Origin of the sequence: Pseudarthrobacter sp. NPDC080039, assembly GCF_040702335.1 — a bacterium.
Classification (GTDB): Bacteria; Actinomycetota; Actinomycetes; order Actinomycetales; family Micrococcaceae; genus Arthrobacter; species Arthrobacter enclensis_A.
In genome coordinates this window covers 54,964-111,108 of sequence record NZ_JBFBKY010000005.1, presented here as the reverse complement: position 1 = coordinate 111,108, position 56,145 = coordinate 54,964, and the positions used below count along the sequence as shown (strand labels likewise).

At 65.6% G+C, this 56,145-nt stretch carries 53 protein-coding genes (1 of these 53 only partly in view); 29 read left to right on the top strand and 24 right to left on the bottom strand.

The window, feature by feature from the left end:
• Positions 1-386, top strand: partial view of an MFS transporter gene (locus AB0313_RS08075; protein WP_366304750.1) — the final stretch only. 910 nt of this gene lie to the left of the window's left edge; only the last 386 of its 1,296 coding nucleotides appear in the window; its start codon lies off the left edge, out of view; the stop codon is at positions 384-386.
• 106 nt (positions 387-492) lie between these two features.
• Here AB0313_RS08075 and AB0313_RS08070 read toward each other — a convergent pair whose 3' ends face one another.
• Positions 493-1,455 (bottom strand): SRPBCC family protein, encoded by a 963-nt coding sequence (locus AB0313_RS08070; RefSeq protein WP_307304032.1) that lies wholly within the window; start codon positions 1,453-1,455, stop codon positions 493-495.
• A 252-nt stretch (positions 1,456-1,707) separates the two neighbouring features.
• Between AB0313_RS08070 and AB0313_RS08065 the strand changes: the two genes are divergently transcribed.
• Positions 1,708-2,319 (top strand): NADPH-dependent FMN reductase, encoded by a 612-nt coding sequence (locus AB0313_RS08065; protein WP_366304748.1) that lies wholly within the window; start codon positions 1,708-1,710, stop codon positions 2,317-2,319.
• A 74-nt stretch (positions 2,320-2,393) separates the two neighbouring features.
• Here AB0313_RS08065 and AB0313_RS08060 read toward each other — a convergent pair whose 3' ends face one another.
• Positions 2,394-2,867: an ATP-binding protein gene (locus AB0313_RS08060; protein WP_141945699.1), complete on the bottom strand. Its 474-nt coding sequence runs from the start codon at positions 2,865-2,867 to the stop codon at positions 2,394-2,396.
• Positions 2,868-3,197: 330 nt separating this feature from the next.
• Between AB0313_RS08060 and AB0313_RS08055 the strand changes: the two genes are divergently transcribed.
• A complete protein-coding gene (locus AB0313_RS08055) occupies positions 3,198-4,910 on the top strand; it encodes an AMP-binding protein (RefSeq protein WP_366304745.1) in 1,713 nt (570 codons plus the stop codon).
• Between the two features lie 190 nt (positions 4,911-5,100).
• On the opposite strand, the gene AB0313_RS08050 is transcribed toward AB0313_RS08055, so the two are convergent.
• A complete protein-coding gene (locus AB0313_RS08050) occupies positions 5,101-5,403 on the bottom strand; it encodes an antibiotic biosynthesis monooxygenase (RefSeq protein WP_366304743.1) in 303 nt (100 codons plus the stop codon).
• Between the two features lie 290 nt (positions 5,404-5,693).
• Between AB0313_RS08050 and AB0313_RS08045 the strand changes: the two genes are divergently transcribed.
• The gene (locus AB0313_RS08045; RefSeq protein WP_366304925.1) at positions 5,694-6,806 is read left to right on the top strand and encodes a GAF domain-containing sensor histidine kinase; all 1,113 of its coding nucleotides are present in this window, start codon (positions 5,694-5,696) and stop codon (positions 6,804-6,806) included.
• Positions 6,807-6,867: 61 nt separating this feature from the next.
• On the opposite strand, the gene katG is transcribed toward AB0313_RS08045, so the two are convergent.
• On the bottom strand, positions 6,868-9,162 hold the full coding sequence (gene katG, locus AB0313_RS08040) for a catalase/peroxidase HPI (RefSeq protein ID WP_366304741.1): 2,295 nt from the start codon (positions 9,160-9,162) through the stop codon (positions 6,868-6,870).
• Between the two features lie 219 nt (positions 9,163-9,381).
• Here katG and AB0313_RS08035 point away from each other — a divergent pair, with 219 nt between their 5' ends.
• Together AB0313_RS08035 and AB0313_RS08030 are read left to right on the top strand one after the other, a co-directional pair.
• Positions 9,382-11,115, top strand: coding sequence for an ABC transporter ATP-binding protein (locus tag AB0313_RS08035; protein WP_366304739.1), 1,734 nt, complete (start codon positions 9,382-9,384; stop codon positions 11,113-11,115).
• On the top strand, positions 11,112-13,136 hold the full coding sequence (locus AB0313_RS08030; protein ID WP_366304737.1) for an ABC transporter ATP-binding protein: 2,025 nt from the start codon (positions 11,112-11,114) through the stop codon (positions 13,134-13,136). The genes AB0313_RS08035 and AB0313_RS08030 overlap by 4 nt, the downstream gene beginning before the upstream one ends.
• 69 nt (positions 13,137-13,205) lie before the next feature.
• On the opposite strand, the gene AB0313_RS08025 is transcribed toward AB0313_RS08030, so the two are convergent.
• The 9 genes from AB0313_RS08025 to AB0313_RS07985 form a co-directional block, all read right to left on the bottom strand.
• Positions 13,206-13,457 (bottom strand): hypothetical protein, encoded by a 252-nt coding sequence (locus AB0313_RS08025; RefSeq protein ID WP_366304735.1) that lies wholly within the window; start codon positions 13,455-13,457, stop codon positions 13,206-13,208.
• Positions 13,458-13,920: 463 nt separating this feature from the next.
• The gene (locus AB0313_RS08020) at positions 13,921-15,012 is read right to left on the bottom strand and encodes a type I restriction endonuclease (RefSeq protein ID WP_366304733.1); all 1,092 of its coding nucleotides are present in this window, start codon (positions 15,010-15,012) and stop codon (positions 13,921-13,923) included.
• A gap of 243 nt (positions 15,013-15,255) precedes the next feature.
• Positions 15,256-16,632, bottom strand: coding sequence for an MFS transporter (locus tag AB0313_RS08015; RefSeq protein WP_366304731.1), 1,377 nt, complete (start codon positions 16,630-16,632; stop codon positions 15,256-15,258).
• A gap of 86 nt (positions 16,633-16,718) precedes the next feature.
• Positions 16,719-17,171: a MaoC family dehydratase gene (locus AB0313_RS08010; RefSeq protein WP_366304729.1), complete on the bottom strand. Its 453-nt coding sequence runs from the start codon at positions 17,169-17,171 to the stop codon at positions 16,719-16,721.
• Positions 17,172-18,365, bottom strand: coding sequence for an acetyl-CoA C-acyltransferase (locus AB0313_RS08005; protein ID WP_366304727.1), 1,194 nt, complete (start codon positions 18,363-18,365; stop codon positions 17,172-17,174).
• On the bottom strand, positions 18,365-19,141 hold the full coding sequence (gene fabG, locus AB0313_RS08000) for a 3-oxoacyl-ACP reductase FabG (RefSeq protein ID WP_366304725.1): 777 nt from the start codon (positions 19,139-19,141) through the stop codon (positions 18,365-18,367). Before fabG ends, AB0313_RS08005 begins: the two co-directional genes overlap by 1 nt.
• A gap of 63 nt (positions 19,142-19,204) precedes the next feature.
• A complete protein-coding gene (locus tag AB0313_RS07995) occupies positions 19,205-20,401 on the bottom strand; it encodes an acyl-CoA dehydrogenase family protein (RefSeq protein ID WP_366304723.1) in 1,197 nt (398 codons plus the stop codon).
• Positions 20,398-20,862: a thioesterase family protein gene (locus tag AB0313_RS07990; RefSeq protein ID WP_366304721.1), complete on the bottom strand. Its 465-nt coding sequence runs from the start codon at positions 20,860-20,862 to the stop codon at positions 20,398-20,400. The genes AB0313_RS07995 and AB0313_RS07990 overlap by 4 nt, the downstream gene beginning before the upstream one ends.
• The gene (locus AB0313_RS07985) at positions 20,855-22,105 is read right to left on the bottom strand and encodes a CoA transferase (RefSeq protein WP_366304719.1); all 1,251 of its coding nucleotides are present in this window, start codon (positions 22,103-22,105) and stop codon (positions 20,855-20,857) included. Before AB0313_RS07985 ends, AB0313_RS07990 begins: the two co-directional genes overlap by 8 nt.
• A gap of 173 nt (positions 22,106-22,278) precedes the next feature.
• On the opposite strand from AB0313_RS07985, the gene AB0313_RS07980 reads away from it, so the two are divergent.
• The 6 genes from AB0313_RS07980 to AB0313_RS07955 all read left to right on the top strand — a co-directional run bounded on the left by AB0313_RS07980 (position 22,279) and on the right by AB0313_RS07955 (position 29,460).
• Positions 22,279-23,175, top strand: coding sequence for a LysR substrate-binding domain-containing protein (locus tag AB0313_RS07980; protein WP_366304717.1), 897 nt, complete (start codon positions 22,279-22,281; stop codon positions 23,173-23,175).
• Between the two features lie 154 nt (positions 23,176-23,329).
• The gene (locus AB0313_RS07975) at positions 23,330-24,517 is read left to right on the top strand and encodes an acyl-CoA dehydrogenase family protein (protein ID WP_366304715.1); all 1,188 of its coding nucleotides are present in this window, start codon (positions 23,330-23,332) and stop codon (positions 24,515-24,517) included.
• Positions 24,518-24,724: 207 nt separating this feature from the next.
• Positions 24,725-26,191, top strand: a complete 1,467-nt coding sequence (locus tag AB0313_RS07970; RefSeq protein ID WP_366304713.1) for a DUF222 domain-containing protein — start codon at positions 24,725-24,727, stop codon at positions 26,189-26,191.
• A gap of 447 nt (positions 26,192-26,638) precedes the next feature.
• Positions 26,639-27,697, top strand: coding sequence for a hypothetical protein (locus tag AB0313_RS07965; RefSeq protein WP_366304711.1), 1,059 nt, complete (start codon positions 26,639-26,641; stop codon positions 27,695-27,697).
• 178 nt (positions 27,698-27,875) lie between these two features.
• The gene (locus AB0313_RS07960) at positions 27,876-28,331 is read left to right on the top strand and encodes an SRPBCC family protein (protein WP_141945734.1); all 456 of its coding nucleotides are present in this window, start codon (positions 27,876-27,878) and stop codon (positions 28,329-28,331) included.
• A gap of 235 nt (positions 28,332-28,566) precedes the next feature.
• Positions 28,567-29,460: a patatin-like phospholipase family protein gene (locus AB0313_RS07955; protein WP_366304709.1), complete on the top strand. Its 894-nt coding sequence runs from the start codon at positions 28,567-28,569 to the stop codon at positions 29,458-29,460.
• 55 nt (positions 29,461-29,515) lie between these two features.
• Here the strand turns inward: AB0313_RS07955 and AB0313_RS07950 are convergent, their stop codons facing one another.
• The 3 genes from AB0313_RS07950 to AB0313_RS07940 all read right to left on the bottom strand — a co-directional run bounded on the left by AB0313_RS07950 (position 29,516) and on the right by AB0313_RS07940 (position 31,734).
• Positions 29,516-30,877, bottom strand: a complete 1,362-nt coding sequence (locus tag AB0313_RS07950; RefSeq protein ID WP_366304707.1) for an MBL fold metallo-hydrolase — start codon at positions 30,875-30,877, stop codon at positions 29,516-29,518.
• A 128-nt stretch (positions 30,878-31,005) separates the two neighbouring features.
• Complete coding sequence (locus tag AB0313_RS07945) at positions 31,006-31,290, bottom strand: DUF427 domain-containing protein (RefSeq protein ID WP_307304055.1); 285 nt, start codon at positions 31,288-31,290, stop codon at positions 31,006-31,008.
• Positions 31,291-31,374: 84 nt separating this feature from the next.
• Positions 31,375-31,734 carry a VOC family protein gene (locus AB0313_RS07940; RefSeq protein WP_141945740.1) on the bottom strand — a complete coding sequence of 120 codons (360 nt, stop codon included), beginning with the start codon at positions 31,732-31,734 and terminating at the stop codon, positions 31,375-31,377.
• A gap of 116 nt (positions 31,735-31,850) precedes the next feature.
• Between AB0313_RS07940 and AB0313_RS07935 the strand changes: the two genes are divergently transcribed.
• From AB0313_RS07935 to AB0313_RS07920, 4 genes are all read left to right on the top strand, one after another.
• Complete coding sequence (locus AB0313_RS07935) at positions 31,851-32,165, top strand: metalloregulator ArsR/SmtB family transcription factor (protein WP_141945743.1); 315 nt, start codon at positions 31,851-31,853, stop codon at positions 32,163-32,165.
• A complete protein-coding gene (locus AB0313_RS07930) occupies positions 32,162-32,569 on the top strand; it encodes an SRPBCC domain-containing protein (RefSeq protein ID WP_141945745.1) in 408 nt (135 codons plus the stop codon). The genes AB0313_RS07935 and AB0313_RS07930 overlap by 4 nt, the downstream gene beginning before the upstream one ends.
• 103 nt (positions 32,570-32,672) lie before the next feature.
• Positions 32,673-32,921, top strand: coding sequence for a hypothetical protein (locus AB0313_RS07925; RefSeq protein WP_141945747.1), 249 nt, complete (start codon positions 32,673-32,675; stop codon positions 32,919-32,921).
• Between the two features lie 181 nt (positions 32,922-33,102).
• Positions 33,103-33,807 carry an SOS response-associated peptidase gene (locus tag AB0313_RS07920; protein WP_141945749.1) on the top strand — a complete coding sequence of 235 codons (705 nt, stop codon included), beginning with the start codon at positions 33,103-33,105 and terminating at the stop codon, positions 33,805-33,807.
• Positions 33,808-33,846: 39 nt separating this feature from the next.
• On the opposite strand, the gene AB0313_RS07915 is transcribed toward AB0313_RS07920, so the two are convergent.
• From AB0313_RS07915 to AB0313_RS07905, 3 genes are all read right to left on the bottom strand, one after another.
• A complete protein-coding gene (locus AB0313_RS07915) occupies positions 33,847-34,008 on the bottom strand; it encodes a hypothetical protein (protein WP_160147597.1) in 162 nt (53 codons plus the stop codon).
• A 335-nt stretch (positions 34,009-34,343) separates the two neighbouring features.
• The gene (locus AB0313_RS07910; protein WP_366304703.1) at positions 34,344-36,095 is read right to left on the bottom strand and encodes a DUF5671 domain-containing protein; all 1,752 of its coding nucleotides are present in this window, start codon (positions 36,093-36,095) and stop codon (positions 34,344-34,346) included.
• Positions 36,092-36,574, bottom strand: a complete 483-nt coding sequence (locus AB0313_RS07905) for a hypothetical protein (protein WP_141945755.1) — start codon at positions 36,572-36,574, stop codon at positions 36,092-36,094. The genes AB0313_RS07910 and AB0313_RS07905 overlap by 4 nt, the downstream gene beginning before the upstream one ends.
• A 323-nt stretch (positions 36,575-36,897) precedes the next feature.
• Here AB0313_RS07905 and AB0313_RS07900 point away from each other — a divergent pair, with 323 nt between their 5' ends.
• The 3 genes from AB0313_RS07900 (at position 36,898) to AB0313_RS07890 (ending at position 40,521) form a co-directional block, all read left to right on the top strand.
• On the top strand, positions 36,898-38,268 hold the full coding sequence (locus AB0313_RS07900; RefSeq protein ID WP_366304701.1) for an MFS transporter: 1,371 nt from the start codon (positions 36,898-36,900) through the stop codon (positions 38,266-38,268).
• Positions 38,269-38,354: 86 nt separating this feature from the next.
• On the top strand, positions 38,355-39,611 hold the full coding sequence (locus AB0313_RS07895) for an aminopeptidase P family protein (RefSeq protein WP_141945759.1): 1,257 nt from the start codon (positions 38,355-38,357) through the stop codon (positions 39,609-39,611).
• A gap of 85 nt (positions 39,612-39,696) precedes the next feature.
• Entirely contained in the window at positions 39,697-40,521 is an 825-nt protein-coding gene (locus tag AB0313_RS07890; RefSeq protein WP_307304068.1) for an IclR family transcriptional regulator, read from the top strand.
• 40 nt (positions 40,522-40,561) lie between these two features.
• Here the strand turns inward: AB0313_RS07890 and AB0313_RS07885 are convergent, their stop codons facing one another.
• Positions 40,562-41,272 (bottom strand): hypothetical protein, encoded by a 711-nt coding sequence (locus AB0313_RS07885; RefSeq protein WP_366304699.1) that lies wholly within the window; start codon positions 41,270-41,272, stop codon positions 40,562-40,564.
• A gap of 163 nt (positions 41,273-41,435) precedes the next feature.
• Between AB0313_RS07885 and AB0313_RS07880 the strand changes: the two genes are divergently transcribed.
• Entirely contained in the window at positions 41,436-41,900 is a 465-nt protein-coding gene (locus tag AB0313_RS07880) for a peptidase (RefSeq protein ID WP_366304697.1), read from the top strand.
• Between the two features lie 55 nt (positions 41,901-41,955).
• A complete protein-coding gene (locus tag AB0313_RS07875; RefSeq protein ID WP_366304695.1) occupies positions 41,956-42,246 on the top strand; it encodes an antibiotic biosynthesis monooxygenase in 291 nt (96 codons plus the stop codon).
• An 89-nt stretch (positions 42,247-42,335) separates the two neighbouring features.
• Here the strand turns inward: AB0313_RS07875 and AB0313_RS07870 are convergent, their stop codons facing one another.
• Positions 42,336-43,952, bottom strand: coding sequence for a PucR family transcriptional regulator (locus AB0313_RS07870; RefSeq protein WP_141945767.1), 1,617 nt, complete (start codon positions 43,950-43,952; stop codon positions 42,336-42,338).
• Between the two features lie 107 nt (positions 43,953-44,059).
• Here AB0313_RS07870 and AB0313_RS07865 point away from each other — a divergent pair, with 107 nt between their 5' ends.
• The 3 genes from AB0313_RS07865 (at position 44,060) to AB0313_RS07855 (ending at position 47,885) form a co-directional block, all read left to right on the top strand.
• On the top strand, positions 44,060-45,592 hold the full coding sequence (locus AB0313_RS07865) for a cytosine permease (protein ID WP_366304693.1): 1,533 nt from the start codon (positions 44,060-44,062) through the stop codon (positions 45,590-45,592).
• Between the two features lie 65 nt (positions 45,593-45,657).
• On the top strand, positions 45,658-46,605 hold the full coding sequence (locus AB0313_RS07860; protein WP_366304691.1) for a polysaccharide deacetylase: 948 nt from the start codon (positions 45,658-45,660) through the stop codon (positions 46,603-46,605).
• 44 nt (positions 46,606-46,649) lie between these two features.
• Positions 46,650-47,885: an amidohydrolase gene (locus AB0313_RS07855; protein WP_366304689.1), complete on the top strand. Its 1,236-nt coding sequence runs from the start codon at positions 46,650-46,652 to the stop codon at positions 47,883-47,885.
• Here AB0313_RS07855 and AB0313_RS07850 read toward each other — a convergent pair.
• Positions 47,882-48,718: a helix-turn-helix transcriptional regulator gene (locus AB0313_RS07850; RefSeq protein ID WP_307304080.1), complete on the bottom strand. Its 837-nt coding sequence runs from the start codon at positions 48,716-48,718 to the stop codon at positions 47,882-47,884. The two genes, AB0313_RS07855 and AB0313_RS07850, sit on opposite strands and share 4 nt — an antisense overlap.
• Before the next feature lie 85 nt (positions 48,719-48,803).
• Here AB0313_RS07850 and ilvD point away from each other — a divergent pair, with 85 nt between their 5' ends.
• From ilvD to AB0313_RS07830, 4 genes are all read left to right on the top strand, one after another.
• On the top strand, positions 48,804-50,663 hold the full coding sequence (ilvD, locus tag AB0313_RS07845; RefSeq protein WP_141945778.1) for a dihydroxy-acid dehydratase: 1,860 nt from the start codon (positions 48,804-48,806) through the stop codon (positions 50,661-50,663).
• Between the two features lie 91 nt (positions 50,664-50,754).
• Positions 50,755-51,573: an oxygenase MpaB family protein gene (locus tag AB0313_RS07840; RefSeq protein ID WP_366304686.1), complete on the top strand. Its 819-nt coding sequence runs from the start codon at positions 50,755-50,757 to the stop codon at positions 51,571-51,573.
• Positions 51,574-51,675: 102 nt separating this feature from the next.
• Positions 51,676-52,911 carry an MFS transporter gene (locus AB0313_RS07835; protein WP_366304684.1) on the top strand — a complete coding sequence of 412 codons (1,236 nt, stop codon included), beginning with the start codon at positions 51,676-51,678 and terminating at the stop codon, positions 52,909-52,911.
• Positions 52,912-52,956: 45 nt separating this feature from the next.
• Complete coding sequence (locus AB0313_RS07830; protein ID WP_307304085.1) at positions 52,957-53,352, top strand: cupin domain-containing protein; 396 nt, start codon at positions 52,957-52,959, stop codon at positions 53,350-53,352.
• Positions 53,353-53,430: 78 nt separating this feature from the next.
• Here AB0313_RS07830 and AB0313_RS07825 read toward each other — a convergent pair whose 3' ends face one another.
• Positions 53,431-53,853 (bottom strand): universal stress protein, encoded by a 423-nt coding sequence (locus tag AB0313_RS07825; protein ID WP_141945791.1) that lies wholly within the window; start codon positions 53,851-53,853, stop codon positions 53,431-53,433.
• Between the two features lie 122 nt (positions 53,854-53,975).
• A complete protein-coding gene (locus AB0313_RS07820) occupies positions 53,976-54,869 on the bottom strand; it encodes a helix-turn-helix transcriptional regulator (RefSeq protein WP_366304681.1) in 894 nt (297 codons plus the stop codon).
• A gap of 141 nt (positions 54,870-55,010) precedes the next feature.
• Here AB0313_RS07820 and AB0313_RS07815 point away from each other — a divergent pair, with 141 nt between their 5' ends.
• Entirely contained in the window at positions 55,011-56,027 is a 1,017-nt protein-coding gene (locus AB0313_RS07815; RefSeq protein ID WP_366304679.1) for a zinc-dependent alcohol dehydrogenase family protein, read from the top strand.
• Positions 56,028-56,145: the final 118 nt, after the last annotated feature.

Sequence of the window (56,145 nt, the reverse complement as noted above, 5' to 3'; positions counted from 1 at the left end):
ACAAGTTCGGCCGGATGGCCATCATGGTGCCCACCGTGATCGTGCTGCTGGTCGCGGTGGTCCCGTTGTTCCTGTGGGTGATCAGCGCCCACTCGTTCCTGGTGCTTGCCCTGGTGATGGCCGTCCTGGGGCTGCTCAAGGCGGCCTACTTCGGGGCGCTGCCCTCCGTCATGTCCGATTCCTTCGATCCCCGCGCCCGCGCCACCGGTCTGTCCTTCAGCTACAACACCGCGGTGGTTGCCTTCGGCGGGTTTACCCCCATGATCGCCGCCTACCTGGTGCAGCAGACCGGCCAGGCCGTGGCGCCCGGTTACTACCTTGCGGTCATCGCAGTCATCAGCCTGGCAGCCCTCGCCGCGGGCGTGAAACTGCGCGGCATCCGGTAGCCCAACCGGTGCCCTTGCTGCCCCGGACAGCAAAGCGCCGGCCGCCTTGGGGGAAGGCGGCCGGCGCTTTGCTCATGGTTCAGGCGCTTTGTTTCCTGATTGGTGCTTAGTGCCCGCCGAGGTTGCCGCCCACAGGCGGGAGGCCGCCGTCGGTGTTGCGGTCGTCTTCACGCCGTTCGCCGGCGCTCAGGTTTTCGCCTGCCACGGTGTCGTCGGACTCGCCTGTGGTGTCCACCAGGCCGTTGGTCTGGTCGAAGGCGTGACCGATCCTGTCATCACCCAGATCGGCGACTGAACCGGTGGACCCGGCGGCCGCCGTCGTGCCCGTGCCCGCTGCAGGCACCGTGCCCGCGTCCGCTGCGCCCGCAGTGGAGCCAGTGGTGAGTGGCTCTGCTGGAACCACAGGTTCCGCCCGAACCGCCGGAGTGGTGTCCGCAACCGTCACGTCTGCTGTCCCGGTTTTGTCCTTGTTGCCACCGGACGCCATTGCCGCCGCTGCACCCGCAGCCGCTGCAATGCCCACACCGGCAGCTACCTTCCCGGAAACGCCGGCCTTGCCGGAATCGCCACGGGAAGCGCCTGCATGCTCAACGCCCGGGGTGCCAACCGTGGTGCCGGGGTTGACTGCACCGCGCCAGGCGCCGCTGGCATAGCCCTCGTCCTCAATGAATTCCTTGAACCGCTGCAGGTCGGCTTCGGCCTGCCGGTCAACCACATTGAGCTTGTCGCCCACCTTCTCGATCAGTCCTTCGGGCTCGTATTCGAGCGTCAGCTGCAGGGAGGTCTGGCCGCCGCCCACGTCCTCGAACTCCACGGCGCCCGCGTTGGTGGCGCCTTCCGTTGCTGCCCAGGCAACCTTGCGGTCCGGAACCTGCTCAAGGATCCTGGCCTCCCACTGCCGGCGGACGCCGCCGATTTCGGCCACCCACTCCAGCCGGTCGTCGCTGAGCTGCGTCACGCTCTTGACGCCGCCCATGAAGTGCGGGAAGTCCTCGAACTGGGTCCACTGGTTATAAGCCGTGCTCACCGGTACGTTCACCAGAATGCGTTTTTCCACCTTCGTGCTCATAACGTCTCCTTTGCTGTGTCACCGGGAGCTGATGACTCGGTCATAATCATCAGCATGCTTACCAATGTACCTTCTGGTCCGGCATGTTTCCAGAGTCGTCACGGCCCGTTCCTTTGGCTGGGTGGGGAGTGTCCCGGCACCCTGGCCGGAACTTACCGGTGTGTGCTGGACTGGTGGAGCAATGAGCACCACCCGCCGTTTCCAACCGAACCCAGCCAGCCGGCGCAGGCCGGCTGTTGGAAAGGAACACTCATGGCAACGTACAAGATCGGCTACTTCGTGGGCAGCCTGGCCACCGGCTCCATTAACCGGGTCCTGGCCCGGGCCCTGATCACACTCGCACCCGAAGAACTCGAATTCACGGAGATCCCCATCAGGGACCTCCCGCTCTACAGCTACGACTACGACGCCGACTTCCCGCCGGAGGGCCGCGCCCTCAAAGACGCCATCGAGGCCGCTGACGGGATTCTGTTCGTGTCACCCGAATACAACCGGTCCATCCCCGGTGCCTTGAAGAATGCCATCGACTGGGGCTCCCGTCCGTGGGGAACCAACTCCTTTGCCTGCAAGCCCACCGGCATCATCGGCGCGTCCCCTGGCAGCATCGGCACCGCGGTCATGCAGTCTTCCATGCGCGCAGTCCTGAGCTTCCTCGACGCGCCACAGCTGAATGCCCCCGAGGCGTACGTCAAGTACGACCCCGCTGTGTTCGGCTACGACGGCGACGTGAAGGATGAGTCCACGGCCAAGTTCCTGCGCCACTACATGGATGAGTACGCCGCGTTCGTGGCCCGGGTCCTGGCCGCCAACGCCCCTGGCCACATCGGTGACCTGGAGCCGGACTCCGCCAAGCTCTCCCGCTAGGTTGCCCGCAAGTGGCATATGGATGCCCGCCGTCCCAGCAACGGCGGGCATCCGAGTCCGGTAATCCGGTTTTGTCAGTCCAGTGGCAGTGTCACCGTGACACTGGTGCCCTGGCCGGGGGTCGAGCTGACCGCGACTGAGCCGCCCGCTTCATGCACCGCCACTGCCATCAGCCGCAACCCATACCCATGGTGCCGCCCGCAGGTGGCGAGGTTGCTGTCGAAGCCCGTGCCGTCGTCGGACACTACCAGGCGGATGCCGTGGTCAACCGCCGCCAGCTGAAGGGTGAGCGTGTGCGCGGCAGAGTACTTGTAGGCGTTGCTGAGCGCCTCCCGGGCGGACTGGTACAGGAGGGATGCAGAGTTCGAAGGGATCTCGATGCCCCAGTGCGGGGTGTCCCAGCGGACCACGGTCCCGCGCTCGCGGAGGGGCGCGGTGAGCCGGTCGATGCACCCGGCGAGCCCCAACGAATGGAAATCCAGCGGGTGTTGGTCCGTCAGCACACCGCCGACGGCTGTGACTTCGTTGTCCGCTGTCTTGCTTCCCATGACTTCCTGCCCCCACAAGCTGGTTTTCTCCGATGGCTCCAGCGTGGACCTGCATCGTCTAGGGACGGCAAGGTTTGCCTCAAGATCCCATCAATTTCTCCGCTTGACGGCCTTATGCCGGGACAGCCGGCGCCGTGAGCCTGCCGTCGCGCACGCTGCCCACCACGTCCGTCAGCGGCACGGATCATCCGGCCGCCTGGCGCCAAGGGGTGACCTGTCGGCGCATGCCGGCAGGACGCGTCATGTGACGGCCATCCCAGTGCAGTAGGTTGATTCCACTGCGTTTACACATGCCGGTGTTCCAAGGTGCTGTTGTTCAAAGGAGAATGAATGTCCCATCCGGTTCCAGCCGTCGAGGCCCTTCTCGCCATTTACGGTGCGCCGGACGCCTGCGCGGACGAGCTCCTGTGCGACAGCCACAATCCCAGCGATGTTGCCTTCACCGTGGTTGAAGCCGACCTTTCCGCGGAGGACATTACCTACGGCGAGCTCCGGGAACGCTCCGAACGCGGTGCCGCCGCCCTGGCAGAGCTTGGCGTCGGTCCCGGGGACGCCGTGGCCACCCTGATGGGAAAATCGGCAGACCTTGTCGTGATGCTTTTGGCCATCTGGCGGCGCGGGGCCGTCCACGTGCCGCTGTTCACTGCCTTTGCGTGGCCGGCCATCGAACTCCGCCTCACAGCGTCCGGCGCCAAGGTGGTGATCACTGACGCCAACCAGCGGGAGAAGATCCAGGAAACCGTGGCAGCTGTGGTGGTTGCCGGTGACGAAGCCTCCCCACCGGACCTGGCGCTCACGCCGCTCCTGGCCAGGCAGCAACCCGGGATCGCAGCCGCAGCCGTGGGAGGTGACGGTGCCCTGGTGCTGATCTTTACTTCGGGAACCACAGGCGCCCCCAAGGGGGTTCCGGTGCCGGTCAGGGCGTTGGCCGCCTTCCGCCAGTACGTCGGGCTGGGCCTGGACGTCAGTGAAGAGGATGTCTTCTGGAATGCCGCCGACCCCGGCTGGGCGTACGGCCTGTACTACGGGATCCTTGGGCCCATGGCGGCCGGACGGCGGAACCTCCTGCTGCGCCCGGGGTTCTCCCCGGAACTCAGCTTCAAGGTGCTGGAGGCCTTTTCAGTCACCAACTTCGCGGCAGCTCCGACGGTGTACCGCACCATGCGGGCGAAAGCCGACGCCGGGACGGGTCCTTTCCACCTTCGCCGTGCATCGTCGGCCGGCGAACCGCTGACCCCGGAGGTAATCGGCTGGGCCCGGGAGGTGCTGGGCGTTCCGGTGCGGGACCACTACGGACAGACCGAACACGGGATGATGATCATCAATGCCTGGCATGACGACGTGCGGACGGAGCTGAGGCCAGGTTCCATGGGCCGGCCCCTGCCGGGGTGGAGTTGCGCGGTCCTCAAGGACAACGCCGACGAGCCCGCTGCGCCGGGTGAACTGGGGCGCGTCGCCGTCAACGTGGCGGGGAGCCCCATGATGTGGTTCACGGGGTACCAGGACGCGCCGGAGAAGACGGCCGAAAGGTTCAGCACGGACGGCAAGTGGTACCTGACCGGCGACGCGGGCATGGTGGACCAGGACGGCTACTACTACTTCTCCTCCCGCGATGACGACGTGATCATCATGGCCGGATACCGGATTGGCCCGTTCGATGTGGAAAGTGTTTTGTCCACCCATCCGGCGGTTCTGGAAAGCGCCGTGGTGGGCGCGCCCGACGAACTGCGCGGAGAAGTCCTCGAAGCCTATGTCGTGCTGGCGGACGGGACCACGGGCAGCGATGCCCTGGTGGCCGAACTCCAGGCCATGGTCAAGACGCAGTTCGCCGCACACGCCTATCCGCGCCGCATCCATTTCGTCCAGGACCTGCCCAAGACGCCGTCAGGAAAGCTGCAGCGCTACATCCTGAGGCAGCAGCGGGCCGCCGACGGCGGGATCCCCGGCGGGAAGGACGGCGTAGGGATTTCTGATGGCGCCGCCCCCAACACCTTTGAGCCCGAAGAGGATCCGGACGCAGCCGCAGGCGCCGACGACGACTGAAGCCGATCAAATGACGGGGCCCGGCTGCTCAAGGTTGGCTCAAGATTGCCCCAAGAGGCTGGTTTTGGGTGTAGCCCCTACCTACCGGCCGGTAATTTCTTAGTAGCTTCCACGTCAGTTCCCCGGCAGGAAGCGTTGGAAGTCCCCGCGCTGGAGCCTGACTCGCGCGGGGACTTCTCCCAATCCCAATTCACGGTTTCCTGGGAAGAACCGGATCGAAGTGCCCAACCTCGGGAAAGGGCTCGTAGAACCGGTGGAGAAGGTCCCGCCATTGCTGATATTCCGCGGAACCGCGGAAACCGACGGTGTGGTCTTCCAGCGTCTCCCACTCCACCAACAACAGGTAGGTGTTGGGGCTTTCGATTGAGCGGGACAAAGACAGCGATATGAAGCCGGGCATGGAAGCAATAATCGTCCCGGCCTGATGGAAGGCTGCCTCGAACTCCTCTTCCTGGCCCGGGATGACCGGTAGCACGGCATGTTCAGTAATCACTTGGCCAAAGTATCAATCCAGCGGTGCGTTCGCGGCGTCCCTCCGGCGCCGCGGGGTCCCAGGCTTTTCGCCTCCGACAGGGGGAATCGGTTCCCGGGATATTGGTCCCGGGTTGTAGCATCACCCGAGGACCCGTTTTGCGGTCTGGAAAGGGACGAACAGTGGCGGCCACTCACTCGGTAACGGCAGCTCCCGGGGATTCAGCCGCCCGGGATGACTTATTGCAGGAATACGGTTTGGCGCTTCCCGCCGGCGAGGGGCGGCAGCCCGGCGTTGACGTGGCGCTGTCGATGGAGCCCCTCCAGAACCTGGTCCAGCTGGCCGCTAAACTCTGCGGAGTCCCCTTCGGCGTGATCAATGTCGTCACCGAAGACGAGCAACAGCAGGTGGCCGCCGTCGGCTTTGAAGCCGCAGTCTGCGCCCGAAAAGACTCCATGTGCTCAGAGGTGTTCCTATCAGGGAAGACAACTGTTGTCCCGGATGCATCGCTGGACCCCCGCCTCGCATCGAACCCGTTCGTGACCGGGGAAATCGCCTCCGTCCGGTTCTACGCGTCGGTGCCGCTGGAGACGTCGTCGGGGTTTGTGCTGGGGTCCCTGTGCGTCTTTTCGAACTCGCCGGGGACGCCTGCGAAGGACCAGCTGGACATGCTGGAGATCCTGGCCCGCCAGGCAGTCCAGCTCCTGGAACTCCAGCGGCGTACCCTGCAGCTGAAGCGCGCCCTTACTGAGGTCAGGGAAAGCAACGCGAAGCTTGCAGAGTTTGCCGGCCGCGTCAGCCACGACCTGCGCGGGCCCCTTACCACCATGCTGGGCTACGTGGAGATGGCCGGAGAAGAAGTGGATGGGGACCACCCGGCAGCGGAGTATCTCCAGATCATCGGCGCCAGCGGCCACCGGATGCTCGCCATGCTCGAGGACGTCCTGACGTACTCCCGGATGGGTGGCAGCATCCAGCGGCAGTGGGTTTCCCTCCACACCGTGGCGGCAGAGGTTGCCAAAGATCTCGGCCTGTCCTTCGGTCCCGGCGCCGTCCTGGACAGCGACGACATGACGCTCCACGTGGACCGTGGCCAGCTGCGCACCCTGCTGCAGAACCTGGTGGCGAATGCGGTGAATTACCGGAGCCCGGACCGGGACCTCAAGGTGCGCATCAGCGGCATCGCCAACTACCAGGGACCCACGCTGCTGGTGGAGGACAACGGCAAGGGAATTGCCCCGCAGGACCGGCAGCGGGTGCTGGAACCGCTGGTCCGGCTGCACCGGAAGGGCGACGGACACGGCTCCGGCCTGGGCCTGGCCATCTCGCGGCGGATCGTCGAAGCCCACGGTGGAGAGCTGGCTCTGAAGGAGACGCCGGGCGGCGGCACCACCGCTGCGATCAGTCTGCCGGCCGAACAGTAAGAGGGGCCCGGACCGGCTGCGCGTGCAGCCAGTCCGGACCCCTTCAGTCAGTTGACCGGCATCAGTTCAGGTCGAAGCGGTCCAGCTCCATGACCTTGGTCCAGGCGGCCACGAAGTCGTTGACGAACTTCTCCCTGGCGTCCTCGCTGGCATAGACCTCGGCAAGCGCCCGCAACTGCGAATTGGAACCGAAGACCAGGTCCACCGGGGTGGCCGTCCACTTCAGTTCACCGGTGGCAACGTCAGTGATCTCGTAGACGTTCTCCCCGGACCCGGAGGCCTTCCATTTGGTGCCGGGCGAGAGCAGGTTGACGAAGAAATCGTTCGTCAGGACCTGTGGCTTGTCAGTCAGCACGCCATGGTCGGAGCCGCCCACGTTAGTGCCCAGGGCGCGCATGCCGCCAACGAGCGCCGTCATCTCCGGTGCAGAAAGGTCCAGCATGTATGCCTTGTCCAGCAGCAGGGTCTCCGGCTGCAACTTCACGCCGGGGCGCACGTAGTTGCGGAACCCGTCGGCGCGCGGCTGCAGGTAGCCAAAGGACTCCACATCGGTTTGTTCCTGCGAGGCGTCCGTGCGGCCCGGGCGGAAGGGCACTGTGACGGGGAATCCGCCGTCGGCCGCTGCCTTTTCCACGGCAGCCGCGCCGCCAAGGACAATCAGGTCCGCCAGCGAGACCTTCTTGCCGCCGGTCTGTGCCGAGTTGAACTCTTCCTGGATGCGCTCCAGCACCGGCAGGACGGTGTCCAGCTGGTCCGGTTCGTGGGCCTCCCAACTGCGCTGCGGCTCCAGCCGGATGCGCGCACCGTTGGCGCCGCCGCGGCGGTCCGTCTTACGGTATGTGGCAGCCGAGGCCCAGGCCGTTCCCGCGAGCTGCGGGATGGTCAGCCCGGAGCCAAGCAGCCTGTCCTTCAGGGACGCGATGTCCTGGTCGTCAATCAGTTCATGGTCGACGGCGGGAACGGGATCCTGCCACAGCTGCGCTTCCGGAACCCACGGGCCCAGCATGTGCGGGCCAACGGGGCCCATGTCCCGGTGCAGCAGCTTGTACCAGGCCTTGGCGAATGCCAGGGCGAACTCGTCCGGGTTCTCCAGGAACCGGCGTCCGATCTTCTCGTAGGTGGGGTCGAACCGCAGCGACAGGTCCGTGGTGAGCATGGTGGGGCGGTGCTTTTTGTTGGGGTCGTGCGCGTCCGGGATGATCTCCGGAGCGTCCTTCGCAACCCACTGGTGCGCCCCGCCGGGGCTCTTGACCAGTTCCCATTCGTACTCGAACAGGATCTCCAGGAAGCGGTTGCTCCACTGCGTCGGCTTGTCCGTCCAAGTGACCTCAAGGCCGGAGGTGATGGTGTCGCCGGCCTTGCCGGAACCGTAGGTGCTCAGCCAGCCCAGTCCCTGCGCCTCGAGGTTGGCGGCCTCCGGCTCGGGGCCTACGTGTGCATCCGCCGGACCGGCGCCGTGCGTTTTGCCGAACGTGTGGCCGCCGGCGATCAACGCGAACGTCTCCTCGTCGTTCATGGCCATCCGCTTGAAGGTTTCGCGGATGAACGCCGCAGCGGCCACGGGGTCCGGGTTGCCCTTAGGGCCTTCAGGGTTGACGTAGATCAGGCCCATCTCGGTGGCGCCGACGTCTTCAGCCATCTGGCCTTCGCCAACGTAGCGTTCGTCGCCCAGCCACGCGTCCTCGGGACCCCAGAAGATCTCTTCGGGCTCCCATACGTCCTCGCGGCCAAAGGCGAAGCCGAAGGTCTTGAAGCCCATGGACTCCAGGGCGACGTTCCCGGCGAGGACCAGCAGGTCTGCCCAGGAGACTTTCTGGCCGTACTTCTGCTTGACGGGCCACAGCAGGCGCCGGGCCTTGTCCAGGTTGGCGTTGTCCGGCCAGCTGTTCAGCGGCGCGAACCGCTGGCCGCCGTCGCCTGCCCCGCCACGGCCGTCATGGACGCGGTAGGTGCCGGCCGCATGCCAGCTCATGCGGATCATCAGGCCGCCGTAGTGGCCGAAGTCCGCCGGCCACCAGTCCTGGGAAGTGGTGAGGACGTCCGTGATGTCCCGCTTGAGGGCCTCGACGTCGAGCTTCTGGAATTCCTCACGGTAGTTGAAGGAGGGGCCGAGCGGGTTGCTGGCCTGGCCGTGGGCGTGCAGCACCGAGAGGTCCAGCTGGTTCGGCCACCAGTCCTGGAGGGTCCGGGGGCGCGTGCCCTTGGGCTGCGGGGTATCAATGGCAGGGTTTTCACTTTCACTGCCTTGGGCGGTGGCACTGCCGTGGGCCACCGGGCACCCGCCCTCAACCTTCTGGTCCAGGCCCTGCGCGCTCCCGGGGGCTGGGACCGGGGGATGGTCTTGGGGTTCGGTCATGTGCTTATTCCTTCCGTTGGGCCGAGGCCGCGGTTGGACTCGGGCAGCCGGTGCAACCCTCCTATTTGACCATGGACCGGCGACAGCGCAGGACCCCCGTACGCCTCCAGCGAACCTGCATGATTAGCTGAAGAACGCCCGGTCAAACCCCAGTACCCGGACGTACACTGACCTTCGCACCACGTTTGTGGACACTCCGTCGGGTGAGGGCTTTTGCGCATGCTCTGGAAGTTGCTTGTCGAATACCTGCGGCCGCACCGGCCGCTGCTGGCCGCGGTCGTGGTTTTCCAGCTGGCTCAGTCCATCGCGTCGCTGTACTTGCCCACGATGAATGCCGACATCATCGACCAGGGCGTTGCCCGGGGCGATACCGGCTATATCCTGTCGACCGGCAGCGTCATGCTGCTGATCACGCTGGCGCAGATCGTGTGTGCAGTGGTTGCCGTGTACTTCGGTGCCAAGGCGGCGATGGGGCTGGGCCGGGACCTGCGCGGCGCCATCTTCGAGCGGGTGGGGCAGTTCTCCGAGCAGGAGGTCAGCCGGTTCGGTGCGCCAAGCCTCATTACCCGCTCCACCAACGATGTGCAGCAGGTGCAGCAGCTGGTGCTGATGTCGGCCACGCTGATGGTGGCGGCCCCCATGCTCAGCATTGGCGGGGTGATTATGGCCATCCGGCAGGACGCCCAACTGTCCTGGCTCATTGCCGTGTGCGTCCCGGTGCTGCTCATCGCCGTCGGCCTGATTGTCACGCGGATGGTGCCGCTGTTCCGCAAGATGCAGGCCCGGATCGACACCGTGAACCGGGTGCTGCGCGAGCAGCTCACCGGCATCCGGGTGGTGCGGGCGTTCGTGCGCGAGGACATGGAAACTGAACGGTTCGCCGGCGCCAACACGGACGTCACCGACGTTGCCCTCCGCGCAGGCCGCCTGATGGCCCTCATGTTCCCCACGGTCATGCTGATCCTGAACGTTTCCAGCGTGGCGGTGATCTGGTTCGGCGCGTTCCGGATCGAGGACGGCTCCATGCAGGTGGGCACCCTGATCGCATTCCTGAGCTACCTGATGCAGATCCTGATGTCGGTCATGATGGCCACGTTCATGGCGGTGATGATTCCGCGTGCGTCCGTATCGGCGGACCGCATCGGCGAGGTGCTGGGGACCAGTTCCAGTGTCATGCCGCCCGAGCGGCCGGTCACCAGTGCGGTCCGGCGCGGTGAGTTGGAAATGCGCGACGTCGGATTCGCCTACCCGGGTGCCGACCAGCCCGTCCTTTCCGGGATCAGCTTCACCGCGCGTGCTGGGCAGACCACGGCGATCATCGGCAGTACCGGCTCCGGCAAGACCACCCTGGTGAACCTGATGCCGCGGCTCTTCGACGTCACCTCCGGAGCGGTGCTCATGGACGGCGTGGATGTCAGGGACCTGGACCCGGACCTCCTGTGGGGACACATCGGCCTGGTCCCGCAGAAGCCCTACCTGTTTTCCGGGACCGTTCGCAGCAACCTGCTGTACGGAAACCCGGACGCCACCGAGGACGAACTGTGGGACGCGCTGGACATTGCCCAGGCCAGGGACTTCGTGGAACTGATGGAGGAGGGGCTGGATGCGCCCATCTCGCAGGGCGGCACCAACGTATCCGGTGGGCAGCGGCAGCGGCTGGCCATCGCCCGGGCCCTGGTGAAGCGGCCTGAGCTCTACATCTTTGACGACTCGTTTTCATCCCTGGATACGGGCACCGACGCCCGGCTGCGCCAGGCGCTCAAGCGCAACATTGCGGGAGCCACCATGGTGATCATCGCCCAGCGCGTGTCCAGCATCGTTGATGCGGACCAGATCCTGGTGCTCGACGACGGCAGGATCGTTGCGCAGGGAACGCACCATGATTTGCTGGAGACATCCGGGACCTACCGCGAGATTGTCTCGTCCCAGCTGGCAGCGGAGGAGACGGTATGAGCCACGGACCCACTCCGCGCGGCACCAAAGCCACGGGCGCCTCCGGACCCGGCCAGGCCGCCGTCGTACGCATCCCCAGGCCGCGCGGCGGCCCCGGTCACGGCGGCCCGTTTGCCGGGATGAATGTGCCCGCGGAGAAGGCGATGAACTTCAGCGGCTCCGCCAAACGCCTGCTGGCCACGCTGCGGCCGGAACGGTTCTGGCTGCTGCTGGTGCTGCTCATGGCCGTGGCGGGCGTGGTGCTGCAGGTGATCGGGCCGCGGCTGCTGGGCGAGGGCACCAACCTGATCTTCTCAGGCGTGGTGTCCAAGCAGTTGCCGCCGGGGATGACGCAGGCACAGCTGGTTGCGCTGCTGCGGGCGTCGGGGGATAACCAGAAGGCGGACATGCTCAGCGCCATGACGCTGACGCCGGGCGCGGGCATTGATTTTGCTGCGCTCGCCAGCGTGCTGACGTGGGCGCTGGTGCTGTATGTGCTGGGGTCGGCGTTCATGTGGGGGACGGCGTATGTGCTCAACGGCGTGGTGCAGCGGACGGTGTTCGGGCTGCGCGAGCAGATTGAGGCGAAGATCAACCGCCTGCCGCTGCGGTATTTCGATTCGATCCAGCGCGGCGAGCTGCTCAGCCGGGTGACCAACGACGTGGACAACATCTCGCAAAGCCTTCAGCAGTCCATCAGCCAGGCGGTGACGTCGGTGCTGACCGTGGTGGGCGTGCTGGTGATGATGTTCATCCTGTCACCCACGCTGGCGCTGATCGCGCTGGTGACCATTCCGCTGACCCTGGGGATCACCACGCTGATCGCCAAGCGCTCGCAAAAGCTGTTCGTGCAGCAGTGGACCAACACGGGGGAGCTGAACGGGCAGATCGAGGAGACCTACACCGGGCACGCGCTGGTGAAGGTCTTCGGGCGGCAGCGCGAGGTGGGGGAGCGGTTCCGGCAGAAGAACGCGGAGCTGTATGAGGCGAGCTTCGGGGCACAGTTCATTTCCGGCCTGATCATGCCCGCCATGACGTTCATCGGGAACCTGGTGTACGTGGGGATCGCCGTGGTGGGCGGCCTGCAGGTGGCGTCCGGGGCGATGCAGCTTGGCGATGTGCAGGCGTTCATCCAGTACTCGCGGCAGTTCACGCAGCCGCTGGCGCAGTTGGGGTCCATGGCGAACCTGCTGCAGTCCGGGGTTGCCTCGGCCGAGCGTGTGTTCGAGCTGCTGGATACGGAGGAGCAGTCCGCGGATCCTGTGGGTGCCGCGTTGCAGAGCCCGGATGGTGCAGGGCGGGGGCGGCTGGTGTTTGAGGATGTGTCCTTCTCGTACTCGCCAGACAAGCCGCTGATTTCGGGGTTGTCCCTGGTGGCGGAGCCGGGGCAGACAGTTGCCATTGTCGGGCCCACCGGGGCGGGCAAGACCACGCTGGTGAACCTGATGATGCGGTTCTACGAGCTGGACGGCGGCCGGATCACGCTGGACGGCGTGGACATCACCACCATGACCCGGCACGACCTGCGCTCGCGTATGGGGATGGTGCTGCAGGATACGTGGCTGTTCGGCGGGACCATCCGGGACAACATCGCGTACGGGCGGCCTACTGCTTCCTCCTCGGATGTGTTGGAGGCTGCCCGGGCGACGTATGTGGACCGGTTCGTGAAGTCCCTGCCCGAGGGGTACGACACCGTGCTGGACGATGAAGGGTCCAACGTGTCCGCTGGCGAGAAGCAGCTGCTGACGATTGCCCGGGCGTTCCTGGCCCAGCCGTCTGTTTTGATTCTCGATGAGGCGACGTCATCGGTGGATACCCGGACGGAGGTGCTGGTGCAGAAAGCGATGAGTGCCCTGCGATCCGACCGGACGTCCTTTGTGATCGCGCACCGCCTTTCCACGATCCGCGACGCCGACCTCATCCTGGTGATGGAGAACGGGCAGATCGTGGAGCAGGGGAACCATGCATCACTGCTCGCCGCCGGTGGGGCTTATGCGCGGCTGTATGAGGCCCAGTTCGCGGCGCCGGTGGCAGAGGTCTAACCCCTGTCTTTCTCTTGGGGAGGCTTCCGAGGCCAAGGATCTGTTTAGGGCTCTGTGAGGAGACCCGGGTCAGTGCGGGCAGTCAAAGTTGATCCTGTGGAACTGGTACTCGCCGTTGGCGTAGTGAATGTCGGCCAAGTAAGTGCAATTGGCTGCCGAGAAGTCAACGTGGGTGCTCCTTTCCTGCAGTTTCCCTGCCCGCGTCATGGAGTGGTCCCTGTAAATATTCGAGTACCAATCGGTAGTGCCGTCCGGGTGTGAGGTTGTGGAGTAGACACGGTCAGTGCTGATGTTGTTTTCAATGCCGCTTGGAGTGGTCACAGTATTAACAACGCTGTGGATTTTTGAACACACTGTCCCATCGGATGTGTTCTGGCAGCCCGACTCGTTTACTACCTGCGCACCCCCGCTGGAGGCACCTCCACTGGCTGCCATAGCAGGTGATGCGATTAGCGCAAGGGCTCCGCTGATACCAAGGGCGGTCGCCGAGCGGGTGAGGGTCTTAGCCGAAATCATCATCGCTTCCTGCTTTCAATTCGGATTTCTGAGACGGCCAGAGTCCAGACCATCTCACGAAATCTTCTTCGAGCGGCCAAACTGCTGGTAGAGCCGAAAGACTCATCGAGAGCGCTCGGACGGGTCAATGCCAATGGCATGAGTCACTGTATGAAGCCTTGGACGGTACCGGTCGTCAAGGTCAAGGGGCTCTGGTTGAGTGATTCCGCCAGCTATAGAGCCCCTGGCGCCCTCCACCGTGGCATGGGGCTTGACCGCCCTGCCGTTGTCACAGGTAACTCTTGACGGTCGCGCGCAGCGCTTCCGTGTGCTCGTAAATCTCCTCAAGCGAGTTGATGGGAACCCGAGTCTCTTCCTTGCTGTCGTCGAAGATGCCGATGTATTTCTGGGTTCGATTAAAATGCAGCCGCGCAATGGGCTTGCGGTTGTTATCGTCGAGGAGCACGGCGAAATAGGACTTTGCATCACGCTGAGCCACGCGTGCCGGTTTGACCTCGCTGCAGACAATTGCGCGCACGATCTGGTAGCCCTCAATTTCCTCCAGCGTCGTCTCCAGACCATCGGCTTCAGCGAGATCGGCTTCGGCCACTGGGGCGCTGGTAACCGCCAAGGGTGCGGCTGTGTCCTCGGTCTGCGGGAATCCAGGGTTACCGAGGGCCTTCTTCAGCCGTTCGTTGACTTGGTCATTGAGGAATTGCTTGGTGGCCTTCCCAACCAGGGTGGTGAACTGCTCCCGCACTTTTTGCGTGTACGGCCCCGAATAGACCCTGGCTGTTAGGAACTTTACCCATTCATCTTCAGGCTCCTTGAACTGGGCAGCCAGGGTCCGCTTCAGCTCGCCGATGTATTTCAGTTCACCTGCGGCGCTGATGATCGAGTCGAGGTCGAAAACGTCCTTGGACAGCTTCTGCAGTTCAGGGATAAGTGACTGGTCGATGTCGTTCAAATCCAGCACAAGGAAAGGCTTGGCATCCATACGGTTTGGTGCGTCGAGGTCCGTAAAGAACTGGTAGACCTCGCCGTTGGTAAGGATGGCGATCCGCGCGTTGGTGACGGCAAAGTAGCGGAAGAGCTGTGATGCGTGCTCGATCTTCACGGGCTCCGTGGACTTCTTGCACTCAATCAGGATCTGCACGTCGCCGTCCTTGACGATGGCGTAGTCGATCTTCTCGCCCTTCTTCAGCCCAACATCGGCTATGAACTCGGGGACCACTTCCAACGGATTGAAGACGTCGTAGCCGAGAATTGTCGAAATGAATGGCATCACGAAGGCATTCTTCGTTGCCTCTTCGGTTTGGATCACATCCCGTTGCTGACGCACCTTTGCCGCCAAAGCTGAAAGCTTCTCCGCGAATTCCATGTCCTACCCCCAGTAAGTTCCCTTTAGCCGGGCACCACCACGGGCCCGTCAGCAATTTCAAAGATGCTGCTGCAAAACTTACATCCGGGGAGCGACATTCACACGCAACGGCTAATGGCTGCCGTCATGTTGCACTCATTCCCAGCGAAGACCGACCGACAAGATGGTGGAATTGAACCCCGTCCCGCACAAATGAAAGCGGACGACGGCGGGTGTCCACCCGCCGTCGTCCGCTCCGTGGGCCTAGAACGCGTCAGCCTCCGCGTTGAGGTCCCGGCCCTTGGTTTCCGGAGCGAAGAACCCGGCCACAAGGCCGATCGCAGCGTAGGCCATGAGGATTCCCGCTACCGGGATCCATCCCGGTCCTGTCGCAGCAACGACGCTGGCAGCAATGATGGGGCCAAGACCGCCGGACAGGACGGCGCCGATTTCCTTGACGGTCGTCATAAAGGAGAAGCGGCGCTTGGATCCGAACATCTCCACCAGCCAAGTGGACTCCACGCCATACAGGTTCGGCAGCGGACCGCCTACATAGACAACGAAGACCAGGGCCACCAATATGGGGTTACGTGTTTCGATCATCAGCATCGCAGGAATGGTGAACGCGAACTGGAACCCGGAGAGCCAGAGCCATACCTTGCGCCTGCCGAACCGGTCAGTGAGCTTCCCGGTCAGCAGGACCGTGAGCACGCCCAAAACGGAGCCAAGCGTGACGCCGGTAGTCACCAGGTTTGCATCCATTTTCACCACCGATACCGTCCAGCCGATGAGGAATCCCTTGACGAGGTAGACCGAACCGTTTTCGCCGAGTTTGATGCCTAGTGAGACGAGGAAGGCCTTCTTGGAATCCGCAACGTCACGCCAGACGCTTTGTTGCCTGGCCTCCAGCCGCGCCGCCGCACGCCGCGCCTTGATCACCTCGAAAACCGGTGATTCGCTCACGCTGCGCCGCAGGTACAGCGCCACGAGGGTGGTACCGACGCTCAGGAGGAAGGGAAGGCGCCATCCCCAGGCGAGGAATTCATCCTTGGGCATCTGCGAGAGGAGCAGCCACAGACCGCTCGCCAACAGCACACCGGTCGCCGTTCCCAGTGCCACCACCGCCCCATAAAAACCGCGCTTGCCGGAAGGGGCGGATTCCACGAGCAGCAGCGAAGCCCCGGATAGCTCAGCGCCAGCGCCGAAGCCCTGGATAAGCCGCAGGAGCACCAGGAGGATTGGGGCCACGACCCCGATCTGGGCAAACGTGGGCAACAGACCCATTCCCAGAGTGGCGATCCCCATCATTCCCACGGTGATGACCAGGACGGATTTCCGGCCATATTTATCCCCAAGGTACCCGAAGTAGATACCTCCCAGGGGCCGGACGAGAAACCCGGAACCGAAGGCCGCAAAGCTGGCCAACAATGCCATGGCCGGGTCTGTATTAGGGAAGAAGAGTGGCCCGAAGACCAGCGCCGCCGCCAGAGTGTAAAGCGTAAAGTCCATGTATTCCAAGGCGGAACCAAGGAAGGACGAGATGGAGGTGCGGCGCAGTTCAGCCGGCGCCACCTCCAGTCCCGGCGCCAGCCCGTGCGGGTCAGCGTCGGCGTATGTCAGATTGGGGTTTTCTGTGCTCATGGAGTTTCTTCCTCGTGAAGAGCCTGCAGGCAGGCCCGGCCGTAACGTCTTTGTTCGGGTGGTGGTGCAAGGTCTTGAGGAGCAGTTCAGCGTGGGAGCAGGGAGACAGTCTCCGCTATGCAGGCAGGCTTCTGCGAGCCTTCCAGCTCGATTACATGGTTGAACTGCAGCTGCCGCCCTTTAGCTGTCTCGCTCACCGAGGCCAGCGTCAGCCGATCCCTGATCCGCGAGTTGACCCTGGCAGGCGCCGGGAATCTTACCTTGTTCAGGCCGTAGTTGATGATCATCGCGGCCCCATCGACCCGGTATACCTGGCCGGCCAGGTATGGCAGCAGCGACAAGCTGAGGTAGCCGTGAGCGACGGTGGTGCCGAAAGGTCCGCCCGCAGCCCGCTCCGGTTCCGTGTGAATCCACTGCTGGTCCAGGGTGGCGTCGGCGAAGGCCTGGATCTGGGATTGGTCCAGGGTATGCCATCCGCTCACCCCGATCTCCTGCCCAGTCATGCTGGCCAGCTCGGCGGCGTCCTTGAACAGTCTCATCTAAACCCTTTCCAGCAGCATGGCGACGCCCTGGCCCAGGCCTACGCACATGGTGGCCAAGCCCCGGTTGGCGTTTTCGCGTTCCATCCGGCCCAGCAGCGTGATGACGATCCGTGATCCGGAGGAGCCCAGGGGATGCCCCAAGGCGATCGCGCCGCCGTCGTTGTTGACGGTTCCCGCATCCATACCAAGCAGCCGCATGCAGGCCAGCGCCTGCGCTGCGAACGCCTCATTGAGTTCGACGGCGCCCACCTCCGCCAGGCCCCAGCCCGCCTTGGCCAGTGCCTTTTGGGTCGCAGGCACCGGGCCGATGCCCATTACTTCCGGCGCGACACCGGCCGCTTGGCTGGTGACGATGCGGGCCCGCGGGGTGAGGCCGTAGCGCTCCACGGCCTCACCGCTGGCGACCACCACTGCGGATGCGCCGTCGTTGAGGGAACTTGAGTTGCCGGCGGTGACCACTCCACCGGGCGCCACGATCGGCCGGAGGGCCGCGAGGGCATCAGCGCTTGACCCGCGCCTGGGCCCCTCATCGGTGTCCACCAGCGAGACTTCCCCCCGCTTGCCCTTGACCGGAACAGGGACTATCTCATCTCTAAAGCGGCCCGCGTCGATCGCGGCCACAGCAAGGTTGTGCGAGCGCAGTGCAAAGCTGTCCGCGTCGGCACGGGAAATGTTTTCCCGGCCGGCTACTTCTTCAGCCGTCTCCGGCATGGAGAACAGAGCGCCGGATTCCATCCGCGGGTTAACGAACCGCGCACCGATTGAGGTGTCCGCTAGTTCACCCGGTCTGCCATAGGGCTTCTCCGGCTTGGCCATCACCCAAGGAGCGCGGGTCATCGACTCCACTCCGCCGGCCACCACAAGGTCGGCGTCACCGTTGCGCACCGACTGCGCGGCCATGCTGATGGCGGTTAGGCCGGAGGCGCACAGCCGGTTGACAGTCACCGCCGGAACCGCATGCGGGAACCCGGCCAGCAGCGCGGCCATCCGGGCAACGTTTCGGTTGTCCTCCCCGGCCTGGTTCACACAGCCCAGGATGACCTCGTCGAGGGTGGCAGGATCGACGCCGGCGCGGTCGACTGCGGCCTGCAGCACCAGCGCGGCCAGGTCGTCGGGGCGGGCCGTGGCGAGCGCGCCGCCGTGACGGCCTACCGGGGTGCGGACGCCGCCGACGAGGAATGCCTCGGGCATCAGCGGGCCCCGCCGTTGATGTAGAGGGTCTGGCCGGAGATGTAAGAGGAGTCGTCACCGGCGAAGAAAGCCACGGCGGCGGCCACCTCCTCCGGCTGGCCGACCCGTCCCAGCGGGGTGCGCTCCGCCACCGCCTGCTGGTGCTCGGCCGGGCTGGCGCCAACACGCTGTGCCGTTGCGGCGGTCATCGAAGTGGCGATGTAACCCGGTGCCACGGCATTGACCGTGATGTTGAACGGCCCCAGTTCGATGGCAAGCGTCGCAGTCAGGCCCTGGATGCCGGCCTTTGCGGCCGCGTAGTTGGCTTGGCCACGGTTGCCCAACGCGCTGCGGCTGCTGAGCGAGACAATCTTGCCGTACTTGGCCGGAACCATGTAACGCTGGGCAGCTCGTGAGCAGAGGTAGGCGCTGGTGAGGTTGGTGGTCAGGACCGAATCCCAGTCCGGCCGCTCCATCTTGAAAAACATGTTGTCGCGGGTAATGCCGGCATTGTTCACCAGGATGTCCAGTCGGCCAAACTCCCGGTGGATGCCATCGAACACCCCGTCCACGGCTGCCTCATCCGTGACGTCGCAGCAGGCGGCAACGGCCTTTCCGCCGGCTGCCAAGACGTCCGGGTGGTCCGAGATCCGCTGTGCGGTGTCCTTGGCGCCGTCCTCGTTGAGGTCAAGGACGACGACGGTGGCACCTCCGGTGGCCAGTTTCAACGCGGTGGCCGCGCCGATCCCCTGCGCCCCGCCGGTGACTGCTGCCACCTTGTCGGTGAAGTTGTTCATGAAATCTTCCTTTGCTTATGTTTGGAACGTGCTCTGGCAAGTCCGGGCCAGCCCGGCGCGGAGCTAGCTGAAGGCGGAGAGGCCGGTGATCTCCCGGCCGACGAGAAGGGACTGGATGGAGTCTGTGCCCTCGTAGGTGGAGACGACCTCCATGTCGGTCATGTGCCTCGCTACGTGGTTCTCCAGCAGCATGCCGTTGCCGCCGAGCATGTCCCGCGCTTCGGAACAGATCCAGCGGGCTTTCCGCGCGGTCTGCATCTTGGCCAGCGAGGCCATCGGCCCGGTCATCCGAGCGTCCTCGGCGAGCGTGGCCAGTCTGAAGCACATCAGCTGCATGGCCGTCAGCTCGGCGAGCATGTTGGCCAGCTTGTTCTGCACCAGTTGGAAACTGCCGATCGGTTTGCCGAACTGCTGGCGGGTCTTCGCGTAGTCCAATGCAATCTCGTATGCGGCCATGGCATGGCCGTAGGACTCCCAGGACGCGCCGCTGCGCGTGGAGGTGAGCACCCGGGTGACGTCCTTGAATGAGTGGCATTCCGTGAGCCGGTTGGCGGCCGGGACCCGGAGGTTATCGAGGGTGATGTCCGGCTGGAGGATCGCCCGCTTGCCGATCTTGCCGGTGATGACTTCGGTGGAGTACCCGTCCGGAAAGCTGCCGTCCCCGTTACGCTCCATCACGAACGCCTTGACCTTGGCGTCCGCTTCGTCGCGGGCAAAGATGATGACGACGTCGGCCATGCTGGCGTTGCCGATCCACCGTTTGCGCCCGCTGATGATGTAGCTGTCCCCATCCCGCCGTGCGCTGGTTTCCAGCGCCACGGAATCGGACCCGTGCTCGGGTTCGGTCAGGGCGAAGGCGCCGATCTTGCGAAGGGTCGCCATGGCGGGGAGCCAGCGCTGTTTTTGCTCCTCGCTGCCGAGCATGTTGATGGTACCCATCGCCAGTCCGGACTGGACACCGAGGAAGGTGTTGACGGAACCGTCGCCGCGGGAGACCTCGGCGGCAACGATCCCGGCGGCAAGCCGGCTTAGCCCGGGGCAGCCATAGCCCTGAATGGTTGTTCCGGCGATGCCGAGCGCGGCAAGTTTGGGAACAAGCTCGAAGGGAAACTCGGCACGTTCCCAGTAACCGTTGATGACCGGCAGCAGGTCTTTGTCGACGAAGGCGCGGACTTTCAGCCGGAGCGCACGGTCCTCAGCGCTGAGGAAGTCGTCCATGAGGTAAAAGTCGGTGCCGTTCGCGGCCGTTTCGAGTGTCATTGGGTGAGCTCCAGTGGTGTGTGATCGGGGATCCGCGTCCCCTGAGGGTCCGTATTTCCTTGTGAGGGCTGGAAAAGGGTGAGCCAGCGGCGCTCGTGATCCGCCAAGGGCCGGGACCTGCCGGTGCCTGGATGGACCGAAACCAGCACGGTCCGGCCGTCCACGGCGACTGCGCCGTGCTGGGTGCCCCTGAATTCCAGACTGAACGAACTCGTGCCGATCCTGCTCACGATCAGTTCAACCTCCAGGTCTTCGCCGTGATGGACCGGCTGCCGGTAATTCAATTCGAGGCTCGCCACCACCGTGGGAGTCGCTTCGGCCGGGCGGGTTCCCGGCATCGAGGATCGCCACTTGATCCTTGACTCCTCCAGGAGTGTCACGACAGCGGCATGATTGATGTGTCCGTTAAGGTCCTGGTCGGACCACCTCGGACAGACGCGGGTCCGGTACGCCTCAGGCATGGGCCAGGGCTTTCCGGTGCAGCAGCCAGTCCCGCACCAGCCCGGAGCTTTCGTTCAGTTCCGGGGGCGCGAGCGAGTAGTCCACCGGGGTTCGGGAGTATTCGACGGGATGGCGAACAGTCGGTATCTTCCGGGTCCCATCGCCGGCAAGCACTACCGGGTTCAGCCCGAGCTGTTCGGCGAGATCGACACCGCCGCGGACATCCTGAATCGGAGCGCACGGCAGCCCTGCCGCCGAGAGCTCACGGAACCATTCCTCGGCTGACTGGGTAGCCAACTGGGCGTGGAGGATACCGCGCAGCTCGTTTCGGTTGGCATTGCGCTGCAGCGTAGTGGCGAACTTTGGGTCCCGGGCGACTCCGGGAATACCCAGTGCCCCGCACAGCCGGACAAACTGGGCATCATTTCCCGTCGCGATGATGATGGTGCCGTCACCGGTCTGCATCGGAGCGTACGGATACATACTGGGGTGCTCGTTCCCCATCCTGGTGGGCACTACACCGCCCGTTACGTAGGCCGCGGACTGGTTAACCATGCCGGACAGGGCCGAGGTCAGCAGGTTCAGTTCCACCAACTGACCCTGGCCGGTCCGGTCCTTGTGGTGGAGCGCCCCCAGAATGCCGATTGCAGCGTGCAGTCCTGTGATGACATCGAACAGGGCGATGCCTGCCCTGTACGGTTGGGTGTCCTGGTCCCCGGTCAGGCTCATCATTCCCGAGGCGGCCTGCACCAACAGGTCATATCCGGGAATGTGCGCGCCGGCTCCGGTACCGAATCCAGTGATGGAGGCATAGATAATGTCCGGTTTCAATTCGGCGGCGGAGGCGTAGTCCAGGCCCAAGCGAGCCATGTTGCCGGGCTTGAAATTCTCGATCATGACGTCAGCGGAGCGGATCAGGGAACGCGCCACATCCAGGTCCTCCGGATTTTTCAGGTCCAGGGCAATGGAGTGTTTGTTGCGGTTCACAGCGAGGAAGAAAGTGGCCTCCCCGTCCCTGACCGGGGGCATGTAGGTGCGCGTGTCGTCGCCCTCAGGACCCTCCACCTTGATCACGGTGGCACCCATGTCAGCCAAGAGCATGGTGGCGTACGGGCCGGCCAGGACCCTGCTGAAATCCGCCACCACAATGCCCGCGAGGGGCCCGGCGCTGGGTCGGCCCAGGGCGTCAAGGCTGGGGTTGTCGTAGCCTCCGGCGGGACGGCCGTGTCTGCTGGAGCCCGATTTGTTAGTCGGTTGTGTCATCTGCTTCCTCCGCTATGTGGTCTGCATCACCTACCCTCGCAAGTTGACTGATTCGCGTCCAATACGTATTTAGTGCCGGACTGATACCCGTAGGCCATCAATGTCGTTCCGTTCCTTTTGGGTATGTTGGGCGTATGAACAATGACGTTTACCCGGGAAGGAGCTGAGCGGGAGTGGAAATACACCAGATCCGGGCCTTCCTCGCCGTGGCCGAGGAGCTACATTTCGGCAGGGCTGCACGCCGGCTCCATATGGCCCAGCCGCCGTTGAGCCGGTCTATCCAGCGGCTTGAGCACGAATTGAAGGCGCCCCTGTTTATCCGCAGCACGCGGACGGTTCAGCTGACCGCCGAGGGCCAGGCGCTTGTCGGCCCGGCACGCGAAATACTGGAGGGCTGCCGGCGTGGCCGCCTCGCGGTCGCCTCGGTGGGCCGCGGCGAAACTGGGCGCGTGCGCGTCGCCTTTGCGGGGGTTTCCTCGCATGTGATGGTTGGCAGGCTTGCCAAGCGCGTCCGGGAGGTTCACCCCGGAATCGACTTTGAGCTGTCCAGCTCCAACTTCGCTCTTCCGGCCATGGACAAGGTCATGAGCGGGGCCATGGAGGTCGGCCTGGGCCGCTGGAATTTCATTCCTGCCGTCCTCGACTCGCGGATCGTGGCCAACGAGCGGCTCGTCGTGGCCCTGTATGAAAGCCACCCCCTGAGCGGGCAGGCTTCGCTGCGCATGGCAGACCTCGCGGGCCAGCCTTTCGTCACGTTGCCGGAGCATCCGGGCGCCATCCTCCATGACCACCTTCGGAGACTCTCCAGCGCCGCGGGATACGTCGTGGATATTGCCCAGGTGGCGCCGGATTCGCAGACGCTTATGGCCCTCGTGGCGGCCGAAATCGGTGTTGCCCTGACGGTGTCCTCCGTGCCGGAGAACTTCAGCCACCCGGGTGTCGTGTTTCTTCCCCTCGACGACCCGGCTGACGTCATCCAGCTGCGGCTGGTCTGGCGGAAAGACAACGCCAGTCCAGCGCTGCGCGAGGTACTCCGGCTCTCGGAAGAGGTCCTTCCATCACCGGCTTGAAGGCCTTGATTGATGCGTACAAGGCATCAGCGGAATCATTATTAGGTATTGGATCGGAGGGCAATCGGACTGGCACAGTGGTGGAGATCACTGGCGGTGCAAATCACGCCAGTATCGCCGCCAAGCCACCCTTGACCTGCCAGGAGAACCGACCGTGACCGTAACCCTAACCGCCTTGGTCCCCGACGACGTGCTCAACCTCGACAGCCTCCTGAGCCCCCAGGAACTGCAGCTGCGCAGCACTGTCCGGGACTTCGTGGATGAACGGATCCGGCCCAACATCGCTGGCTGGTATGAGGATGCGCACTTCCCGCTCGAACTTGTTCCCGAACTTGGGAAGCTGGGGGTTCTCGGGATGCACCTGAAGGGCTACGGCTGCCCGGGCCGCAGCGCAGTTGAGTACGGCCTGGCTGCCATGGAATTGGAAGCCGGCGATTCAGGGCTTCGGACGTTCGTCAGCGTCCAGGGTTCCCTGGCCATGAGCGCCATTCACAAGTGGGGGTCCGAGGAGCAGCGGAACGAGCACCTGCCCGCCATGGCTCGGGGCGAGAAGATCGGATGCTTTGGGCTCACCGAACCCACTGCCGGTTCGGATCCTTCCAGCATGGCAACTTTCGCGGCACCTGACGGAGATGGTGGCTGGGTCATCAACGGGGCAAAGCGTTGGATTGGCCTTGCTTCCGTGGCGCAGATTGCTGTCATCTGGGCCAATACTGCCGACGGTATCCGCGGGTTCATTGTCCCGACGGACACCCCCGGCTTCACCGCGACGCCGATCAGCTCGAAGCTGTCTATGCGGGCCTCAATCCAATGTGACATCAGCCTCGATGGGGTCCGGGTGCCGGCCACGGCGCTCCTGCCCGGCGCGCGGGGACTCAGGGGCCCCTTCTCCTGCCTTAACGAAGCCCGCTACGGGATCATCTGGGGTGCCATGGGCGCCGCGCGGGACTCCTACGAGGCCGCCTTGCTTTACGCACGGGACCGTCTCCAGTTCGGAAAGTCCCTCGCCGGCTACCAGCTCACGCAGGAAAAGCTCGTGAATATGTTGTTGGAAATACAAAAGGGGACCCTGCTGGCACTTCATACCGGCCGCCTGAAGGACGCCGGGACGCTGGAGCCAGTGCAGATCTCCGTGGGAAAGCTGAACAACGTCCGCGAGGCCATCGCCATCTGCCGTGAAGCGCGCACCATCCTTGGGGGAAACGGAATCACTCTCGACTACTCGCCGCTGCGGCACGCCAACAACCTTGAATCAGTGCGAACCTATGAAGGTACGGACGAGGTCCATACTCTTATCCTGGGCCAGCGGATCACGGGCATCTCGGCGTTCCGCCAAGAGTGACGGCAAGGCGCGCGGTTGTGCAACGGCAAACTGACGGATACCTCCCGCCCGCACGTCGCGTTCGGCGGAGGGCCACGTGGCGGTTTCGCGTCTCCGGGATGTAAAACATCCGCAAGCAGGGCAGCCAGGACCCGTGAGCTGCGGTGGCGTACGCGCGCGCTGCAATCGCCCACTCAAAATGTCAGACCCTCGTGGCAGGCTGTGCTTATGGAAACCAGGGCGGTTGTGGATGCGAAAGGCGGGGCCGGTCTGGCCGATGCCGTCACGTCCCTGACTGCGATGGTGGACGAACTGACCGGAGTCCTGCGCGTTTCTTCGGAAGCTGCGGATAGTGCTCACGGCGTCGACAGTCATGATCCGCTGCGGGAACTTACCGGGTCCCGCCTGGACGGCCTGGGCGTCGTGGCCCGGATCGAAGCTGCCACTGCAGCCGTCAAAATGCGCCTGCTCGCCGAGTATGCGGAAGCAGCGGCTGCCATGGAAGCGCCGGCGGAAAGCGCGTATGAGTCGTCGGCGCGCGAAGTGAGCCTGGTCGCGGAAATCGCCTGCGTGCTGACTGTTGGGGAACGCGCCGCAGCAGCACTGCTGGGGGAGGCCCACGCGCTGACCACAGCCTTGCCGGCGGCACTGGATGCCTTGCAGGCCGGGGAGATTTCATGGCAGCACGCCCGGATCATCGTCGATGAGACCAGTGGTCTCGGCACTCCCGCTGCTGCCGCACTGGAGGCGCACTTCCTTGACCCCGACGCACCGAATGCGGCCAGGGGTGCCCCCGCGGGGGAGCTGGCACCGGCCCGCTTCCGCCGGAAGGTGCGTGCCTGGCGGGAGCGCCATCATCCGGAATCCCTCCAAAGCAGGCACGCGAAGTCGGTTGAAGACCGGCGGATGGAGTACTCGCCGGACCGCGATGGGATGGCATGGATCTCGCTCTGCCTGGCTGCGGACACGGCGTCTGCCATTTGGAACAAAACGTCTGCCTTGGCGCGTGGACTGCAGGGACCTGATGAACCGCGCACCCTGACCCAGCTCAGGGCCGATGTGGCCGCCGGTTTGCTGCTGGGGAATTCGGGTGAGCTGGCCGGGTCTGTGCCATCCCTCAAGGCGGATGTGCTGGTCACGGTTCCGGTCTTTTCCCTCCTCGGTGCCACGGACGAACCCGCCGAACTCGACAACTACGGTCCCATCCCGGCATCGATGGCGCGCGCACTCGTTTCGGAAGGCGCCAGCTCGTTCTACCGCGTCCTGGTGGACCCCCGCGACGGGGCGCCGCTTGAAATTGGCCGGACCAGCTACCGGCTCCCGGAGGCACTCAAGCGGTGGTTGCGCATGCGCGACGGAAAGTGCACCTTCCCCGGCTGCAGCAACCCCAGCCAGGACAATGAGGCGGACCACCTCTTAGCCTGGGAGAACGGAGGCGCCACCGGCATCAGCAACCTCGGACAGGTGTGTCCCAAACACCATCGACTCAAGCATCGGAGCGGCTGGAGCCCCGGTCCGGCTGCCATGAATGAGCCACCCGGTTGGATCTCGCCAGCCGGCCGTCACTACAACGCCGAACAACCGGACCGGGAACCAACACTCTGGCCCCCGGGCTGCCTGCCCGAAACCGGCTGCCTGCCAAAAGAAGGCAGTCCGCTGGAGGCAGTCATCGTCGACTTCCTCGTGGCCTCGTAGCTGCTGCATCAAACCCGCGCGTGGCAAATTGACGCCCGTAAGCAGCCAGTAGCTGCGTTGCCCGCGGCACGCGGGGGCGGTCCTGTGTGTCCTGCCGACCTGCCGACGTGCCGGCGCTGTCGGCATGCCGGCTGACGTTCGGAACCGCAGGCGCGCCCAGCAGACGCACGAGCTCTGCCCAGCTGACGCGCGAGCACGTTGTCCCCTCCCGTTCACCCGCCAGCCACCGTGGCGCCGCAAACCGTTACGGCAGGCAGAGCATTCTTTTCACGCACCCTTCCGCCCTCCAACAGTTCCTTAACGCCCGCGACTCCTTGCCGCCCGCGACGCCTCAGCCCGCTGCGCCTACATCCCGGTCCTGCCGGGAACAGTCCAGCCCGGCACATACGGGTCCGGCCCAGCCCAGTTCACCGCCAGCCCAGACCCCACGAGAAACAGGACCGTCCCATGCCCTCAAAGACAATGAAAACCACGACGGCGGCACTCACCCTGGCGTTTGGCCTCCTTGCATCCCAGCCTGCCTTCGCCGAATCAGCCAAAGCGGCGGACAACACCAGCGACAGCAACCAGGCTTTCACCTTCGCCGCCATCGGCGACATCCCGTACGGCGCCGCCGAGATCGCCAGGTTCCCCTCGCACATCCAGGACCTCAACGCGGACAAGGACCTCAAGTTTGTAGCACACGTGGGCGATATCAAGAACGGCTCCTCCCTCTGCTCTGACGAGTACTTCTCCTACATCCGCGCCCAGTTCGACACCTTCACCCACCCGCTGGTCTACACACCCGGGGACAACGAGTGGGTGGACTGCCACCGCATCAACAACGGCGCCTACAACCCCCTGGAACGCCTGGCTAAGATCCGGGAGGTCTTCTTCAACCAACCCGGCAAGACCCTCGGCGCCACCATGCCGGTGAAGTCGCAGGAGAACCTGGGGCTCCCCGAGGATGTCCGCTTCGAGAAGAACCGGGTGGCCTTCTCCGCCCTGAACGTCCAGGGCAGCAACAATTCGCTCCTGCCGTGGACCGGGCTGGGCAAGAGCACCCCGACGCCGGAACAGTTGGCCGAGGTGCAGCACCGGACGGACGCCGTCATCGCGCAGATCCACCAGACGTTCGAGGACGCCAGGCGCAGCAACGACCGCGCCGTGGTGCTGATGCAGCAGGCCGACATGTTCGATCCGTCGCTCCTCGCCGACGCCACCGCCAACCCGGAGACCGTCTCTGGCTTCCGGGAAGTCGTGCAGGCCATCGTCGAGGAGACCAATAGCTTCGACGCTCCCGTCTACCTCATCAACGGCGACAGCCACATCTTCACGGCAAACCAGCCCCTCGCCGCCGGCTCGCCCTGGCTGGATATCTACGGCGCACCCGCCGCGGACAACCTGAAGCGCATCACCGTGGACGGCGCCAACAACGCCGTGGACTACGTCCGCTTCTCTGTGGCCGGCAACAACGCCAAGGGAGGCGCCGTCCTGAGCTGGGAAAAGATCCCCTTCAGCCAGTAGGCACCCAACGGGAAGGGGTCGACGGCGGGTACCCACCCGCCGTCGACCCCTTCCCGCTTTTAGGTCTGGACACTGATGATGGGCGGACTTATCGTGCAAGGGTGGCGGCTGCCTGACCGGCAGGATGGCAAGCCTTGCCGGTCCGCTGATGCGGCCGTCCAACAGAAGGAGGCAGCAGATGGCACACGTTCAAGAGGTAGAAGAGACCGTTGAAGTCGCCGTCCCGGTGCGGACCGCGTACAACCAGTGGACCCAGTTCGAATCCTTTCCGAAATTCATGTCCGGCGTGGAGTCGATTACTCAACTGACGGACACCACCAACCACTGGATCACCAACGTGGGCGGCGTCAGGCGGGAGTTCGATACGGAAATCGTCGACCAGGAGCCTGACGACCGGATCGCCTGGCGCAGCATCGACGGCAAGTCGCACGCCGGCATCATCAGGTTCACGCCGCTGGATGCCAACCACACGAAGGTCAAGGTCCACTTCGAATGGGCGCCGGAAACCGTTACTGAAAAGGCCGGCGCGGCACTCAAGATCGACGAGATGCAGGTGAAGGCCGACATGCGGAAGTTCAAGGATTTCCTCGAGTCCCGCGGCACTGAAACGGGCGGCTGGCGCGGCGAAGTCTAGGAAAGAAGCCAGGGTGGGCGGACGACGGCGGGTACCCGCCGTCGTCCCCTTCCTGTACCTGTTGCGGACCGCGTGGCCGGTGTGCCAGGATTCCCCTGATCGTGACCCGTCCCCAGGAGGTGAGCCCCATGAACGCAGTATCCGCAATGGGTGCTCCCTCGCAGCCCACGATCGCGCGACTGAACTAGCCGCCACCGGGAGCGCCGAACAGGCTATTCGCGAAAGGCGACTCCCAATGAACTCAACACCATCTTCACAGGCCTCCTCCCAACGCGCCCTCGTCCTTGGCGGCGGCGGATCAACAGGCAACGCATGGCTGATCGGCATCCTCGCCGGCCTGGCCGATGCCGGCCTGGACGTGACCGGCGCCGATCGCGTCATCGGAACCTCCGCCGGATCCACCGCGGCCGCCCAGATCGCTGGTGCCACCCCGGCCAAACTCTATGCCGCCATTCTTAACGCACCGCTCCCGCAACGGCCCCACCCGGCGGCAGCGGCAGCTGCCGGCAATCCGGTCCCAAGCCATTTGGAGCGGACCGGCAGGATCATCGCCGCCTCCGGGAACGCGCCCGACATGCGCCGGAGGATGGGTGCGGCCGCCCTGGACCTGGCCGAAGGTTTTGACGCCTCGGAGCGGTGGCGCTCCGCCGTCGCGGCACGGCTGCCGAAACCCGAATGGCCGGATCACGAGCTGCTCATCACTGCGGTCGACGCAAAGACCGGTAAACCGGTGGTCTTTGACTGTCACAGCGGCGTGGCCCTGGTGGACGCCGTGGCAGCGAGCTGTTCCAGCGCCTCCGCCTACCGGATTGGGACCAACAGCTACATCGACGGCGGCTACCGGCGCAACGAGAACGCCGACCTGGCAGCCGGCTGCGCACGCGTGCTGGTACTGTCACCCTTCGGCGGGAGGACGAGGATGCCGCTGGAATGGGGCATGCAGCTGTCAGCGCAGGTGGAGGAACTGCGGGCAGCCGGCAGCAGGGTGGAAACCATCTTCCCGGACAGCGAAGCTGAGCACATGTTCGGGCCCAACGCGATGAACCTGTCCCTGCGCCCGGCAGCCGCGCAGGCCGGCTACAACCAAGGCAAGGCCCTGACCGGACACTTCTCGCAATTTTGGTGCTGACCACAAGGGGGGGCGCCGGGCAAAGCTGACGACGGCGGGCGCCCACCCGTCGTCGTCAGTCTCCCTTCGGGTATACCACCGGAAGGCCGGCTTTCTCTGCCCGGTGGAAGTTCCCGTCAATGTGGACCACGTCGCGGCCGGCGCGCTGGAGGAGGCTTGCCGCCACAGCCGAGCGGTATCCCGAGCCGCAGTGCACCCAGAGCCGCCCCGGAGGGACTTCGTCCATTCGCCGGAGCAGCTCGTGAACAGGGATGTTCACGGCGTCCCGGATGTGGGAGTCCTGGAACTCATCGGTGCGCCGGACGTCCAAAACGGTGTCATCCCCGGGCTTCTGCAGGACTTCCTTCCAGCCCACGCTCTCGTACCAGGAAGTGGCCGCCCCCGGTGCCACTTCCGCGGGGCCGGCGCCGATGGCTGCGTCCGGGTTGTCGATGCCAATGCGGGATAGATCCCGGATGGCGTCCTCCACGTCCTGCCGCTCGCCGACGAGGGTCAGCTTCTCGTTCCATGGGAGCACCCAGCCCAGGAAAGCGGTGAACTGGGTACCGTCGCCATATTCAAAGCTGACGCTCCCGCTGAGGTGGTTGCCGGCAAACGCGATGCGGTTCCGCAGGTCCACCACCCACTCACCGCGCCCCAGCCGGGAGGCCAGCTCATCCCCGTCCAGCGAGTCCGGCAACTCCAGGTCCGGCGCCGCGGGCCCGGCCATATTGATGGGAGCCATGTGCGCGTAGTAGGAGGGGTATGCCGTGAGGTTGTGGATGAGTTCGCGGACAAAGTGCTCTTCGTCGGGGTCGGTGAGGGCATGGTTTTCCGCCAGCTGCTCGCCGATGGTGGAGGCTTCCGCTCCACTGGCCGGTCCTGATGAACAGAAGGAACCGAAGCCATGGGTGGGGTAGAGGCCAGCGTCCTTTCCGGCTTCCTCCACCAGGCGGCGTACCGAGGCGTACTGGTGGTGGGTCAGCGGCTCGGTGTCTTCCGCGCTCACCAGGTCGGTGCGTCCCACGGAGCCGTAGAGCAGGCTGCCGCCGGAAAACACGGCCTGCCGGTCACCGTCGGTGATGATGTAGGAAAGGTGGTGGTGCGTGTGGCCGGGGGTCGCCACCGCTCTGAGGACCAGCCGCCCGACGTGCACGGTGTCACCGTCCGAAACCGGCTGCCGTTGGTACGGGACGTCGTCCTCCGCGCTGACCAGGTAGGCAGCGTTGTGCGCCCTGGCCAGCTGCAGGCCGCCCGTCACATAGTCATTGTGGATGTGGGTTTCCGCCACGTGCGTGATCCTCACCCCGGCATCGGCCACAGCCTTGTCTACCCGGTCGGTGTCGCGCTGGGGATCGATGACCACCCCCACCTCCCCGTCATGGACCAGGTACGTGCGGTCACCAAGCTGGGGCGTTTCGATCGTGACGACTTCCATGTCCCAATTCCTCCTCGAATGGGTGCTCACCTGATCGTCACGTTACCCCGCGCATGACGAGGCCGGTACCCCGCAAACTGAAGCGGACGACGCCCCGTGCCCACCCGCCGTCGCCCGCTTCAGTCCTGCTATTCCTCGATGGTGACGCCGCGCCAGAACGCGATCCGGTCCTCGATGTGCCTGGCGCGCGCCTTGGGCTCCGGGTAGTACCAGGCCGCGGCATCGTTCAGCTCGCCGTCCACTTCCAGCGTGTGGTAGCTGGCCGTCCCCTTCCAGGGACAAAAGGTGTTCTTGGTGCTCTCCCGAAGGTAGGCCGCGTTGACGGCGTCGCGCGGAAAGTAATGGTTCCCTTCCACCACCACGGTGTCCGCGGACTCGGCGATGACTTTCCCGTTCCAGATAGCCCTGACCATGAGGTTCCTTCCGTCGCTGCCGCCACAGAATCGTGACGGTACGGATCCCAACGGTGGGGTCGGCGGTCTTGTTCCCGGGGCGCCCTACTCCGGGCTCTTGTCGATGACGCAGAACCGGTTTCCGTCCGGATCCTCGAGGACCACGAAGTCGGGATCCTCGGGGTACATGTCCCAGTCGACGCGCTTGGCGCCGAGCGAGACGAGCCGTTCCACCTCCGCCTCCTGGTCATCCGCATACAGGTCCAAGTGGATCCGCGGGTGCTCCTGCACGGGGGTTTCGCTGAGCATCAGGGACAGTACCGCGCCCGGGCCCGACGCCGGCGCAAGGGTCACCCACGTATCGTCACCTTCTTCCCGGGGGACATAGCCGAGAGCGTCATGCCAGAAGCTGGTGGCGGCGGCAATGTCGTTGACGCCGAGGACAAGGGTTCCGATAGTCAACATCGGGCCAGCCTAAACCCGGCAGATGCGGCCCCGCTAGACCCGCCTGCATGGCGCGAGAACAATACCTGAACAGCCAACGATTCATACGTCGGAAATATCCGACGTATACTTTAGGGGTGCTTCCCGACGTCTTCGCCGCCGTGTCCAACCCGGCCCGGCGCGTCATCCTGGACGAGCTCCGGCACGGTCCCAGGACGGCCGGCGCACTCACCGGCCTGCTGGACCTCAGCCGGCCGGCAGCATCCGAACACCTCGCAGTGCTCCGCGAAGCAGGCCTGGTCCGGGAAGAGCGTCAGGGCAGGAACAGGGTGTACCACCTCCAGCCCGCCGGTCTGGCCGAGATCGGCGGCTGGGTAAAGCACTTCGAGCACTACTGGAACCAGCGGCTGGACGCCCTGGCAGACCTTTTGGACGAGGAGAAACCATCATGACCGAGAACGCCATCCGGCTGGAACGCCGCTACGCCCACCCCATGGAGGCGGTCTGGGCGGCGCTGACCACGCCAGAGCTGCTGGCACGCTGGTGGGCGCCGGGCAACATCGCCCCCGTAGTGGGCCACCGCTTCACCATGGACATGGACGCCTGGGGCCGGCAGCAGTGCGAAGTCCTCACCGTGGACCCCGGCACCTCCATCAGCTTCCTCTTCTCCGAAGGCCAGCTGGACACCACCATCACCTGGCGCCTGGAACCGGTGGACGGCGCCACCATCCTTCACTTCGAGCACGCAGGCTTCCAGCTCGACACCCCCATGGGCCGCCACGCGATCGAGGGCATGGGCAACGGCTGGCCGGGACTCCTCGGCCGCCTCGACGGCATCCTCGCCCAAGTCTCCTGAGGCAGTGGGTGGGTGTACGACGGCGGGAAGCGGCCGCCGTCGAACGCCCACCCAGGCTCCTTCCGCCCGTTTACTGAAGGACGGTGAAGGGTAACGATGGAGTATGACTGATTCCGAAGCCGGCGGCGCCAACGACCCCTTTGACGGCAACGACGGGATCGTGGCCGGAACCGACCACGAGGAGACGCCTGAGGCCATCGCCGAGGATGTCCGGCACGACATTCAGCTGGGCCATGTCCAGGACGACGTCAGCCATGTCCTTGAGGAACGCTTCGAGGAAGCGGGCATCCAGGTCCGGCCCGAAGAAGTGGACGACCTCGCCGAGGAAATCGAGCGCGAAGCCTCCAGCTAACCCCTGAGCCGGGCGGGCCTGAAACGGCGGGTAACGACCTGGACCAGTGCGCTGGCCGTGTTGGGCGCATGGCCCCCAGGGGTCATACCGGTGGTCCAGGTGGCCCGCCCCTTTGCACCCAGGATGATGCTGCCGGGCCGGGGTAACCGCTGACCAGGGCCGCGTCCGGCAGAATGGCCGTATGTGCGGCAGATACGTAATGTCCAAGGCCACCGGCGACCTTCTGAGCTACTTTGATGCCAAGGAAGTCGAGGGTACCCCGCCCCCGCCCAGTTGGAATGTGGCCCCCACGGAGCCGGTTCCGATAGTGGCCGAGCGGCTGGACGAAGGCGCCATCGAGCGGCACCTGCTCGTGGCCCACTGGGGCCTGGTCCCGTCCTGGGCCAAGGACATCAAGATCGGCAACAAACTGATCAACGCCCGCAGCGAGAGCATTCTGGAGAAGCCCTCTTTCCGCAAGGCGGCCGTGAAAAGGCGCGCCATTCTTCCCGCTGACGGCTACTACGAGTGGCAGAAGACGGAGGACGGCAAGAAGATTCCCAACTACCTGTACTCCGAGAAGGAACCGGTGCTGGGCTTCGCAGGCCTGTACGAGTGGTGGGCCGACCCGTCCGTGCCCCAGGATGACCCGGGCAGGTGGCTTCTCAGCTGCACCATCCTGACCACCACCGCGCAGGACGCGCTGGGGCACGTCCACGACAGGTCGCCGGTGATCATTCCCCGCGACCGCTTTGCTGACTGGCTGAACCCGGACCTGACGGACAAGAACGACATCCAGCACCTGCTGGACTCATTGCCCGAGCCCGTCCTGACGCCCCGGGTGGTCAGCACCAGGGTCAACAGCGTACGGAATGACGGGCCGGAACTGATCGAACCGGCCGAGTGACACCGGGTTCCGGAGGCCGGATCCCTGCCAGCCGTGGCTTCAGGGCCAGTCGGCGCGGGTGAAGCGGATGGGGCTTCGCAGCGTCAGAAGGCAGTCCGAGGTCCACTCCGCCACGTTGTGGCCCTCCAGCGGGTCAGGCGCAGCAACCTGCTGGGCATCCGGGTTGGTGGTGTCCTGAAGACCTTCGGCCGAGCTTTTCATATGTCCCCCTTGGCAAAACCTGTGTGCCAACCCTAGGGACCGCCTGAGGCGCAGGGAAGAGGGTTAATCCACTGGCGGGATAAACTTCGCAAATCTTGAGCAACGGCGCTGCTCTGGCCCACTGCCACCTTTCGATCTACCTTCCGGCACGCGGGAAAACAGTACTGAAGAAGGTGGCGAGAGCGTCGGCCTTGCCCTGAATTTCGGGCCAGAGAGTGGCTGTTCGTGGAGCCGCAGAGCGTGATGGCGGGACCTCTGGGAAGAACGGCCAGCGCCGGGTAGGTTTCCTTGCCTCCTTTGCCAGGACCAACGCTAGGTGGGGCTCCGCCAGCCGGCTAGGGGCGGAGGACCCGGCCAGGTGCCGGGCTGCCGCTAACGGCAGCGCTGCCGGCCGCCGCCAGCGGAATGACCTCCACCCGGGATCCAGGTCCCGCGAGCACCAGCACGTATTGCGCTGCGACCCCCTCCAAGGCGGCCGCAACCTGCGTGACGGCCTCCGCAACCCCGGGCAAAGGGGCGGACGACGGCGGAAGTCCGGGGCCGCCGTCGTCCGCCCTTAGCCAGGTGGTCACCTTGGCGCCCCCGGTGGCTTCCGTGATCCCGCGCCCGAAGGCCTCGGGGTTCACGACGCCGGCCGGATAACCACTGACCAGGGTGATCCGTTCGATGACCCTCTTGCGGATGGGGGCTGCGGCTGCGAGCAGGGCGCGGTCGTGCCGCCACAGGGCAAAGTGGTAGCCCGCCACCAGCCCCGCCGCCACCAGGAGGCCCAGCGGTGCGCGGACGCGGTCCAGCAGGCTGCCGCCGGAAACGTCGCCCAGCAGGTACTCGAAGAGCCGGTAGCCGATGACGAGCAGGGTAATGAGCGCCACCACGGCACTGACGCCAAAGAATGCCACCAGGTAGACGCGGCGGCCCGGCGGAATGTCCCCGGCGGTCCGCGGCTGGTGGCGGGGCTTCCACGCCAGCCACCAGACCGGTGCCCCCACCGCCAGTGAACTGAGGCCGCCAAGGAGCAGGGTCCGGGTGGCACCTCCGGCCAGCGGGGAGACAGCGGCCGCCAGCAGCGCATTCACCACCACCCCTACACCGGAGGCCGCTGCGGCCAGTGCCGCCGCGGACGTGACCAGGAGGCTGGCACGCCGGGTCCGGGTGGAGCGGTGGACGGAGGCGGTGCGGTGGAAGCGCCACACCAGTGCCCCGATGGCCACGGCGGCGATGGCCGGGGCGAGTGGCTCCAGCAGGTCGTTGATGGGGGCGCTGCGGTCGAATGCCAGCCGCAGGAGGACAAACAGGATCACGCCCAGCCCTCCCAGGGCGGTGATGCCGGCCATGAAGACGCCCACGCCAATGATCGTTACGTCCACCAGTCCGGTCTGGAACCTGCGGCCGCCCTCCCGGAACCAGTGCCACCACCACACCGCCGCTCCGCCGGCCGCCCAGATGAGGGACCTGATGACGTCGAACCACCAGGGTTCAAAGGCGGCCGTTGCCGTAAAACCGCGGATCGCAATGTCCAGGAGGACGCTCAGTGCGGCGATGGCAGCGCCAGCGCCCAGCAGCAGCCCAAAGACGGAGCCGATGACGGCCCTCACGTCCTCGAGGTGCGATGACGGCTTGCGGGGGTGCTTCCACATCCACCGGTGCCACCACCAGATCGCCGCCCAGACTATTCCGTTGGCCAGTGGGGACGGCCACTGGCTTTCCTGCGTGCCAATGAAAGAGGAGGCAAGATCCAGGAGCGACGCGGTGGCGATGATGAGCGAGACCGCGTACATTCCGGTCAGGTAGAGGCCCCAGCCTGGCGCCCTGCGCTCTGCCTCGTCGTCAAGCCGCCGCCAAACGAACCACCACAGCAGCAACGCCAGCGGGCCGCCGATCAGGGTGAAGGCCAGCGACAGGGCCAGTCCGGCGACGTCGCCGGAGACCAGCGTGGACGTGGTGCGGAAGAGGCGCTCCAGCAGGCCGCTGAGTCCCGACGCTGCGATCACCACCAGGGCAAACAGCAGGACATACAGGATCAAGCGGCGGAGGGTTGCCAGTCCGCCGGCCGGGGCGGGGGCTGTGGTGGCTGCGGGGGTGCTCATTGCTTCACCGGCGCTACGGCGCAGGCCACCAGCGGGTAGGGCGGCTGGTCGATCATCCATTTCCCATTCACTTTGAGGAGCGAGAAGGCGTCTTCTGTCTCGTACTCGGACGGGCCGAACGGTCCGCCCTGGGACGAATGCACGATCGAAACCCTCACGGTGGCTGAATCGGTGCGTTCCGTCGTCGAAACCAGGACCACGCGGGCTGGCCTCGGCTCGCCCGGGTAGTTCCCGCTGCACCGGCTCCTGGCACCCTCGGTGAGGTAGGACCCGGCGGCGGTCAGGTCGCCGTCGATCACTGCTTTGCTGTACCGCTGGACCACGCCGGCGGGGCTTGACTCATCCAGCGGGGCAGGCCCGCCCCGGGTGAAGACCACTGCCAGGGCCACCACCACCAGCACCACCACCACGCCCACCAGAGCGAGCAGGATCCTGTCGGGTCTTCGGGCAGTCCGGTCCGCCGCTGTGGTGTCGTCCATGGGGGAAGTATGGGGCATGCAGGGGGTGTTCGCCCGTGTCTTTTGGCCCGTATGTGGGAAGGCCGGGGACTGCACACGGAATTCGCAAGGGGCGGTGCCCCCCGCAGAGACGACGCACATTGCCAAAAAAAGCAACCTCGTTGCTTCAAACGCAACTACTTCGTGCCGTTCGATGAATGCTGCCCGATCGCTGCCACGAGCCCTTCTGTTGGAAGTAGCGCTGTAAAGCGTTTCGGAAAACTCTTGACTGTGTTGTGCGTCACGGCCTATCTTGAAACAACCACGTTGCAAGCAGTGCAACTCCAACTTTTATTGGTGGTTTCATGAGTACCGAACAAAACTCACCCGGGTCAGGAGTGGTTGCCGCTGACGCCAACCCTTCGGGCCGGGCAGGCCAGGGCACGGACAGCGCTGTGGCCCGCAAAGACGTACGACGCCGGGTGGTCACTGCCAGCTTCATCGGCAACTTCGTCGAATGGTTCGATTACGCGGTGTACGGCTACCTGGCCGCAGTCATTTCCTCAGTCTTCTTCCCCGAAGCGGACCGTCAGACCGCGCTGCTGGCTACCTTCGCCGTCTTTGCCATCTCGTTCTTCGTCCGTCCCCTGGGCGGCTTCTTCTGGGGCCATATCGGCGACAAGCTGGGCCGGCGCAAGGCCCTGTCCCTGTCAATCGTCATCATGTCCGTCTCCACGTTCTGCATCGCCCTCATTCCCGGCTACGGAACCATCGGCATGCTGGCCCCGGTCCTCTTGCTCCTGGTCCGGGTGGTCCAGGGCTTCTCCGCGGCAGGGGAGTACGCCGGGGCCTCAGCCTTCCTGGTGGAATACGCGCCGGCCAACCGCCGCGGCCTCTACGCCGCAGTCGTTCCTGCCAGCACTGCTGCCGGCCTGCTCCTTGGCTCACTGATCGCGGCACTCCTCAGCTCGGTGCTCAGCACGGACCAGCTGCACGAGTGGGGCTGGCGGCTGCCGTTCCTCCTGGCAGCTCCCATGGGCCTGATCGGCCGCTACATCCGTACCAAGCTCGAAGACACCCCGGCCTTCCGCGCACTCGCTGAGCAGGAAGAGTCCGCCCCCAAAGCGCCGGCGCTGGACATGTTCCGGACCTACCGGAAGCAGCTCATCATCGCCTGCGGAGCGGTGCTGCTCAACGCCGTCGGCTTCTACGTCATCCTCAGCTACATGCCCACCTACCTGTCCGAGGAACTGGGCTTTGGGCCCACCGAGTCCTTCCTCGCCACCACCATCGCCCTGGCCAGCTACATCGGCTTCATCTTCCTGACCGGCATCGCATCCGACCGCTTCGGCCGCAAGCGGATGCTGATCACCGCGTCAGTGCTGTTCATGCTCCTGACAGTCCCGGCGTTCATGCTGCTGGACACCGGCAACTTCCTGGTGATTGTCCTGGTCCAGATCCTGCTGGGCGGCATGCTCACCCTCAACGACGGCACGCTGCCCAGCTTCCTGGCCGAACTGTTCCCCACCAAGGTCCGGTACAGCGGCTTTGCCGTCAGCTTCAACCTCTCCAACGCGCTGTTCGGCGGGACCGCGCCGTTCATGGCCACCCTGCTCATCGGCATGACCCAGAGCAAGCTGGCCCCCGGCTGGTACCTCGTCGCAGCCTCCGCTGTCTCCCTGATGGCCGTGCTGTTTGCCGCCGAAACCTCGCGGAAGCCACTCAAACACCTCTGACCAAGGGGTCTCCACAAGCGAACCTCACTACGCAAACCAACACCGGCTGCACAACAGCAGCCGGCACCCATTAGAAAGGCACACCCGTGACCATCACCGCTGACAACGCGTCCTCCATCGCCGAACTCGAGCGCCTCAAGGTCCTCCACATCGGCTCCAAGGGCAAGCTCACGTTCTCCGACGCGGAGTTCGAGCGCCGCCTGGGCGGCCTGCGCCGGATCATGGCCGCAAAGGACCTGGACGCCGTCATCCTCACCAGCTACCACGGCATCAAGTACTACTCCGACTTCCTGTACACCACGTTCGGCCGGAACTACGCCCTGGTGGTCACCGCCGACGACTCGGTCACGGTCACCGCCAACATCGACGCCGGCATGCCGTGGCGCACCTCCTACGGCGAGAACATCGTGTACACCGACTGGCGCCGCGACAACTTCTACTTTGGCCTGCAGGAGGCCCTGCGCCAGCGCGGGGTCAGGGCCAACCGGATCGGCGTCGAGGACGACTTCCTCCCCGGCCTGACCCGCGAGAAGATCTCCGCAGCCTTCCCGGGCGCCCAGCTGCTCGACGTATCGCAGGATGCCATGCGCCAGCGCATGATCAAGTCTGCCGAGGAAATCGAGGTCATCAAGCACGGCGCCCGCATCGGCGACCTGGGCGGCGAAGCCATCCGCAACGCGATCCGTGAGGGCATCAGCGAATACGAAGTGGCCCTGATCGGCACCGAGGCGATGGTGCACGAGATCGCCAGGACGTTCCCCCACCGCGAAGTCCGCGACACCTGGGTGTGGTTCCAGTCCGGCATCAACACCGACGGCGCCCACAACTGGGCCACCACCCGCAAGCTGCAGCAGGGCGACATCCTCTCCCTGAACTGCTTCCCCATGACCTCCGGCTACTACACGGCCCTGGAGCGCACCCTCTTCCTGGGCCAGCCGGACGAGCGTTCGCTGGAACTGTGGAACATCAACGTCGAGGTGCACCGCCGCGGCCTGGAACTTATCAAGCCCGGTGCCGTCTGCAAGGACATCGCCGCCGAGCTCAACGAGATCTACATCAGCCACGGCCTCCTGGCAAACCGCACCTTCGGTTACGGCCACTCCTTCGGCGTCCTCAGCCACTACTACGGCCGCGAAGCCGGGCTGGAACTGCGCGAGGACATCGACACCGTCCTTGAGCCCGGCATGGTGGTCTCCATGGAACCCATGATTACCGTTGCCGACGGCCTGCCCGGCGCCGGCGGCTACCGCGAGCACGACATCCTGGTCATCGGCGAGGACAACTCGGTGGAGAACATCACCAAGTTCCCGTTCGGCCCCGAGCACAACATCATCGAGGCATAAGCAACTGAACAGCCGGGGCGGCGCCGTGGACAACGGCGCCGCCTTCGGCGTCTATCGCAGACGATAGGGAAAGATGGTGTCCACCATGACTCCTGCAAAGACCTCCGACAGCAACGGCAACGGATCCGGCACCAACGGCGGGCAGGACGCGAAAGGCGCCTCCGTCGTCGTCAACGCCATCGCCGTCCTGCGCACCTTCACCGCGGACGAACCGTTGCTGGGGGTCACGGAAATCGCCAACCGCGTGGGCATGCACAAGAGCAGCGTCTCCCGGATCCTGGCAACCTTCGAGCAGGAAAACCTGGTGGAGCGGGACCCGGAAACCAAGCGGTTCCGCCTGGGCCTGGGACTCATCGCCGTCGCCGGACCGCTGCTGGCGGAGATGGAGGAACGCCGGGTGGCGTACCCCGTGCTGCGGCAATTGACCGAGCAGACGGGGGAAACCAGCGCCCTCATGCTGTGGAACGGGGACGAAGCCATCTGCGTGGAGCAGATCGCCAGCCACCACCAGATCAAGCACACCACGCCGCTGGGCGCCCGCTACCGGGACGCCATGAGCGCCTCCGTCCAGGTGTTCCTGTCCACGCTGCCGGCCGAGCGGGTGCGCGAATTGCTGCGGAGCGGGACCATCACCTTCCCGGGACTGGACGACGCCGGACTGGCGGCTTACGAAGCCCGGCTCCAGGATGTTGCGCAGCGGGGATGGGCGGGGAACTACGGCGAATCGTCCATGGACGAGGTGGGCGTGGCCGCACCCGTCCGCGACCACCGCGGTGACGTAGTGGCCGCCGTCCTCATTCCGGCGCCCCGATTCCGGGTGTCCAGGGAACAGTTCGAGAGCCTGGGCGACGCCTGCGTGGCCGCCGCCGCCAAGGTGACCACCCGGCTCGGTGGCAGGCCGGCAAACTGACGCTCGAAGGCCAAGGCTTTCCCCGCTCCATGGGGGCTGGTCAGCGTAGCGCTTGTTCAATCATGAGCACCGCGAGGAAGCCGATGTAGAAAGCGCTTGAGCCGACGGCGGTTTCACCCTGGGCGTGCGCCTCGACGAGGAGCTCTTCCGTGGCCAGGTACATGAACGCCACGGCCCCAAAAGCCAGCACTGCGGCCAGTATTACCGGCGTGGCCCCGGCGAGCAGCCACAGGCCAAGGAATGTACCGGCGACGGTGAGGAGCGACAGGAGTACGGGGACCGCAATAACCACTCCGCTCCGGGCTTCCGTACCGAGGGCCCCTGCCAACGACAAGCCGACAAAGAGGTACTCGATGGCCAGGGCAATCGACAGCAGCACCCCGGTATGGCCGCCGGCGGTGAAGCCGGCCCCGAGGATGAGCCCGTCGATAAAGAAGTCAACGGCTGTCGCGCCGATCATCCCCCATGGAAGGCCGGAGGCCTGCCGGGCCCCGGTCCGTCTTTCAAGACGTCCAGTGAGGGCGCGCATGCCGAACATCACGGCAATGCCGGCGGCGAAACCGACGATTGAGACCAGTCCGCTTTCGCGCACCACGTCCGGCAGCAGTTCCAGGGCTGCGGCCGCGATGACCACACCGGCCGCGAAATGCTGCAGTCCGCTGGTGGCCCGCGGCCCCGGAGCGCGCAGGGTGGCTGATATGCCGGCCGCGCCCGCAGCAAGTACCGGGACAAGGGTTAGAACCAGTTCCACAGACTGCACAATTCCACCCGCCCCGTTCCATCCGTTTGCCCCCACGCCCATCGTAGGACCCGCGCAGCGGGTTTCAGGCGCACGGCCGGCGGGGACCGTAATCCTCGTGGAGCCAACTATCCCTTGCGATAATGTTCGGGTGCATGCAGATAAGGCCCGTGGCTTGAATCGGGAGGACCCCGGCCTGTCCACCCTGTCCACCGTCCAGATCCCGGGGCACGGCCGCTTCTACGTGACGGACTCCGCCCTGGAAATGGTGGGCGTGTTCGGTGGGGCGCTTCATTGCTACCTGGGCGGCGGTGGCTGCCGGAAGCAGGGCCTCTACTTTTCCCGGACCCTGCCCCGTAAGCCCCTGCGCTGCCGCATCATGCCTGGGGAGCGGGACCAAGCCCAATCGGGGCCCGGGGAGCCCGAATTGGACATCAGCGTAAGCCACGATCTCGCTCCCAAGCTGGATGGAGCGGTCCTGGACTTCGGCCCGTACAACAAGATGCAGCGCTTCGTCTGGCGGTCCCTCCCCGGCGTGAAAGGGCCTCAATGCACCTGCCTCCGTTCAACCGGAGTCCCGGCCGGCAAACGGTCACCCTGCCTCGACGACGCCGGGATCGGCCTGACTGACCTGCCTTAGCCGCTGCTTTCCGCCCTGTCCCCGCACCGAACCGCCCCAGAAAGGAACATCGACCATGTCTGTTGTAAAGATCAACGCAATCCACGTCCCGGAGGGAAAGGGCCCCGAACTGGAACAGCGTTTTGCGGGCCGTGCGCACGCCGTCGACGGCCAGCCGGGATTCGAGGGCTTTCAGTTGCTCCGACCGGTCAAGGGCGAGAACCGCTACTTCGTCGTCACCACCTGGTCCACGGAAGAGGATTACCAGAACTGGCGCAACCGCCAATCCGGCGAACAGCACGGTGGCGACCGCAAGCCGGTGGCCACCGGCGCCGACCTGCTTGAGTTCGAAACCGTCGAATTCTGATTGACCCTCGATCCGCGGCTGGCGTTTCCCGGTAGGGAACGGCCGCGCCTAATGCACGGCCTTCGTCCCTCCCTGCGGCAGGTGGGACGTCAGGGCAGCCCTGCCATCCGAGCCGCCAGGTGCAGCGCCGCCAGCCGGCCCGTGCCGCGCGGGTCGCCGCCGCACAACTCGAAAATCCGTTGCAGCCGGTGATGCATGGACTGCCGTTCCAGATGCAGTTCGCGGGCTGACTGGGCTGTGTTGCAGCCGGAGTCCAGCCACACCTGAAGGGTTTCCAGGAGTTGGGATTGGCGCTGCGCATCATGCTCCAGCACGGCCCGAAGCTGCCGGTTGACGAACGCATCGCGTGCCGAGGCGTCCAGGCAGGTCAGGGCGAGGCTTTCCACCGCGGCGTCCCCAGCATCAATCACCACCAGCCCACGGGCGGGGTACCGCCTGCGGGCCGATGCGTTCCGGCGCCGGATCTGCCGAATCTCCAGGGCACGGCGGGCTTCCGCCAGCGACCAGGCCGCCTCCGCCACTCCGCCGGCCAGCGGCCCGACGGCGATCACGGCATCCCGGTCCCCCTCCAGAGCCTGCAGCGATTCCAACAGCCGCCGCCTTTCACCGGCGGTATCGGCGCAGGGCAGCCCAATCATCACCACCAGTTCGGCGTCGTCCAGGTAGGCGGCGCAGGGTATCCGCCGCAAACTCAGGAAGTTTTCGACGGCGCCACGCAGCTCCTGCGGGGACGCCGCGTGGATTGCCGCCACCACCACGGGGGAATCCGTGGGGAAGCCGGCGCCCGGTGCCAGCTGCTCGAGCCGCCACTCCGGTGCCGCGTTGAGTACGGCGCGCATCAGTTCAGCCCCAGCCAGGGCGTGCAGCCCGGGAGGCGTGTGCTGCAGCAGTGCCAGCCCAAGGATGTCCACCGCACGCTCACCGGCCACCCGCGCCAGCGCGGTGTCTGCGTCCTCCGGGACCTGCACCTCCAACCGGCCCATCAGGACGCCCCGCACCGGGATGTCCACGCTGATCACCGCTCCGGCGGCCGCCGGAAAAGGGATGCGGTGCCCGCCCCGGCCCGGGGCGCCGTCGTCCGCTGCTCCTTCTTCCGGCTGCGCGTCATCCTCCCGCGCCCCTTGTTTCCCAAGCCAGCCCTCGGGGACGGCGCTGCCCATGGTGACTCCCCATGGCGACGTGAGCTTCACGCCGGATCCGGTGATGCCCGCAAGGACGCCCAGGATCTTGTCCAGCGAGGCGCCGTGGGCCAGCTCCGCGGCCATGGCCCGCGTGGCGGCGTCTGCCTGCTGCAGGTGCCCCACCGACTCGCTCACCAGCATGGAGTTGATGGCCTGCATCACGCCCACAAACGGAACCACCTTGCGCAGTTCCACCACGGGCAGGCCGAACTCCTCCGCCTTCTGCAGCATGTCGGCAGGGATCTCCGGCAACGCGCCTCCGGTTTCAATCGCGAGCGCGGCGATGCCGCGCTGGGCCAGTTCGCGCACATAGTCTTCACGTTTGGCCGGCGTGGCCGTGGCCAGGGTGATGCCGCCGCAGAGCAGTAGCTCCCCGCCCCGGAGCAGGGGAGCGATGTCCAGGACTTCGCTGGAATGGACCCAGCGGACGGGCTGCGCATCCGCCACCGCGCCCAAGGGGTGGACTACGGGATCGGCGGCGGCGAGGGCGGGATGGGCGAGTATTTCGCCAAGAAACACTGACACGACATTCCGTAACGTAGTAGGAGGATCTGTTCGACAGATCGTATCTTGTTCCTTGTGATGAGGGCCACATAGCCTTTTGGTACTTATCCACCTCACGGAGGCCCCCCATGCAAGAAAAGCTTTCAACAGCCACGCACGGCCAACCTGGCCAGGCGGTACAGGACCACAGCGTTGTGGACCACGAAGCCTGGCTGCAGCCCATCCCCGAGTCAGCAAGAACACGCAAGGTATCCGGCCAGTTCTGGATCTGGGCGGGCGCCAACCTGGCACCCATCAACTGGGTGCTGGGGGCACTCGGTATCCAGCTGGGACTAGGGCTCGCGGACACCGTCACGGTCCTGGTGCTGGGCAACCTGATCGGCATGCTGCTCTTTGGCTGCTTCGTCCTCCTCGGCCAGAAGACCGGAGCCACGGGCATGGTCCTGGCCCGGGCGGCGTTCGGACGCCGCGGCAACTACCTGCCGGCAGCCATCCAGGCCCTGCTGGTCATCGGATGGTGCGCAGTCAACACCTGGATCATCCTGGACCTGGTCATGGCACTCTTCGGAACCCTCGGCTGGGTTGACCCCGAAGCCCCCAACTACGGCTGGAAGATCGGCGTCGCCACCTTCATCATGGCCCTCCAGGTGGCCATTGCCTGGTTCGGCTACAAGGCCATCGCGGCCTTCGAGAAATGGACCGTGCCGCCCACTATCCTTATCCTCGCTGTCATGTCCGCCGTCGCCTGGTTCGGCATGGACATCGACTGGGGCTACGCCGGACCTGCCGACGCCATCCTGGAAGGTTCCGAGCGGATCGCGGCCATGAGCGCCGTCATGACCGCCATCGGCATCGGCTGGGGCATCACCTGGTTCACCTACGCCGCGGACTACTCCCGGTTCGTCAGCACCAGCGTCCCCAAGAAGAAGGTCTACCTGGCCTCCGTGCTGGGCCAGTTCATCCCCGTGGTGTGGCTGGGTGTCCTTGGTGCCAGCCTGGCCACCAACAGCGGGCAGATCGATCCCGGCAAGCTGATCGTCCTCAACTTCGGCGCCATGGCGCTGCCCGTGCTGCTGATGGTGCTCCACGGCCCCATCGCCACCAATATCCTGAACATCTACACCTTCTCCGTCGCCACCCAGGCCCTGGACATCTCCATCAGCCGCCGCAAGCTCAACCTGTTCGTCGGCGTCTTCTCCCTCGCCGCCGTCGTCTTCTTCATCTTCCAGGAGGACTTCGCCGCGGTGCTCGACGCCTGGCTGATCGGCCTGGTGGCCTGGGTGGCCGCCTGGGGCGGGATCATGCTGGTGCACTACTTCTGGCTGGACAAGCGCTGGCCGGGCGAGCCTGAGCGCCTGTTCGACGCCGTGGGTACCAAGCGGCTCCCCGGTGTCAACTGGGCGGGCGTCGTCTCCCTCGTGGCCGGCATCGTCGCCACCTGGCTGTTCATGTACGGCCTGATCCCCATCATGCAGGGACCCATCGCGGTAGCCCTGGGCGGCTGGGACCTCTCCTGGCTGGCCGGCGGTCTGACCAGCGCCGGCGTGTACGCCATCCTCGGGCCGCGGCAGCACATCCGCTACCTCGCACTCGAGCCCCGGGCGGCAGCTGAAACCGAGGGCCAGCCGGCCGGCACCACGCCCGCCCTTCCCGCCCTCTAAGCGGCACAACTCCTCTTCCCTGCAGAAACCTGGCGGGCGCCCTGCGCCCGCCGAAAGGATTTCCCGTGAACCAGCCCGCCATCGCGGACCCCCTGCACACCGTCATCTGGCCCGACGGCGCCAAAGCCGCCGCCTCCTTCACCTTCGACGTGGACGCCGAGTCCTGCACCATCGCCCACGACCCCACCAGCACACGGCGCATGTCCCTGATGACCCACCAGTCCTACGGCCCCAAGATCGCAGTACCACGGCTCCTGAAGATCCTGGAGCGCCAGGACATCAAGGCCACCTTCTTCATCCCCGGCTTTACCGCCGAGTCCTACCCGGACATCGTGCGGCGCATTGTGGACGGCGGGCACGAGGTAGCCCACCACGGATACCTGCACGAACCCATGCAGGCTATCGACGCAGCCACCGAGGCCGGTTACATTGACCGCGGCCTGGAAGCGCTGGCCAAAGTGGCGGGTATCCGTCCCGTGGGCTACAGGGCACCCTGGTGGGAGCTGAACTGGCACTCCCCGGGCCTGCTGGCAGACCGCGGCTTCCTCTACGATTCCAGCCTGCTCGACGGCGACGCCCCCTACCGCTTCGCCGTCGCCGCCGATGATCCCCGGGACATCGTGGAGATTCCCGTGGACTGGACCCTGGACGACTGGGAGCAGTACGCCTTCTACCCGGGAGTGACCGGCAGCGGCGTGATCGAGAGTCCGGCCAAGGTCCTGGAAATGTGGACGCTTGAGGCCGAGGCCCACCATTCCCAAGGCAGCTGCTTCGTGTTGACCAACCACCCGTTCATCTCTGGCCGGCCGTCCAAGGCAGTGGCCTTGGAGCAGCTGATCGAGCGGGTGAAGGGCATGGACGGCATGTGGGTGACCACCATGGAGCAGATCGCCCGCCACACCAAAGCCACGGTGACCGAGGTCCACACCCACGCGCGGATCGACGTGCCGGTATTCCCGGGCGCGGGTGCGCAGTTTGAGCCGGCCGTGGTGCGGCAGGGGGTGCTGGCCTAGAGTGACCCCAAGGGCCGGTGCCGCCGGCCGGGAGGAGCGCCCGCATGGACCTTATGGACAGCCTTCAGGACGGCGTCGGGCAGGAACTGGCCTGGCAGATACCGCTCTACGAGCAGATCCACCGGAACCCTGAGCTTGGCCTTGCCGAACACGAAACGTCCGCCGCAGCAGCGGACAACCTGGCCCGCTGGGGCTTTGACGTCCGGCACTTCGGCGGCACCGGCGTCGTTGGCGTTCTTGCCAACGGCGCCGGTCCCTGCGTGCTGGCGCGGGCGGACATGGATGCCCTTCCCGTCGCTGAGGCGACGGGGGCACGCTACGCCTCCGCCAAACCGGGCGTGATGCACGCCTGCGCGCACGACATGCATGTGGTGGCCTTGCTCGGCGCCGCAAAATACCTTGCCGACCACCGGGACACCTGGCAGGGCACCTACGTTGCCCTGTTCCAGCCGGCCGAGGAGACGGCGGCAGGCTCGCAGGCAATGCTCGACGACGGCCTGGCCGCCGGAATCCCCCGGCCGGACATTGCGCTGGCCCAGCACGTCATGCCCACCGAGGCGGGAACCATCGGCACCACGCCGGGTCCGGTGCTGTCGGCCGGTGACTCGATCCGGATCACCGTCCACGGGCGGGGCGCCCACGGATCAATGCCGCATAAGTCGGTTGATCCGGTGGTGCTGGCTGCCTCGATCGTCCTCCGCCTGCAAACCGTGGTGTCCCGTGAAACGACTCCGGGGGAGTTCGCGGTGCTGACAGTGGGCTCGGTGAACGCCGGTGCAACGGCCAACATCATCCCGGACCGGGCGGAGCTGCTGCTCAACCTGCGGACCTACAGCATGGCGATCCGCAGCCAGATGGTTGCCGCCATCGAGCGGATCGTGCGGGGCGAGTGCGCTGCAGCGGGCTCCCCGCAGGAACCGGAGTTCGAGTACTACGACCAATACCCTTTGACCAGCAACGATCCGGAGGCCAACGCCCGGGTCACGGCGGCCTTCACCAGGTCCTTCGGGGCGGACGCCGTCTACCGCACCGCCCCGCAGACGGCCTCCGAGGATTTCAGCCGCATCCCCGACGCCTTCGGCACTCCATACGTGTACTGGATTGTCGGCTCCGTGCCCCGCGACGTCTGCCGCCGGGCCGTGGAAGCGGGGACCGTGGACACGGACATCCCCGCCAACCACTCCCCGTTCTTCCTGCCGGCCGTGGACCCCACCCTTCGCACGGCCACGCAGGCGCAGGCTGCCGCGGCGTTGGCTTATCTTGGCACCGACGCCGGTTAGGCGTTTGCCGCCATGAGTGACGTCATCTGTGCCGCCGCGTCGCTGCCCGGGGACGGGGTGTACACCACGATGTGCAGGTCCGGCCGGTCCGAAGGGGACACCTGGTGGTGTTCCAGCTGCAGCACTCCCACCGCCGGGTGGTGGAAAAGGCGCTCGCGGGACTCAAAGCCCAGGATGTCGTAAAGGTCCCAGCCTTGCCGGAATTCGGGGCTTGCTTCCTTGAGCCGCTCCACCTGGTACTGGATGTCCGGGTCACCCAGGCGCTGTCCGGTCTCGGCCCGGAACTCGGCAAGGAACCTCTTGCTGGTTGTTTCCCAGTCCGGCAGCAGGTTGCGGACGTAGGGGTCGGTGAACACCAGCCACAGCAGGTTCCGGTCCGCGGGTGCCACGGTGGCGATGTTGGGGTAGAGCGCCGCATAGGCCTTGTTCCAGCCGGCTACCCGCCAGTCCGGGAACAGTGCAAAGGAGGGGTTGGGATCCAGCGCGTCCATCAGCCGCTGGATGTGGGGCGGGGCGGTATCGGCGGCGGGTCCGGCAGGCGCGGCGGACGCGTACCCGCCGAGGGAGAGCACATAGCCCAGGCCCGTTCCCGACAGATGCAGGGCGCGGCTCACAGCCTCCAGGACCTGCCGGGACGGGTTGATGTCCCGTCCCTGTTCAAGCCACGTGTACCAGGTGACACTGACGCCGGAGAGGAAGGCCACCTCCTCGCGGCGCAGCCCGCGGTCGCGCGCACGGCCGATCGGCGGCAACCCATAGTCGGCCCGGAGGGCCTGGTCGCGCCGGGCCCGTAGGAAAAGGCCAAGTTCTTTTCGGCGCCCAGGATCACTCATCGTAAAATACTATTACTCTGGTACTCCCGCTACTAGTAGCAGCGCTGTCTTCCGTCCGCGTCGCCAAGGCAAGAGGATGGTAAGCATGCCTGCACTTCGCTCTAAAACAGTCACCCACGGCCGCAATATGGCCGGCGCCCGCGCACTGCTGCGCGCCTCCGGCGTCGCCAACTCCGATATCGGCAAGCCGATCATCGCCGTGGCCAACTCCTTCACCGAATTCGTCCCCGGTCACACCCACCTTGCTCCCGTGGGCCGGATCGTCTCCGACGCGATCCTTGCGGCCGGCGCCGTGCCGCGCGAATTCAACACGATCGCCGTGGACGACGGCATTGCCATGGGCCACGCCGGCATGCTCTACTCGCTGCCGTCCCGCGACCTGATCGCCGATTCCGTCGAATACATGGTCAACGCGCACTGCGCCGACGCCCTGGTGTGCATCTCCAACTGCGACAAGATCACCCCGGGCATGCTGATGGCAGCACTGCGCCTGAACATCCCCGTGGTCTTCGTCTCCGGCGGCCCCATGGAAGCCGGCCGGGTGACCCTGACCGACGGTTCCGTCCGCTCCCTGGACCTGGTGAACGCGATTGCCGACGCAGTGGACGAGTCCATCTCCGACGCCGACATCAACCTCATCGAAGAGAACGCCTGCCCCACCTGCGGTTCCTGCTCCGGCATGTTCACCGCCAACTCCATGAACTGCCTCACCGAGGCCATCGGCCTGTCGCTGCCCGGCAACGGCTCCGTGCTGGCCACCCACACCGCACGCAAGGCGCTGTACGAGAAGGCCGGCGCCACCGTCGTCGAGCTGGTGAAGCGCTACTACGACGGCGACGACGACTCCGTGCTGCCCCGCTCCATCGCCACCGCGAAGGCCTTCGACAACGCCATGGCCCTGGACATCTCCATGGGCGGCTCCACCAACACCATCCTGCACCTGCTCGCGGCGGCCCAGGAGGCCGGCGTGGACTACGGCCTGGCCGAGATGGACGCCAAGTCCCGCCAGGTACCGTGCCTGGCCAAGGTGGCCCCGAACGTCGCCAAGGACAAGACCTACTACATGGAGGACGTGCACCGCGCCGGCGGCATCCCGGCCCTGCTGGGCGAGCTGAACCGCGGCGGCCTCCTGCACAAGGACGTCCACTCCGTGCACTCCAATGACCTGGACGGCTGGCTGGACGACTGGGACATCCGCGGCGGCAAGGCCACCGAGGAAGCCAAGGCCCTGTGGCACGCGGCCCCCGGCGGCGTCCGGTCCTCCACCGCGTTCTCCCAGTCGAACGAGTGGACCTCGCTCGACACCGACGCCGCGGAAGGCTGCATCCGCTCCGTGGAGCACGCCTACTCCAAGGACGGCGGCCTGGCCGTGCTCCGGGGCAACGTGGCCATTGACGGCGCCGTGGTGAAGACCGCGGGCGTGGACGAATCAATCTGGACCTTCTCCGGGCCGGCAGTGGTCTGCGAGTCCCAGGACGAGGCCGTGGAGAAGATCCTGAACAAGCAGGTCAAGGAGGGCGACGTTGTGGTTATCCGCTACGAGGGCCCCCGCGGTGGCCCTGGCATGCAGGAAATGCTGTACCCCACGTCCTTCCTCAAGGGCCGCGGCCTGGGCAAGAAGTGCGCCCTCATCACGGACGGCCGCTTCTCCGGCGGCACCTCCGGTCTCTCGATCGGCCACATCTCTCCGGAGGCTGCCTCCGGCGGTGCCATCGCCCTGGTGGAGGACGGTGACATTATCAGCATCGACATCAGCCAGCGGTCCATGCAGCTGGAGGTCTCCGACGAGGTCCTCGCCGAACGCCGCGAGAAACTGGAAGTCAACGGCGGGTACAAGCCCAAGGACCGGGACCGCCAGGTGTCCGCAGCCCTGCGCGCCTATGCCGCCATGGCACTGTCCGCGGACAAGGGCGCGGTCCGGGACGTGTCCCTGCTGGAGCGGTAAGCCGGCTCACTTGTAACAGAGGGGTGTGCGGGAGCTCAGGACGGGCCAAAGGGCCCGTCCTGACGTCCTTTGTCTCCGGTACCCTTTTCACATGGTTCAGGGCGATGCCGACTTCCGGGCCGAAGGCATCCTGCTTGCCGGGGCAGGACGGGCCATCCTGCTGCAGCTCGCCCAACCCGCAATCGGCCGCGGGGTGGCTGCCCACAGTACCTTCACCCAGCGCCCTGTAGACCGGCTCAAGGGCACACTCACCTACGTCTACGGCATCGTCTATGGAACCGAGGAGCAGGTCAGGGAAGTCCGCCGCAGGGTCAACCAGGCACATATGCCGGTACGCCGTCCCGCAGACGGGTCCTCTGCCGGCTACAGCGCCTACGACCCCGCACTGCAGCTCTGGGTGGCGGCCACTCTTTATGACACCGCGCAGACCATCGTCGAGAAGATCCGCGGCCCGATGGACGACGACGCAGCCGACGCAATGTACCGCGACTACGCGCGGATCGGCACCGCTTTGCAGCTGCCACCGGAGATGTGGCCGAAGGACCGCGTGGCCTTCCGCCGCTACTGGGAGGAGCAGCTTTCAACCCTCCGCGCGGAAGAAGAAGGCGTGCGCGTGGGACGCGGCCTGCTGTTTCCCACGCACACCGCACTCTGGTACCGCGCCATCATGCCCTCTGCCAGGTTCCTCACCGCAGGGCTGCTGCCGGGGCAGTTGCGGCAGGACTTCGGCCTTGCGTGGAGCGACCGCCACCAGCGCAGGTTCGACCGCACGTGGCGCGTCCTTGCCGTTGCCTATCCGGTTCTCCCGCTGCGCATCAGGCACTGGTTCAAGGACTACTGCCTGGCCGAACTTGAAAAGGACCTGCGAAAGAGCCCGCAGAACATGCAGCAGCAGGGGACCACTGCCTAGGCCCGCGGCCCCGTGCCTTTAAGGCGTCCTTAAAGGGGTTCTGCCAAGACCGGTTTCAGCAGGGCCCTCGCTAGTGTTCCCACCTCCCTGTTTCATGGAGGCATGGCCACCGAAACAACTGTCACCATTACCAGCGCGCCACCAAAACCGGAAGTGCAGCACCCTGCGCATTGGGGAGGGGTCTTCGCGATGTCCCTGTGCGTGTTCGCCCTGATCGCCTCCGAGTTCATGCCCGTCAGCCTGCTCACGCCCATGGCCGCCGAGTTGCAGGTTTCAGAGGGGATGGTGGGGCAGGGCATAGCGATTTCCGGGCTGTTCGCTGTGACGACCAGCCTGTCGTTGTCCACCCTTGCCGGCAGTATGAACCGCAAGACGCTCCTGCTGGGACTGACCACGCTCATGGCAGTCTCCGGAGCCCTGGTTGCGCTGGCACCGGGATACCTGGTCTTCATGATCGGCCGTGCACTGATCGGCGTGGTCATCGGCGGATTCTGGTCCATGTCCGCCGCCACCGCCATGCGTCTGGTACCGGCCCACCAGGTGCCGCGCGCCCTGGCCATCTTCAATGGCGGCAACGCCCTGGCCACGGTGGTGGCTGCACCACTGGGCAGCTACCTGGGCTCCATCATCGGATGGCGCGGTGCGTTCTTCTGCCTGGTGCCGGTGGCGCTGCTGGCCCTTGCCTGGCAGTGGAGAAGCCTGCCTGCCATGAAAGCGGAACGGCCCACCGGGGCGGCCGGAAACGTCTTCACCATTTTCGCCGCTTTCAGGAGCCCGCCTGTCGCCTGGGGCATGGCTGCGTGCGGTTCCTTCTTCATGGGACAGTTCGTGCTGTTCACCTACATCCGCCCGTTCCTGGAGACCGTGACAGGCGCGGGCGCGGCCTCGGTGTCCCTGGTCCTCCTGGTCATCGGGGTGGCCGGATTCGTGGGTACCCTGCTGATCGGCCGCTTCATCGGAAAGGGCCTGTACCGGACGCTGGCAGTCATTCCGGCGCTCATGGCGGCCATCGCGGCAGGCCTCGTGCCCTCCGGCGACTGGTTCGCCATCGTCGTGGTCCTTCTGGCGATATGGGGGCTGCTGGGCACGTCCGCGCCCGTGGGCTGGTGGAGCTGGATCGCGAAGGCCATGCCCCATGACGCCGAGGCCGGTGGCGGCCTGATGGTGGCCGTGGTCCAGACCTCAATCGCCGTCGGGTCAACCGTGGGCGGCGTGCTGTACGACTCCGCCGGCTACCGCGGGACCTTCCTCGCCGGCGCCGGCATCCTTGGCATCGCTGCGGTCCTGGCGTTCCAGACCGCCCGGGCCACGCTTGCCCGGACGGGACAACCCCAATGACCATCCGGCCCATTAGACCCTGAACCCACCCAACAGGAGGAGAGCATGAAATACATCGAAAGCGGCGGCCAAACGGGCGCCGGGCCCAAGGAATGGTTCACCGGGACAGTGCAGATCGATGGGATCCGGAACCCTGACGGGCAGTCGGCCATCGGCTGCGCGCATGTCCGGTTCGCTCCCGGCGCCCGCACCGCCTGGCACCACCACCCCAAGGGCCAGACCCTCTACGTGACCGATGGGATCGGCCTGGTGGCCCGCCGCGGCGGCGAAGTCCAGGAGATCCGCCCGGGCGACGTGGTGTACATCGAACCCGGGGAAGAGCACTGGCACGGTGCCACGGCGGACCGCTTCATGGCGCACGTGGCCATGCAGGAAGCGGACAGTAACGGCCAGGTGGTCACCTGGCTCGACCATGTCACCGACGAGGAATACGGGGCCTGAAAAGCCCTTGGGCAAAAAGGTGGACGGACGACGGCGGGAGGTCCCGCCGTCGTCCGCCCACCTTTGAAGGGGGGAGGGTCAGTCCTCGTAGGTGTTCGCGATGTAGACGTCGCACGGGGCGTTGTGCGCCACGCTGTTGGCCACGCTGCCCAGCAGCCGGCCGATGCCGCGCATCCTCCGGTTGCCCACAACGATCAGCCGGGCGTTCAGGCGGATGGCTTCCTTGATCAGGGAGTCTGCCGGCTTGCCGCGGGCGGCGAAGTGGGTGACTTCCACCCCGGGCCTGGAGTTGGCCAGATCCTTGGCCACGATCTCCGAGCTGTCAGCGTTCGAGATCCTCACCTTGTCCGAGCCCACACCGTAAGTTTCGGAGTTTTCGCTCTCAAACGCGGTGACCACATGGAGTGACGCGCCCAGGGATTCCGCCAGGCCCAGCGCCACCTCCGCAGCTTTCCGTGCCGACGGGCTGGCATCCACGCCTACAACAACTACTCCACTCATCTTTTCGCTCCTTCGCAATAGTCCTGGCATCAACGTCCATCTGCCAGTCTAGGGACTACCCGCCCGGAGCCCCGGTATCACAGCCGTGTGGAGCCGGCATGGGCAGGCCCAGGTGCGCAGCCTTACGCGCGGACCTGTCCTTGCGCCGACTCCGCGATGTTTTCAGTGGCCGCCCAGGAAGCCAGGAGCTTGAGGGCTTCGGCGGAGGGGCTGCCCGGGGTGGCGGGATAAACGGTAAGGGTATGGCCGGGGTCCTCTTCCAGCCCCAGAACCTGGTAGTTCAGCTCGAGCAGCCCCACCACCGGGTGGCGGAAAACCTTGGTCCCCGCGTAGTGGCGGCGGACGTTGTGCGCGGCCCAGAGCGTGCGGAATTCGTCGCTGCGCATCGACAGCTCTCCGATGAGTTCGGCGATGCCCTTGTCGTGGGGGTTGCGCCCGGCTTCGCGGCGGAGGATGGCCACATTGGTGTTGGCGGCCCGGTCCCAGTCCGTATAAAAATTGTGGGCACGCGGGTCCAGGAAGATGAACCGGGAGTGGTTGGCCGGCCGGGACGGGCTGCGGTACATGTCCGAATACAGGGCGTAGCCCAAGGTGTTGGCGGCAACGATGTCCAGCCGGTTGTTGCCGATGAAGGCCGGCGCCTCCGTGATGGCATCCAGGAGGTACTGCAGTTCCGGCCGGACCTTGGAGGCCGTCGAAGCGCCGGCACCAGCCGCACGCTTGCGTCCCGAGGTGTTGGCCGCCCGGGCCAGGTCGTAGAGGTGGTCATGCTCGGCGCGGTCCAGTTCCAGGGCGCCGGCGATGGCATCCAGGACGCTGTCCGAAACGCCGCTCAGGTTTCCCCGTTCCAGCCGCGTGTAGTAGTCCACGCTGACGCCTGCCAGGCGGGCCACTTCATCGCGCCGCAGCCCCGGCACCCGGCGGCGGCCGCCGTAGGGTTCGATGCCTGCCTGCTCCGGGGTGATGCGCGCACGGCGGGAGGACAGGAACTGCCGGACCTCGGCTCGGTTATCCATAGGGAACACGTTACGTCGGTGCGAAGAACGCTAAGGAGGTTCTGCCAGAACCAGTTTCAGCAGAACCCTCGCTAACGGTTCCCGGGCCGGGTTTGATGGGATAAGTCCGCTTTCAGCCTTTCACCCTTTGGAGGACCCAGCATGCGCGCAACCATCATGCATGCCCCCGGCGACGTCCGCGTCGAGGACCGTGGCAAGCCCGCCATCCAACAGCCCACGGATGCCGTCATCAAGGTTATTGCCGCCTGCGTGTGCGGGTCGGACCTGTGGCCCTACCGTGGCGCCGACACCCTGCACGAGCCCAGGCCCATGGGCCACGAGTACGTGGGGCTCGTCGAAGACGTGGGCGCTGACGTGAAGAACGTGCAGCCGGGCCAATTCGTTGTGGGGTCCTTCTTTGCCTCGGACAACACCTGCGAGATCTGCCGCTCCGGCTACCAGACCGGCTGCGTGCACCGGCAGGGCGTAGGCGGCGCCCAGGCCGAATACCTGCGCGTCCCGCTGGCGGACGGCACCTTGGTGGCCACCCCGGGCACGCCTGACGACGATAAGATCCCATCGCTGCTTACGGCATCCGATGTCCTGGGCACCGGATGGTTCGCCGCCAAGGCGGCCGAGGTGGGCCCCGGCAAGACGGTGGCGGTGGTGGGCGACGGCGCCGTGGGCCTTTTGGGGGTCCTGGCGGCAAAGCAGATGGGTGCCGAACGGATCATCGCCATGTCCCGGCATGCCGACCGGCAGGCCCTGGCCCGCGAGTTCGGCGCCACGGACATCGTGGAGGAGCGCGGCGACGCGGGCGTACAGAAGATCAGGGAGCTCACCGACGGGCTGGGGGCGCACTCTGTCATCGAAGCCGTGGGAACGCAGGAATCGATGATGCAGGCCATCCAGGCCACCCGTGCCGGCGGCCACGTCGGTTTCGTGGGCGTATCCCATGACGTGGCGCTGCCTGGCCGCGAGCTGTTCTCCTCGCTCGTGCACCTGCATGGCGGCCCCGCTCCGGTCCGGCAGTACCTGCCCGAGCTGATCGACCTCATCCTGGCCGGTGACATCGAACCCGGAAAAGTCTTCGACCTCGAACTCCCGCTGGACCAGGCAGCCGAGGCGTACAGGGCCATGGATGAACGCCGGGCCGTCAAGGTCCTGCTCCGGCCATAGCCGCTTTCTGCCGCCATGCGCCTTGTGGCAACTGGGCCTGCTGAGGGTAGGACTCGCAAGACCAGGCACAACAGGGCCACCTTGGAACAAGCATTTCCCGGATCTGTTCCGAACAACC

Excerpts from the sequence above, each read along its gene's own strand:
- AB0313_RS08070 (WP_307304032.1), bottom strand. The coding sequence starts at position 1,455 with ATGAGCACGAAGGTGGAAAAACGCATTCTGGTGAACGTACCGGTGAGC.
- AB0313_RS08065 (WP_366304748.1), top strand. The coding sequence starts at position 1,708 with ATGGCAACGTACAAGATCGGCTACTTCGTGGGCAGCCTGGCCACCGGC.
- AB0313_RS08060 (WP_141945699.1), bottom strand. The coding sequence starts at position 2,867 with ATGGGAAGCAAGACAGCGGACAACGAAGTCACAGCCGTCGGCGGTGTG.
- AB0313_RS08055 (WP_366304745.1), top strand. The coding sequence starts at position 3,198 with ATGTCCCATCCGGTTCCAGCCGTCGAGGCCCTTCTCGCCATTTACGGT.
- AB0313_RS08045 (WP_366304925.1), top strand. The coding sequence starts at position 5,694 with ATGGAGCCCCTCCAGAACCTGGTCCAGCTGGCCGCTAAACTCTGCGGA.
- katG (WP_366304741.1), bottom strand. The coding sequence starts at position 9,162 with ATGACCGAACCCCAAGACCATCCCCCGGTCCCAGCCCCCGGGAGCGCG.
- AB0313_RS08035 (WP_366304739.1), top strand. The coding sequence starts at position 9,382 with ATGCTCTGGAAGTTGCTTGTCGAATACCTGCGGCCGCACCGGCCGCTG.
- AB0313_RS08030 (WP_366304737.1), top strand. The coding sequence starts at position 11,112 with ATGAGCCACGGACCCACTCCGCGCGGCACCAAAGCCACGGGCGCCTCC.
- AB0313_RS08020 (WP_366304733.1), bottom strand. The coding sequence starts at position 15,012 with ATGGAATTCGCGGAGAAGCTTTCAGCTTTGGCGGCAAAGGTGCGTCAG.
- AB0313_RS08015 (WP_366304731.1), bottom strand. The coding sequence starts at position 16,632 with ATGAGCACAGAAAACCCCAATCTGACATACGCCGACGCTGACCCGCAC.
- AB0313_RS08010 (WP_366304729.1), bottom strand. The coding sequence starts at position 17,171 with ATGAGACTGTTCAAGGACGCCGCCGAGCTGGCCAGCATGACTGGGCAG.
- AB0313_RS08005 (WP_366304727.1), bottom strand. The coding sequence starts at position 18,365 with ATGCCCGAGGCATTCCTCGTCGGCGGCGTCCGCACCCCGGTAGGCCGT.
- fabG (WP_366304725.1), bottom strand. The coding sequence starts at position 19,141 with ATGAACAACTTCACCGACAAGGTGGCAGCAGTCACCGGCGGGGCGCAG.
- AB0313_RS07995 (WP_366304723.1), bottom strand. The coding sequence starts at position 20,401 with ATGACACTCGAAACGGCCGCGAACGGCACCGACTTTTACCTCATGGAC.
- AB0313_RS07990 (WP_366304721.1), bottom strand. The coding sequence starts at position 20,862 with ATGCCTGAGGCGTACCGGACCCGCGTCTGTCCGAGGTGGTCCGACCAG.
- AB0313_RS07985 (WP_366304719.1), bottom strand. The coding sequence starts at position 22,105 with ATGACACAACCGACTAACAAATCGGGCTCCAGCAGACACGGCCGTCCC.
- AB0313_RS07970 (WP_366304713.1), top strand. The coding sequence starts at position 24,725 with ATGGAAACCAGGGCGGTTGTGGATGCGAAAGGCGGGGCCGGTCTGGCC.
- AB0313_RS07965 (WP_366304711.1), top strand. The coding sequence starts at position 26,639 with ATGCCCTCAAAGACAATGAAAACCACGACGGCGGCACTCACCCTGGCG.
- AB0313_RS07960 (WP_141945734.1), top strand. The coding sequence starts at position 27,876 with ATGGCACACGTTCAAGAGGTAGAAGAGACCGTTGAAGTCGCCGTCCCG.
- AB0313_RS07955 (WP_366304709.1), top strand. The coding sequence starts at position 28,567 with ATGAACTCAACACCATCTTCACAGGCCTCCTCCCAACGCGCCCTCGTC.
- AB0313_RS07950 (WP_366304707.1), bottom strand. The coding sequence starts at position 30,877 with ATGGAAGTCGTCACGATCGAAACGCCCCAGCTTGGTGACCGCACGTAC.
- AB0313_RS07945 (WP_307304055.1), bottom strand. The coding sequence starts at position 31,290 with ATGGTCAGGGCTATCTGGAACGGGAAAGTCATCGCCGAGTCCGCGGAC.
- AB0313_RS07940 (WP_141945740.1), bottom strand. The coding sequence starts at position 31,734 with ATGTTGACTATCGGAACCCTTGTCCTCGGCGTCAACGACATTGCCGCC.
- AB0313_RS07930 (WP_141945745.1), top strand. The coding sequence starts at position 32,162 with ATGACCGAGAACGCCATCCGGCTGGAACGCCGCTACGCCCACCCCATG.
- AB0313_RS07925 (WP_141945747.1), top strand. The coding sequence starts at position 32,673 with ATGACTGATTCCGAAGCCGGCGGCGCCAACGACCCCTTTGACGGCAAC.
- AB0313_RS07920 (WP_141945749.1), top strand. The coding sequence starts at position 33,103 with ATGTGCGGCAGATACGTAATGTCCAAGGCCACCGGCGACCTTCTGAGC.
- AB0313_RS07915 (WP_160147597.1), bottom strand. The coding sequence starts at position 34,008 with ATGAAAAGCTCGGCCGAAGGTCTTCAGGACACCACCAACCCGGATGCC.
- AB0313_RS07910 (WP_366304703.1), bottom strand. The coding sequence starts at position 36,095 with ATGAGCACCCCCGCAGCCACCACAGCCCCCGCCCCGGCCGGCGGACTG.
- AB0313_RS07905 (WP_141945755.1), bottom strand. The coding sequence starts at position 36,574 with ATGGACGACACCACAGCGGCGGACCGGACTGCCCGAAGACCCGACAGG.
- AB0313_RS07900 (WP_366304701.1), top strand. The coding sequence starts at position 36,898 with ATGAGTACCGAACAAAACTCACCCGGGTCAGGAGTGGTTGCCGCTGAC.
- AB0313_RS07890 (WP_307304068.1), top strand. The coding sequence starts at position 39,697 with ATGACTCCTGCAAAGACCTCCGACAGCAACGGCAACGGATCCGGCACC.
- AB0313_RS07875 (WP_366304695.1), top strand. The coding sequence starts at position 41,956 with ATGTCTGTTGTAAAGATCAACGCAATCCACGTCCCGGAGGGAAAGGGC.
- AB0313_RS07865 (WP_366304693.1), top strand. The coding sequence starts at position 44,060 with ATGCAAGAAAAGCTTTCAACAGCCACGCACGGCCAACCTGGCCAGGCG.
- AB0313_RS07855 (WP_366304689.1), top strand. The coding sequence starts at position 46,650 with ATGGACCTTATGGACAGCCTTCAGGACGGCGTCGGGCAGGAACTGGCC.
- AB0313_RS07850 (WP_307304080.1), bottom strand. The coding sequence starts at position 48,718 with ATGAGTGATCCTGGGCGCCGAAAAGAACTTGGCCTTTTCCTACGGGCC.
- ilvD (WP_141945778.1), top strand. The coding sequence starts at position 48,804 with ATGCCTGCACTTCGCTCTAAAACAGTCACCCACGGCCGCAATATGGCC.
- AB0313_RS07840 (WP_366304686.1), top strand. The coding sequence starts at position 50,755 with ATGGTTCAGGGCGATGCCGACTTCCGGGCCGAAGGCATCCTGCTTGCC.
- AB0313_RS07835 (WP_366304684.1), top strand. The coding sequence starts at position 51,676 with ATGGCCACCGAAACAACTGTCACCATTACCAGCGCGCCACCAAAACCG.
- AB0313_RS07830 (WP_307304085.1), top strand. The coding sequence starts at position 52,957 with ATGAAATACATCGAAAGCGGCGGCCAAACGGGCGCCGGGCCCAAGGAA.
- AB0313_RS07825 (WP_141945791.1), bottom strand. The coding sequence starts at position 53,853 with ATGAGTGGAGTAGTTGTTGTAGGCGTGGATGCCAGCCCGTCGGCACGG.
- AB0313_RS07820 (WP_366304681.1), bottom strand. The coding sequence starts at position 54,869 with ATGGATAACCGAGCCGAGGTCCGGCAGTTCCTGTCCTCCCGCCGTGCG.
- AB0313_RS07815 (WP_366304679.1), top strand. The coding sequence starts at position 55,011 with ATGCGCGCAACCATCATGCATGCCCCCGGCGACGTCCGCGTCGAGGAC.